Origin of the sequence: Longimicrobium terrae (assembly GCF_014202995.1) — a bacterium.
Classification (GTDB): domain Bacteria; phylum Gemmatimonadota; class Gemmatimonadetes; order Longimicrobiales; family Longimicrobiaceae; genus Longimicrobium; species Longimicrobium terrae.
In genome coordinates this window covers 1-46,572 of the sequence record NZ_JACHIA010000031.1, presented here as the reverse complement: position 1 = coordinate 46,572, position 46,572 = coordinate 1, and the positions used below count along the sequence as shown (strand labels likewise).

Here is a 46,572-nt window from a genome sequence, read left to right as displayed (position 1 = left end):
AGTCCATCAACCTTCTGAACCGCCGTATACGGACCCGTACGTACGGTGGTGGGGGAGGGGTGCCGGGGGTAACTCCGGCCCCCCTATCCCGATCCGGCCGGAGGGTTGCCGATCCCCGATCGTTCGTGCTGGCCGACGCGTCCCCCACCGTACCGCCCTGCGAACCGCACGCCTGCATGGCGGATGGCCCGGCCGCGGCAACCGGCGGCAGATCTCCTGGCGGAGATGGGCATCTCCTGCACGGGATCCATGCTGCCTCGTCCCCCCCCCGCCTCCACGGTTTCGCCCCGGCCGGGAGAGCACGGCGCCCGGAGCTTGGCGATCTACCGAGGAACGCGCAGCGGAACCGGAGCCGCTGATCTTCCCATCCGATCCCGTAAACGCGGAGTGTCTCCGGGCCTCGTCACATCGTTTCCGCTACCAGCCCCGCCGCGCGGCGGAACGCGGCCGCCGTCCACCGGGCGTCTCGCGTGCCTGCCCACGTGGCGATCCGCAGGCAGGCGTGGTACAGCCGCGCGCCATCCCCCGTCCCCGTATCGTCCGCCAGCGCGGCAAGGACGGAGAGCGGCGCCCGCAGCGGTTCCTCTACCGGCATGGCGAGGAGCGCGCGCCGCCGGACCGGGCCGGCACACGGGAGGAACAGAAAGGGGCGGAGCGGAGGGAGCGCTTCCGCCCACTTCTGCAGATCATCCAGTGCATCGCACAGCCGCGGTCCCGCGGCGTCTCCCGTTTCGGCGCAGATCATGGCCCGCTGCACCAGCCGCGGCGGGGCCACCGCCGTCACGCGGAGTACGGCTGCCGGGCCAGCGCGGCCAGCTCGGCCAGGTCCTCCTCCGCGCGGCGGTTGCCGGCGCGGGACATGGAGGCACCGGACTGCGCGCGCGTCGCCTGCTCCACGCGCATCCAGTCGCGGACGCGCGCGGCCGCCCGCGCCAGCTCCAGCAGCGTGCGCGTGGTGTCGCCGCCGCCCTCGGGGCGCTGCACCAGCGACCACGCACCGCTCCACGCCTCCTCGTACAGGCGGTGCTCGCCGGTGCCCGCCGCGGCGCGGGCCATCAGCGCCAGGGTGATCATCCGCTCCGCGGGCTCCGTGCGCCCCACCAGCAGCTTCTGCAGGATGGGGATCGCCCGGCCGAAGCTTTCGCGGCTGATCCACAGGTACGCGATGTCGTGGAGCAGGTCGGGAAGGCGCGGGTGCCCCCGGCCGTAGGCGCGCATGGCCGCCTTGGCGTACCGCTCGGCGTCGTCCAGCTGCCGCGCATCCATCGACAGCAGGAAAAGGCCGTGCAGTGCGCTGCCCCGGATGGCCAGAAGCCCGTGCCGTCGGCCCGCGCGCATGGCCTGGGTGAAGTAGCGCCGCGCCGTGCCCGGAACGTCGCGCCGCGCGTACAGCGTGCCCAGGTCCACGTACGCCTGCGCGTAGCTGGGCCAGTCCTTGCCCCGGCGCGCCAGCCCGATGGCGCGCCGCAGCCAGGTTTCGGCACGGGCCAGGCGCCCCCACCGCAGCGCCAGCCCGCCCACGATCCCCGCGGGCCCGGCGTCCTCGGGCGAGGCGAGCGCCCCGGCCTGCGCAAACGCCAGCGCGGTGCCGAACGCGCCCCGCTCCTGCGCCCAGCGCGACACCTCCAGGCACACCAGGCTCACGATGTCGGGCGCGGCCGAACCGGGGCTGCCGACCACGGCCGCCAGGGTGGTGAGGCTCACCTCGATGGAAGGATCCACCGACGAGGTGGCGAGCGAGCCCAGTCGCTTGTGCGCCGCCTGGGTGACGAACAGTCCGTCGCGGCGCTCCTCGGGCGTGGCGGCCCACAGGGTCACGTCGCGCAGCGAGTTCCACAGCAGCAGTCCCAGGTCGCCCCGGAACTCCTCCAGGATCTGCGACGCCTCCAGCGTTTCATCCGGCTCGCGCAGAATGGCGGGCGGAATGCACCAGCGCCGCGTCGCGTTACGGCGCCGACCACGCGCTCGGGACGGTGTGTTTCGTGCGGGTAGAGCAGGCATGTCCGGTGCTCCGGGGGGATGCGGCGCCGGTTCCTGGCGCCCAGCCCTATCGCGGGGAGCCGGCCGCCTGCTGCGCGGCCGGGCTCCGGATCGCGAGGATGAGTGCGTGCACGGGGCTTGGCCGCGACACTTGCGACCATTCCACGCACGCGGTAGTGTACTCCGTGGAACCCCACAACTAAGTGGACAGAGTAGACGGGCGGAAGATAGGCGCCTCGGTGGCGCTCGTCAATGCCCTTTGTTCACTCCAGTCACTTTTTCTGTCGCTTCGTACCAGAGCGGCCACCGTACGCGCAGGTCAGGCCTTGGTTTACAGGGTTTGACGGACGCGCGGGGGCGGTTTCTCGGAACCGGAGCACGCCGCCGCGGGCCGCACCTCCGGCTCCGGGCGGACTTCAGCCCCACGGATGATCCCCATGAGCTCCATCAAGATCACGCGCGCGGCCGGCGTGCTGGCGGCCGTTCTGCTGGCCGCGTGCGGCGGCGGCGAAAAGGAATACGTATACATCGGCATCGCCGGACCTGTGAGCGCGGCCAACGGCGAGTCCATGCGGCTGGCGGCGCAGATGGCGGTGGAGGAGATCAACGGCGACAACGGCATCGACGGGCGGCTGGTGCGGCTGGTGATGCTGGATGACAGCGCCAATCCGCAGAAGGCGCTGCAGGTGGCCGATTCGCTGCGGCGCGACGCGCGGGTGGTGGCGGTGGTGGGGCACCTGAACTCGGCGGCCAGCCTCAAGGCCGCCACGGTGTACAACGCGCCCGCCGGCGAGGAGGAGGGCGACCCGGTGGTGCAGATCTCGCCGGCCAGCAGCAGCCCGGACCTGACCAACGCCGGCGAGTGGACCTTCCGCATCACGCCCACGGACCTGGAGTTCTCTCCCGTGCTGGCCACGTGGGCGGCGCGGCGGCTGGGACGCCGGAGCGCCGCCGTGCTGTACGTGAACGACGAGTACGGCCAGGGCGTGCACGAAAGCTTTGCGCGCGCCTTTGCCGGGAGCGGCGGCCGCGTGGTGTCGGCGGACCCGTTCCTTCCGGGGACGCTCAAGAACGGAACGGAGCTGGATCCCTACCTGACGCGCGCCATGCAGCGGGGCGCGGACGCGCTGGTGATCGGCGGGCAGGCGGAGCAGGGGCTGCGCATCGTGCAGGCGGCGCGGCGGCTGGGCTACACGGGCCCCATTCTGGGCTCGGACGGGCTGACGGGGATCAAGTCGGGCGGGGCGGTGGCCGAGGGCGTGTTCGTGAGCTCCGCGTTCCTGCCGGACCGGCCTGACCCGGCGGCGCAGAACTTCGTGCGCAACTACCAGGCGCGGTACCGCAAGCTTCCGGACCACCGCGGGGCCATGACGTACGACATCGTGATGATGCTGCGTGACGCCATCCGGGCCAGCGGCACCGACCGCGCCGCCATCCGCAACTACATCGCCGGGATCGACCAGGCCCATCCGCGGGCGGGCGTCTCCGGCACGATCAAGTTCGACAAGAACGGGGATGTGCTGGGCAAGGACGTGGCGGTGGGCGTGGTGCGGAACGGCGAGTTGGTGACGGCGCGGTAGGGAATAGGGAATAGGGAATAGGTATAGGATTGCTGAGTCGGCGCGCAAATTCCTCATCGGACGACAAGAGCCCTCTCCCGGACGCCGGGGGAGGGCTCTTCTTTTCGCGGCCGCTTGTTCACGTCTCCGGAGCTCCGGCTGAGGTCAGCTGCGGCAGAGGCTCGCTTGTCGCCGGGCTGTGAGGCCCCTCCCCCGGCCCCTCCCCGTGCAAACTGCCGCACGGAGAGGGGAGAACTGCTGGATCGTGTGCTCCGGATGAATTGGCGCGGCCGCAGGTACCCCTCTCCCCCCGGCCCCCTCTCCCGCAGGCGGGAGAGGGGGAGACCTCAGCGAGGCGGCGCATCACGGCACCGATCGCGCGCGGTGTGAAGCGGTTGAAGCCCCGAACGGCGCCTGTGAGCGGCGTGTCGGGGCTTCCCGCTGTTCGAGCGGCAGATTCATTCGCGAAACACAACCCGCTCACTCGACGATGTCCGCCTTAACGGCCGAACTATCCGCCTCCCCAACCCTCCCCCAGTCTTTTTTGGGGGAGGGTGGGCCGGTGGTGCCGGCCCGGGTGGGGGCCGCCGTGGCCTCGCCCGTCGCGCATGGACCCTCCGCGCGTGCCGGTGAAACGACCGAAGCCTTCTCCCGGGGGGGAAGAAGGCTTCGTTTATCCGCCATGCGGAATCATCTCACGCGCGGCCGGTCACTTGCCGCAGCCGCAGTCGCTTCCGCAGCCGGGGCCGCCGGAGGGCCCGCGCGCGGGAAAGAGCGTGCGCCGCACCCGCGCACCCACGTAGAGCGCCGCGGCCAGCACAATCATCATCACGATCAGCGTCTGCATTTCGCTCCTCCGTTCCTATTCCCCATTCCCTATTCCCTATTCCCTATTCCCTGCAGTTCTTACCCCCACCCCATCAGCCGCCCGCCCTGATACACCAGCAGCGCCGACCCGTACGCCAGCGCCAGCATCCACGCGAACTGAAAGGCGGCCCACCGCGCGCCGGCCCATCCGCCGCCCGTCTCGCGGACGACGACGGCGGTGGTGCTCATGCACATCATCGCAAAGACGTAGAACACCATCAGCCCCACGGCCACCAGCGGAGTGTACACCACGGCGCCGCCCGCGTGCGTTTCCGCCCGCAGCTTCTCGCGCAGCGTGGTGGAGCCCTCGTCCGCGTCGCCGCCCACGCCGTAGATGGTGCCCATGGTGGAGACGAACACTTCGCGCGCGGCGAAGCTGCTCAGGATGCCCACGCCGATCTTCCAGTCGTAGCCCAGCGGGGCCACCAGCGGCTCCACGACGTGCCCCATCCGTCCCAGCGCGCTGTGCGCCAGCGCGGCTTCCTGCGCCTGCTCGTCCGACATCCCCGGCGCCGCGTCGGTCTTGGGGTACGTGGCCAGCGCCCAGAGGACGATGGAAAGCGCCAGGATCACCGTTCCCGCCTTGCGCAGGAACATGCTGGCGCGATGGCCGACGGAAAGCGCCAGGCTGCGCGGGCGCGGCAGGCGGTACGGTGGCAACTCCATGATCATGGGGCGCGTCTGCCCCTTGAGCAGCGTGCGCTTGAAGATGCTGGCCACCAGCAGCGCCGTCACCGTCCCCAGCAGATACATCCCCAGCAGCGTCAGCCCCTGCAGGTTGAAGACGCCTGCGACCGCCACCGAGGGGATGAAGGTGCCGATCAGCAGCGCGTAGATGGGAATGCGCGCCGAACAGCTCATCAGCGGCAGCACCATGATGGTGGCCAGCCGGTCCTTGCGGCTTTCGATGGTCCGCGTGGCCATGATCCCCGGCACCGCGCACGCGTAGCCGGAAAGGAGAGGGATGAAGCTGCGGCCGTGCAGCCCCACGCTCCTCATGAAGCGGTCCATGATGAACGCGGCCCGCGCCATGTACCCCGTGTCCTCCAGAATGCCGAGGAACAGGAAGAGGATGGTGATCTGCGGAAGAAAGACGAGCACGGAGCCCACGCCCGCGATCACCCCGTCCACGATCAGGCTGTTGAGGTCTCCCGGCGGCAGCGCGGCCGCCACGGCGCCGCCCAGCGCGCCGAACAGTCCCTCCACCCAGCCGATCATCGGTTCGGCCCAGGTGAAGATGGACTGAAATACCATCGCCATCACCAGCAGAAAGATCAGCGGGCCGGCCACGCGGTGCAGCATCACGGCGTCGATGCGGTCCGTGATGGTGCGCGCGCCGTCGCGGCTGCGGTGCACGGCGTTGTCCACCACGCCGGCGATCCACCCGTAGCGCGATTCCGCTTCCAGGCTGGTGGGATGCAGGCCGGCTTCCTCGATCCGCGCCCGCGCCTTGGCGACGGCCGCTTCCAGCCCCGCCACGTGCGACACGTGCCGCCCGGGCTGCTGCACGGCCAGCAGGCGAAGGGATTCCAGGCCGCTGGCGGATTCGCTGAAGCCGGCGGCGGTCAGCCGGGCTTCCAGCGGCGCCAGCGCGGCGGCGGCTTCCGGCGGGAGTTCGAACTGGCGCGCGGGGCGGGGGAGCGCAATGGCCTTGCGCACCGCGGAGCGCAGCACGTCCAGCCCCTGCCCGCGCGTGGCGACGATGGGTACGACGGGGGCGCCCAGCTCCAGCGTGAGCTCCACCGCATCGATGCGGATGCCCGCGGCCTCGGCGGCGTCCACCTGGTTGAGGGCGATCACCGTCGGCAGCCCCAGCTCCAGCACCTGCGAAGCCAGGAACAGGTTGCGCTCCAGGTTGGCCGCGTCCACCACGACGATGACCACGTCGGGAAGGCCGATGCCGTCCGCGTGGCCGGTGAGGACGGCGAGCGCGATCTCCTCGTCCGGCGAGCTGGCGGACAGGCTGTACGTGCCGGGAAGGTCCAGCAGGACGACGGGGCCGTCCGCGTCGCGGTAGCGGCCCTCGACGCGCTCCACGGTGACGCCCGAATAGTTGCCTACACGCTGGCGCATGCCCGTCAGGGCGTTGAACAGCGTGCTTTTACCGGTATTGGGATTGCCGATCAGCGCCACATGCAGCACACCCCCGCCGCGCGGTGCTTCCGCGGGCGAGGGTGCGGCGGGCGCGGAGATGATTCCGGCCGCGGCCTCTTCCATCGCTACTCCACTTCGATGTGCTCCGCCTCGGTGCGGCGGAGCGTCAGCATGAACCCGCGGACGCGTACTTCCAGCGGATCGCCAAGCGGTGCCCGGCGGATCACCTCGACGGTGGTACCGCGCATGAGCCCCATTTCCATCAGCCTGCGGGCGGCATCGGCGTCGCCGCCCACGCGGGTCACGCGGCCGCGGTCGCCCGCGGACAGTTCCGACAGCGTGCGCACCGGGTCAGCCGGCCAGCGGCAGCACCCGGATGGCCGACGCGAGCGCCTGGCCAAGCGCCAGACGCGCGCCCTTCACCTCCAGCAGCATTCCGTTGCGCGAGTCCACCACCTGAATGCAGCTGCCCTCGAACAGGCCCATGCCGCGCAGGCGGGTGGCTTCGTCCTGGTCGCAGTCCATCCGCAGAATGGCCGCGCGGCATCCGCTGGCACACGCGGCCAGCGGGCATTCCACGCAGCGCGCGTCCGCGGGGGCAGCCGCCTTTTTCCGGAAAAGCCGCTTCAGCATCCGGCGCTGGACAGGTGAAGGTGAGAATCAGTTTCAACCACGTCACGAATCTACCCACGCCCCTGATTCCACGCAAGGATGTGCATGGGGTGGATGTCGTGTTGTGCGACGGGGATATCGCTGGATGGCGTGCGGCCCGGGCGCGGTGTAAGAGGCCGGCATGCACGGCGGCCCCCACCCGGGCTCGTACGACTCGCCCACCCTCCCCCGCGAGAGCGGATGAATCCGCCGCTCCAACAGCGGAAAGCCCCGACACGGCACCCACAGGCGCCGTTCGGGGCTTCAACTGCATCAGGCACGGCGAGGAGGCCGAGGCCGCAGTCCGCGGAGGCGGACTTCGTGTGGTTCGAGGCGCGGTTTCAACCGCCGGGCGATCACCGCAGACGCACACCTACGTCCGCCCCGCGCCGAACGGCTCCCCCTCCCCCGCTTGCGGGGCGAGGGGGCTGGGGGGAGGGGGGCGCCCGCCGCACGCGCCGAACCTGTTGCCCGCGCCGAACCGCCGTTGCCGTTCCCTCCTGCCGCCATCCAGGCGAGGGAGGGCAAGCCGATGTTTACGCCCCCACCTCGCGCTGCGCCATGTCAATCCACTCCTTCTGCTCGCGCCGGTACTGCGCGGACGAGATCCGCGCGTGCCGAAGCACCTCCTCGAACACGCGCTTCGCCTCGTCCGCGCGGCCCATCTGCCGAAGCACCATCGCCTGGCGGCAGCGGGCCTCCGCGCTTCCTCCGCCGGGCGCGGCGGCCGTGTAGTCGCGCAGCGCCGCGGCCAGGTCGCCGCCTTCCTCGTGCACGCGGCCGCTCAGCACCAGTTCCCCGGGCGTGAGCGCGCGTACGCCGCGCAGGCGGTCGTACGCGGAGCGTGCGTCCGCGACGCGGCCCGCCTCGTGGTACGCGGCGCCCAGTTCCGCCAGCGCGCGCGGCGAATCGGCGTGAATGCCCGCCAGGCTGCTTTCGTACGTGCGGATCGCGTCGTCCAGCCGCCCCGCCTGCCGGTACGCCCGGCCCAGCGCCACGCGGTTGTCATGCGTATCCGCCAGCGCCAGCGCATCTTCCAGCTGACGGATCTCCGCACCGGGATCCAGCGCGCGCTTCACCGTCTTTCCCACCCGGGACAGCCCCGTGCGCCCGGACCGCATCTCCGGCAGGTACTCCACAAAAAAGTAGACGATGCTGCCGACCAGCGGAAAGAAAAAGATGATGAACAGCCAGTACATCCGCCCCGTCCGCACCGCGTGCACGGCAAAGAACACCTGGATGAGCAGGATGGCGATGGAATACGGCGAGTACAGATAGCTGGCGAACGGCATGGCGGGCGCGAAAGGGCGGGGAAGTGGTCTGGCGCGCGCCAACAATGACTTTCCGCCGCGCGGAACGCAACGGGCACGTTCGGCCGCCTGTCCACGTCAACGGATTTCGCGATCCGGATTGATGGATGGCGCGCGTTCCGTCTTCGGTTGATGAACGGCGGGAGTCGTGCGCAATGAGCGGCGGCGGATCGGCGGGTCGAGTGCGGGATGTCGCTCGGACGAAGCACGCGGCCGATCCGCCGATCCGGATGAGAAGCGGCGGCGGGCACCGTGGCCCGCCGCCGCTTCGATCATCCGATCGCGTCCCGTCCGTCGGTCGATCAGCCGATGGTGATGCGCAGGGTCGTGCCCCACGGGTCGCGCGCGATCCAGTCGTCGCCATCCCGCTCCGGAGAGAACCCGGCGGCGCGCAGGCTATCCGCCGCCCGCTCCGCATCCTCGTTGCGGGCCAGGACGATGGTCCATTCGACCAGCCGTGCGTCGCCCTCACCCGCCGGAACCGCCCGCGACCCGGCCCAGGTGTTGATCCCCAGGTGGTGGTGATAGCCACCCGCGGACAGAAAGAGCGCGCTGGGATAGCTCCACACCACGCGGTCCAGCCCCAGCGCCGCGTGGTAGAACGCCGCGCCCCGCTCCAGGTCGCCGACGTGCAGGTGCACGTGGCCCATCACCGTGCCGGCCGGCATCCCCGTCCACGGCGCGCCGCCCGCCGCGCGGAGGAGGTCCGCCATGTTCAGCGGCTCCGTCGCCATCACCAGCTCCCGGTTCTGCGCGCGCCAGAGCGAACGGGGCCGGTCCGCGTACACCTCGATGCCGAGCCCGTCGGGATCCTGCAGGTACAGCGCCTCGCTCACCATGTGGTCGCTCGCCCCCGCCCGCTCGCCGATTGCCGCCAGGTGCGAGATGAAGCGTCCCAGCGCCGCGCGGTCCGGCAGCAGGATGGCGAAGTGATACAGTCCCAGCCGCCCGCGCTGCGGCACGGGGGCGGCGCCTGCGCGTTCCCGCAGTTCCACCAACTCCGCATCGGAATCGTGGACGCCGAGGTGCGCGCTTCCCGGTTCCCGCCGCAGGACGCGCATTCCCAGCACGCCCTGGTAGTACGCCAGCGACCGCTCCAGGCTGCTCACCTGCAGCCGCACCGCGCCCAGCCGCAGGTCCGGCGGCATGCGAAAGCCTGGGGGCGCGATTCCGTACTCCGCACCCGCCGTTCCGCTCATGGTGTCCGTCATCGTCTCAGCCTCCCGCGCCGGACCAGGCCGGCGCGCGACAGGGTTTCGTCAGAAGCCGCGGCCGCGGCGCGACGCGAGCGCCGCATCCGCGGAATACTCGCCCGGACCGGTGAGCGCCAGCGCCGCGGCCGCGCCCAGCAGCGCAAGCGGAAACTCGAAGCCCTCGGGCGCAAAGAACCCGCCCGCCAGGTGAACCATCAAGATGGCGCCCAGCATGGTGATGGCCAGCCCCAGACCCGCCAGCCGCGTCAGCAGCCCGAAGATGAGCGCCAGCCCGCCCAGCAGTTCGACGGCGGCCACCATCGGCCCCGTGACGCCGGGGAGGGGAATGCCCATGCCGCCGAACGCCGCCGTAACGCCCTTCATCCCGTAGACAAAGAACTTCTGCCCGCCGTGCGCCACAAAGATGATTCCCGTCACCACGCGCAGCACCAGCAGTCCCAGATCCACGCGCGCCGCGCGCGAAGTCGCAATCGTATTCATCCCCATCGTCTCCGGCCAGTGTAGTGGGTGTTCAAACACTTGTTGTGATGACAGATACCCGGTCCGGCCTCACGCGTCCTCGCGGGCGCGGGCCAGCAGGTCGATCAGGGTGCGCAACTCCACCTCATCCAGATGGCCCAGCGCGCGCCGGTGCATGGCGGCGACCGGTTCATCCAGCGAGTTTACCAGCGTCAGCCCCGCCTCGGTGATGCGGGTGGTGACGAAGCGGCGGTCGCTGCCGCCCCGCTCGCGCTGCACCAGCCCCGCGGCCTCCATGCGGTCCAGCAGGCGCGTGACGTCGGGGACCTTGGCCACCATGCGGTCGCGCACGTCGTTGCGGCACAGCCCGCCCTCTCCGGCGCCGCGCAGAATGCGGAGGACGTTGTACTGCGTGGGAGTGATGTCGAACGGCTTGAGCATCTCGGCCAAGGCGTGGCCCAGCACCGCTTCCGTCCGCTGAACGCTGAGGTGCGCCTCCTGCTCCAGGCTGGAGAAGGGACGCGTCTGCTTCAGGTCATCCTGCAGTCGATTTACCATGTACGGAAATTAGGTGTTATAACACACATTGTCAACAGCCCCTCCCTGTGGGGCCGATTGACCGGGTGTGTTCCAGCGGCGATTCACCGCTGGTGTTCTCTCGTGGCGTTTTTCATCCACAGTGCAAGAGGAGTTCCCGGATTCGCCACACCGGGCTGCCCACGCGGGAGTTCCGGCCTGATTTCACGGATTGGACACGCTGGACGGTAACCTGGACTCGAAGCATGGCCGAGGCAAGCGGAGCACGCGCGGAGAAGTCGGCCGCGGCCGCGGGTCCCCGATCCGCGAGCCGCACGAACCGCGCGGCAGGAGCGCGGTGAGCGGGATGCTGTACTTGACGCGCATCCGGCACCGCGTCAGTTTAAGACAGTTTGTTCAATGTAGTCCCCGGTCACCCCACCTGGCCCAACGAAGAGGCGCGTAATGGCGAAGCTGAAGCTGGAACTCGATCATATCGACGTGCAGACGTTCGAGATCCTGACGGACGAGAACCGCTCCAAGGGCACGGTTCTGGGGCAGGAGACGCGCTGGGACTGCCCCTCGGCCGTGTGGCCCAACTGCCCGAGCATGATTGCGGAAGTTGATTGCCCGCAGTCGTCCTACGGCACCTGCCAGAGTTGCGGCAACACCTGCGCCGGCTGCACCGTGACCTGCCCGACCAACGGCGTGGAGTGCTGGGAAGAGATGTAATCCGGCGGGCTCCGGGCCGGGTCTGATGCCCGGCTGACGAGTCTGTCACGCGGAGAAAGAGGCCGATCCCATTCCGGGATCGGCCTCTTTGTTTCAGCACCGATTCAGCCGCGTGAGCAGTTGAAGAGCCGCCGCAACCGCGGAAAGCCTCACGGGACTGCTGTGAAGCTTCACCTGCTTTGGAAGCGCGCGACCTGAGCCGCAGTCGCCGCCGCGCTGTGGTCTCCCTTTCTCCGCGGAGCGGGGGAGAGGGCCGGGGTGAGGGGGCCCTTCCATTCGCGCAGCACGATCCGTGGCGTGACGTCGTGCCGTTCTCCCCTCTCCGTGCGGCAGTTTGCACGGGGAGGGGCCGGGAAAGGGGCCCGCGAGGCCGGCGGCGAGCGAGAGCTTCCCGCGGCAGAACCGCGCAGGCTCCCTGTCGTGAACCGGAACGAACACCCTCGGGACCGCCTTAGTCCGCGGCGAGCGCTTCGGCCTCCAGCGGCGTCGCGGGCCCGGTGGTGCGCTTGCGGTCCGCGAGCGCCGCGTGCGCCGCCGCCAGCCGCGCCACGGGCACGCGGTAGGGCGAGCAGGACACGTAATCCAGCCCCACCTGGTGAAAGAACGTCACCGAGCGCGGGTCGCCGCCGTGCTCGCCGCAGACCCCCAGCTTGAGGTCCGCCACCACGCCGCGCCCCAGCCGCGACGCCGTCTCCACCAGCCGTCCCACGCCATCGATGTCCAGCGTCTGGAACGGATCGTCCGGCAGAATGCCGCTGCCCACGTACTCCGGCAGAAAGCGCCCCGCGTCGTCGCGCGACAGGCCGAAGGTGGTCTGCGTGAGGTCGTTGGTGCCGAAGCTGAAGAACTGCGCGTGCTCGGCGATGCGGTCCGCCGTCAGCGCCGCGCGGGGAAGCTCGATCATGGTCCCCACCAGGTAGTCGACCTTGGCGTCGCACTGAAAGAACACCTCGTGCGCCACGTCGTCCACCACCTTGCGCTGCCGCGCCAGCTCCTCCGCCGTGGCTACGAGAGGGATCATGATCTCCGGAAAGACGGTGATCCCCTCCGCCTGCACGTTCACGGCGGCCTCGAAGATGGCCTGTGCCTGCATCCACGTGATGTCGGGAAAGCTGATGCCCAGCCGGCAGCCGCGGTGGCCCAGCATGGGGTTGGCTTCGTGGTGCCGCTCCACCTGCTCGCGCAGGCGGATGGGATCCTGCCCCAGCTTGCGGGCCAGGTCGCGGATTTCCGCCGGGCCGTGCGGCAGAAACTCGTGCAGCGGCGGGTCCAGCAGGCGGATGGTGACGGGAAGCCCGTCCATCGCCCGGAAGATTCCCTCGAAGTCCGCGCGCTGCATGGGGAGCAGCTTGGCGAGAGCGATGGCGCGCTGCGCGCCGGAGTCCGCCAGGATCATCTCGCGCACCGCGTCGATGCGGTCGCCCTCAAAGAACATGTGCTCCGTGCGGCACAGCCCGATCCCCTCCGCGCCAAAGCGGCGGGCCACCACGCTGTCGTGCGGGGTGTCGGCGTTGGTGCGCACGCGCAGGCGGCGGAACCCGTCCGCCCACGCCATCAGCCGCTCAAAGTCCGGCGTGGGCTCCGGCTCCACCGTGGGCACCTTGCCCAGGATGACGCGCCCCGTGCTCCCGTCCAGCGTAATCCAGTCGCCCTCGCGCACCGTCTCGCCCGCGGCGGAAAAGGTCCGCCGCGCCTCATCCATCACGATGTCGCCCGCGCCGGCCACGCAGCACTTGCCCATCCCGCGCGCCACCACGGCCGCGTGCGAGGTCATCCCCCCGCGGCAGGTGAGGATGCCCTGGCTTACGACCATCCCGTGAAAGTCCTCGGGCGACGTTTCGCGGCGCACCAGGATCACGGGCTCGTGCGGGCCGCGCTCCGCCGCCTCATCGGGGTTGAAGACGACGCGCCCCGACGCCGCGCCGGGGGAGGCGGGGAGCGCCGTCGACAGCACCCGCACGGGGGCGGACGGATCGATCATGGGGTGAAGAAGCTGGTCCAGCTGCTCCGGCGCCACGCGCAGGACGGCCTCTTCCGGCGTGATGCGCCCCTCGTCCACCATCTCCACCGCCATGCGGACGGCGGCGCGTCCGGTGCGCTTGGCGTTGCGCGTCTGCAGCAGGTACAGCCGCCCCTTCTCCACCGTGAACTCCAGGTCCTGCGCGTCGCGGTAGTGGTCTTCCAGCAGCCGCGCGGCCGCGACGAGTTCGTGGAACGACGCGGGAAGCGCCTGCTCCATCCCGTCGATGTGCAGCGGGTCGCGGATGCCGGCCACCACGTCCTCGCCCTGCGCGTTCACCAGGAACTCGCCGTACAGCCGCGGCTCGCCGGTGGACGGGTCGCGGGTGAAGGCCACGCCCGTCCCCGAGTCGTCGCCCATGTTGCCGAACACCATGGAGCAGACGCTGACCGCCGTGCCCAGGCTGTCGCTGATGTTGTTGATGCGGCGGTACGCCTTGGCGCGCGGCGTGTCCCACGAGCCGAAGACGGCGGCGATGGCGCCCCACAGCTGGTCCTGCGGGTCTTCCGGAAAGTCCTTGCCGGAGCGCGTGCGGACCAGCGCCTTGAACTCGGCGACCAGGGCGCGCAGGTCGTCGGCCGACAGCTCCGTGTCCAGCGTGACGCCGCGGCGGTGCTTGGCATCCTCCAGCAGCCGCTCGAACTGGTCCGCGTGCACGCCCATCACCACGTCGGCGTACATCTGCACGAAGCGGCGGTAGCTGTCAAAGGCGAAGCGCGCGTCCCCGCTGGCGGCGGCGAGCGCCTCGGCGGTGCGGTCGTTGAGCCCCAGGTTGAGGATGGTGTCCATCATCCCCGGCATGCTGAAGGCGGCGCCGGAGCGGACGGAGACGAGGAGCGGCGCCTCGCCCCCGCCAAACCGCTTGTCCGTGGCGCGCTCCAGCCGCGCCAGCGCCGCGTCCACCTGCTCGCGCAGCCCGTCGGGGTAGCGCCCGCCGTGCAGGTACAGCCGGCACACCTCGGTGGTGATGGTGAAGCCGGGGGGCACCGGAACGCCGATGCGCGCCATCTCGGCCAGCCCGGCGCCCTTGCCGCCGAGCAGATCCTTCATGTCCCTGCTGCCTTCCGTTTCTCCCGCGCCAAAGAAATAGACGTACCGGTCGGCCATGGTGTGCGCTCGCGTGAGGTGGATTGGGATGATGAACGGCAGGGCAGGGCGGATGGGCGCCCGCGCGGGGGCGTGGCAATAATGAAGCCGGTGCGCGGCGGGCGAAAACAGCTTCGCGCGCCGCGCACCGGCATGTTGCAACCGTCTCTCACGCTCTCACGCGCCCGCGATCGCGGGCGACCGCGTCAGGCGGTGCCGGACGATCCCACCACGGCGATCTCCACGCCGTTCTCCACCTCCGGCGGGACGATGTTGTAGCGGCCGGCCAGCCGTTCGCGAACCTCGCGGAACACGGCCAGGTTGGCCATCAGATCGCCCTGCCACAGCTCGATGGAAGCCAGCGGATACCAGTTGCAGCCGCCGGGGCCTTCGGGCTTGAAGTCGATCTCGAAGGTGAAGCGGCTGTCCTGGGCTCCGGGATGGCGGTGAAGCTCATCCATGAAGAGCCTGTGCAACTCGGTCCTGTCGAGGACTTCGCGCATGGGAGATCCGGTGGAGGGTGTGGGAGTCCGTCCGGCGGGCGGCCGGGACGAGAAGGCGGTCACGGCCGCTCGACGACGACCCAGACGGTGTCGCTTTCGGGGCGGTACGACATGCTGACGGAAACGTCCTTGGTGCGGTCGTCGCGAAAGCGGAACTGGTAGTCGAACGTCACATCCAGTTCGCGCCGTGCCACGCCGTCCTGAAAGCGCCCCTGAAAGTCGCGGACGGCGGTGCAGGGGGCGACTTCGTTGAAGAAGTCGCGGCCGATCACGTCGGCGCGGCTGGTGCGGGCCAGCGCCGACTCGGTTTCGTTGTACTGCAGGACGGTTCCGTCGCGGTCCAGCTGAATCACGCCCACGGGAAGGGAATCCAGCTCTTCCGCGGTGAGCGTTTCGACCATGAGGATGACTTCGGCGCGCGCAGACTGCATGGGTGCCCTCTCGTCGTGGTACGGGTAGAACTTCCTGCGGCAAACATGATACGTACGTTGAACAACGTGAGTCAAGAAAGATGCCGTGGAAGGGAAGTGCGTGAGTGCGGGGTGCGTGAGTGCGTTAGTGCGGAACTGATGAAGTGCGAGAGTACGAGGGAACAGATGCGCGGGATGGGTGCGGTGCGTGGAGTGGGGTTCGCGGGCGGCCCCCACCCGGGCCGGCACCACCGGCCCACCCTCCCCCAAAAAAGACTGGGGGAGGGTTGGGCGGGGCGGAGAGAGCGGTGTTTACCGCGACGCCGGGCCCGGCGGCGAGTGTCTGGAGCGAATGAATCCGCCGCTCAAACAGCGGGAACCCCCGACACGGCGCCCACAGGCGCCGTTCGAGGCTTTAACTGCTGATGCCGCGCGTGTCGCGCCGAACTCTCAGCCGCGCCGAACGGCTCCCCCTCCCCCGCTTGCGGGGCGAGGGGGCTGGGGGGAGGGGGGAGCCCGCCGCCCGCGCAAACCTGTCCGGAACACACGATAACTGGTGTGTGCTCCCTCTCCCACATCTGTTCGTGGGAGAGGGTCGTCGTGCGCAGCACGCGGGGTGAGGGCCCCCGCCCGCGGCCGCACCACCGCCGGACCTCCGGCCTGAACTCCCGCCCCGCCCGTGTCCGCCAGCAGAACCCCGCCGCCCCGCCAAGCTCATCCACCAGAACAGATCAGGCCGCCCCCACGACACCCTGCGCGGGACGGCCCTCGCACTCACGCACTCACGCACCCAGCACTCACGCACTAAAAAAACGCCCCTCTCCCGGGTCCCGGGAAAGGGGCGTTCACCCTCACGATTCCGCGCGGATCAGCGCGAGTCGCCGCTGGTGTACGTGGGGCGGGGGGGCTCCACGTCGTGCGCCTGGCGGTGCAGGCGCTGCACCACGCTGTGGCGGCGGCCGTACAGGAAGTAGATCACCATGCCGATCGCCAGCCAGATCACCAGCCGCTCCCACGCCTCGCGCGGCAGGCGGGACATCAGGAAGATGCAGGTGACCATGCCCAGGATGGGCACCAGCGGCACCAGCGGCGTCTTGAACGGACGCGGACGGTTGGGCTCCTTGACCCGCAGGTACCACACGCCGCCGCACACGATCACGAACGCCAGCAGCGTGCCGATGGACACCAGGTGGCCCAGCGTCGACACGTCGTACAGCCCGGCCAGCGCGGCGCACGCAAGGCCCGTCATGGCGCTGCTGATGTGCGGCGTGCGGAAGCGCGGGTGCAGGCGGCTGAAGATCGGAGGCAGCAGGCCGTCGCGCGACATGGCGAAGAAGATGCGCGGCTGGCTCATGAGCATCACCAGCATCACCGACGTAAGGCCCGCGATGGCGCCCACCTTGATCAGCTTGGCCAGCGCGCTGTACCCCGTGGCCTCGATGGCCACCGCGATCGGCTCCGCGACGTTCAGCGCCGGGTAGTCGACGATGGCCGTCATGATGCCCGACACGATGATGTACAGCAGGGTGCAGATGAGCAGCGAGCCCAGAATGCCGATGGGCATGTCGCGCTGCGGGTTCTTGGCCTCCTGCGCCGTCGTCGACACCGCGTCGAAGCCGATGTAGGCGAAGAAGATCACGCCGCCGGCCGCCACGATTCCGTCCCAGCCGAACTGCCGCGGTCCCGTGTTGGCGGGAATGAACGGCGTCCAGTGGTCGATGGACTGGCTCCAGTGGGTGAGCACGTAGTAGCCGCCCGCCAGGATGAACGCGCCCACCACGGCCAGCTTGATGGCCACCGCGACGTTGTTGAAGCGCGCCGATTCCTTGATGCCCAGCACCAGCAGCACCGTTACCGCAAAGATGCCCAGCGCGGCCACGATGTTGAACATGCCGTTGGCCTGCGGCAGGGTGTTGATGTCGATGCCCTGCGCCGCCAGCGACTGCGCCAGCTCATCCGTGTGCCGCACCCAGGAGTTGGTTCCCGGAGTCTGCACCAGGTGCCCCGGCGCGTTGGTCCACGCGGGCCCCAGGTCGATGCCGATGTCGCGCAGGATGGAGTTCACGTACCCCGACCAGCCCGCGGCCACCGTCGCCGCGCCGAACAGGTACTCCAGGATCAGGTCCCACCCGATGATCCACGCCACGATTTCGCCCAGCGTGGCGTACCCGTAGGTGTACGCCGAGCCGGCAATGGGGATCATGGCCGCGAACTCCGCATAGCACAGCCCGGCGAACACGCAGGCAATGCCGGCCAGCACGAAGGCGAGCATGATGGCGGGGCCGGCGTGCTGCGCGGCCGCGGTGCCCGTCAGCACGAAGATGCCCGTGCCGATGATGGCGCCGATCCCCAGCGAGATCAGGTTGCCGACGCCGAGTTCGCGTTTGAGGCTGTGCTCGCCTTCGGAAAAGGCGTCCGCCTGCAGGTCGTCGATGTTCTTGCGGGCGAAAAGACTCATGACTGCTCCGGTGTGGGCGGACGCCGGTCCGCCGCGGGGGTGGGTTGCTGGTGCGCCGCGCCGAGGGGGCGCGCGTCGGATGCGGCCGGGAGGCCGCATGAGCCGGGGAAAACGACGCCGCGGCATGGAAACGCGGGGCGAAACGCGCCCGCATCGTTACCCTGCCGGAACTCCGGTGCTGCTGGAATCCCTTCAATGTAAGGCCCGCGTGTGCCCGGTCAAGCGTTCGAACCACGCAAGGCGCGCTTTTCTGTCCTTTGCGCGTGAACGCGGCGCCCGCCGCATTGCGCCCGCGCCCCCGCGCGCGTTAGTGTGGCGCGCCGGGGCGGCCCGCCCGCCCGTACTTTGCCCGATGCACGCGACGCGTCTTAGATGACCGACCTGCTGGCCGTTCCCGAATCCCGCGCCTTTCCGCTGCGCCGCCTGCTGCAGCCGCTGCTGGCGGCCCGGCACGTGACGCTGCACACCCACGTGCAGGCCGACGGCGACGGCACCGGCTCGCAGGCCGCCGTGGCCGCGTGGCTGGAGGGGCGGGGCATCCGCGTGAGCGTGGTGAACCCCACGCCCTTTCCCGACTCGCTCCGCTTTGTGCTGCACCGGCAGGACCTGGTGGCTGACCTGGGCACCCCCGAGGCCGACGCCGCGCTGGATGACGCCGACCTGCACCTGGTGCTGGACACCAGCGAGCCCGGGCGCATCGGCGGGCTGGCGCAGCGGCTGGACCCGGCCCGCACGCTGGTGGTGGACCATCACCCCGCCGGTCGCGAGGTGGTGGGCGAGGTGGCGGTGCAGGACCCGTCCGCCGCGGCCACGGGGGAGATGGTGTACGACCTCATCACCCTGGCCGGCGACCCGGTTCCGCGCGCGTCGGCGCTGGGGGCGTACGTGGCGCTGGTGTCGGATACGGGATCGTTCCGCTACGGCAACACTACGCCGCGGGTGCTGGCGGTGGCGGCGGAGCTGATGACGCTGGGCATCGACCCCGAAGTCGTGTACCGCCGCCTGTTCGCCACGGCCCCGCGCCGCCGGCTGGAGCTTCTGCGCGAAGCGCTGGCCACGCTGGACAGCGACGAGGACGGGCGCATCGGGTGGATGGTGGTGCCGCACGAGGTGGCGGCGCGGCTGGGCGCCACGGGCGAGGACTTCGACGGGCTGAGCGAGCACGTGCGCTCGGTGGAGGGGACGGAGGTCGCCCTGCTGTTCCGCGAAACCAAGCCGGGGGAAACCAAGATCAGCCTGCGCAGCAACGGCGCGGCAGACGTCAACGCCATCGCGCGCGAGTTCGGCGGCGGCGGGCACGTGAAGGCGGCGGGCGCGCTGGTGCACGAGCCGGCGGAAACGCTGGTGCCGCGCGTGGTGGAGGCCGTCGCCCGGGCCCTGCGCGGGTGAGCGTGTGTCCGCGCGGCTGAGCCCGCGCGCCCTTGCCGCCGTCACCGGGGCGTGGCTGCTGTACGGGCTGCTGGTGGGGAGCCAGGCCGTTCTGGGCTACGCGCTGACGGGCGAACGCGGCCCGTCGTGGTCGCGGATGATGCTGGTTCAGCTCGTTCCCTACCTGGCGTGGGCGGTGCTCACGCCGGTGATCGTCTGGCTGGCCGTGCGCTTTCCCCTCGTCCGTGGCCAACTGCTGCGCCACCTTCCCGCCCACCTTGCCGTCGCGCTGGTCCTCGTCCTGATCGCCTCGCTCACTTTGGCGCTGGGCGGCCGCTGGATCGATCCGGGCATGGCGCGTCCCCTCACGCCCGCGTATCTGCTGGCCATCGCCAGCAACCGCCTTCCTTCCACGCTCATCCTGTACGGCGTCGTCCTCGCCCTGGCGCAGCTGGCCGCGTACCAGCGCGCGCTGCGGGAGCGGGAACTGCGCGCCGCCCGGCTGGAGGCGCAGCTGGCCGGAGCGCGTCTGCAGGCGCTCACCGCCCAGCTTCAGCCGCACTTTCTGTTCAACTCCCTGAACACCGTCGCCATGCTTGTGCGCGAAACGGGAAGCCGCGACGCGCTGGCCGTCGTGCTGAACCTGAGCGAGATGCTGCGCAGCACGCTGCGCGGCGAGAACGAGCACACGGGCACGCTGGACGACGAACTGGAACTGGTGGAGCGGTACCTGGAAATCGAGCGGATCCGCTTTGACGGGCGGCTGCGCACCGCCCTCCACGTCCATCCGGACGCACGCCGGGCGCGGGTGCCCCGGCTTCTGCTCCAGCCCCTGGTGGAGAACGCGGTTCGCCACGGCGCGGGCGCGACCGGCGCGGGCGAGATCACCATCCGCGCGGAGGTGCGCGGCGACCGGCTTCTCGTAAGGGTGGAGGATGACGGGCCGGGATTTTCCGCGCCCGCGCCCCACGCGGGAAGCGGGGTGGGGCTGGCCAACACCCGCGCGCGTCTGGCGGAACTGTATGGCGCCGCCGCCTCGTTGCGGGTGGCGGACGGGAATCCCGGCGCGGTGGTGACGGTGGAGCTTCCGCTGGCATACGGGGAGGAGACGGGGGCGTCATGAAGGTGCGCACGCTGGTGGTGGACGACGAAGCCATCGCGCGGCGCGGTGTGGTGCGGCTGCTGTCCGGCGATGAGGAGATCGAGGTCGTGGCCGGGTGCGCGGACGGGGCGGAGGCCGTGGACCGCATCCGGGCGCTGCGGCCGGAGCTGGTGCTGCTGGACGTACAGATGCCGCGGATGGACGGCTTTGCGTGCCTGGCCGCGCTCGCGCCGGAGGAGCGCCCCGTCGTGGTCTTCATGACCGCGTACGACAGCTACGCCCTGCGCGCGTTTGAAGCGCAGGCGCTGGACTACCTGCTGAAGCCGTTCAGCGACGAGCGCTTCTTCGCCGCCGTGGGGCGCGCCAAGGAGACGGTGCGCGCCCGCCGCCTGCACTCCGCGTCCGGGCGCCTGCTGGACGCCCTTCTCCAGGCCAGTCCCCCTCGGCCGGCGCCCCCGCCCGCGCCCGCCATCCGCGCGGGGGGAGACGCGGCGGATGACGTTCCCTCCGACGCGGACCGGGCGGACGCGCCCGTCCCCGCCGGCGGCTGGGCAGTGCGGGTGATGGTTCCGCGGGGCGGGCGCTGGACCTTTGTGGGGGTGGGCGACATCGACTGGATCGGCGCGGCGGGATCGTACGCGGAGGTGCACGCGCGCGGCGAGGTGCACCTGCTGCGCGAGCCGCTGGCCAGGCTCGCGGACCGGCTGGACCCGCGCCGGTTCGTGCGCGTGCACCGGTCCGCCGTCGTGAACCTGGACCGCGTGCGCGAGATCCAGCCCTGGTTCAACGGCCAGCTCGCCCTGGTGATGGAGGATGGCGGGCAGGTGATCGTGAGCCGGCGGCGGCGGGCGGCGCTGGAGGCCGCACTCGGACAGCAGTTCTGACCGCGGCGGCGGAAATCCCGTCTCCGGCTGACCTGCACGGCTGACGGCGCCGAAAGGCGCCGCTCGCAGCCGCGGAGGCGGATCATCGAAATCCAAAACGGCCCCGGTCGCGCGACGAATGCGCCTGACCGGGGCTTCTGGCGTGGATGAACGGCGGTGGATGGGCCGCCGTTCATCCCCCGGAACCGGCCGCCCGTCGCGTGGGGCGACCGTTCGCGTCACCCGGCGCGCGGCTCCGGGCCGCGCGCGCTACCGTTGTCCGCGCGGCCCCGGCGGCCGCCGCTCCCGCGACGCGGGGCGCAATCCACACGCGGATCCCGATGATGCGAACTCTGCTGGCCGTCTTCTGCCTCGCTCTTGGCGCCTCGCGCGCCGCCGCGCAGGCGCCCGCCCCGTGCACGCCGCCCCGCGCGGACGAGCCCACCCCCGCGCAGGTGCTGGATCGCGCGCGGGCCGCCATCGGCTCCCCCGGCACGGCGGACTCGGTGCTGCACTTCCGGGGCGCCTCGGCGACCCTGATGAACTACCAGTCCGACCGGAGCTACGCGCCGTTCTTTTCCGCGTTCGACACGGGCGAAACGTGGTACGACCCGGCCTCCGGAGTGGAGCGGACCACGTCGTCCACCTGGTTTCCGGGAAGTGGCCCCATCCCCCCGCGCACCGTGCTGGCCGCGCCAACCGCCAGCTTCGGCGCGCGGGACACGGCCGTGGTCCCGGCCGCCATGCAGCACGGCGGCATCCGGCAGACGCGCCTGCTGAACCCCTGGGCCGTCCTGCGTGACTGGAGCGCAGCGCCGGACGTCGCCTCCGGCGGAAGCTGTACGTACCGCGACTTTCCGCGCCGCGTGCTCACCCGCCGCGGGCCGTTCGGGGAGCAGCGGCTGTACGTGGACCCGCGTTCCGGCTATCCCGTGGCGCTGGTGGAAAACGAGCCGCACTACCTGTGGGGCACGTCGCGGGCGGAATACGTGTGGTCCAACTGGGCGCCGGTGGGCGGAGGCGTCTACCCGCTGACGGCGTTCCGGATGGTGGATGGCGAAACGGAGATCAGCCGCACGGTGGGCGAACTGGGGATGGCGCCGCGTGCGGGGGCGCCCCGGCTCTCCGTTCCCGCCGTCCCCGACATGACGCCGCGGCACTGGACGGAGGCGGCGGAGGCGATGCCCACGGACACGGTTCGCGCGGGCGACGCGGCGTTCCTCCTGGCCAGCCGCGCCTATACGGAGGGCGCCGTGCTCGCGGGCGACACCATCTATCTGCTGGACGCCACGCTGGGCGAGCGGCGCGCGCGGTCGGATTCCGCGTGGCTGGGCCGCCTGTTCCCGGGGCGGCACCCGGTCGCGGTGGTGGTGACGGACCTGGCGTGGCCCCATGTGGCCGGCGTGCGGTACTGGACGGCCCACGACGCCACCATCATTTCGCACCGCACCTCGGAGGCGTTTCTGCGGCGCGTGGCGGACCGGCGGTGGACGGAGGCGCCGGACGAGCGGGAGCGCCGGCGCGGCTCGTCGCCCTTCCGCTTTCGCGCGGTGGATGATTCCGCGTCGCTGGGCGGCGGGCGGGTGCGGCTGTACGCCATCAACGGGCCGTCCAGCGAGGGCGCGCTGATGGCGTGGGTGCCGTCCGCGGGGCTGCTGTGGGCGGGAGACTACGTGCAGACCGTGAGCGAGCGGTCGGCGTATGGGGCAGAGGTGCTGGCGGCGGCCCGGCGCGCGGGGATCCGCCCGGCGCGGGTGGCGGCCCAGCATCTTGCTCTGACGCCCTGGGCCGCGCTGGAGCAGGCGAATTCCCCCGTGCCGCCCGCCGCCGGCCCGTGATGCACGGAGGCCCTGTTCGCGCGGTGTCGTGAAGGGGGCCGCTTCGGGGGAGAGACCGCGGCGCGCGTCAGAAACGTTGCGCCCGGTCCATCCCCGGCCGAAGTTCAGGGGGGCGCCGCCCGGCGCCTCCCTTTTTCGTACTCTCGCCCATCCATTCGGAGCCCCTCCATGAACGTACCCTGCCGGCAGTGCAATACGCCCGTTGATGAAAGCACCGCGGTATGTCCCGTGTGCGGCGCCACCAATCCCGCGCAGCGCTACGGGCCGCCTCCGGGCTCGGCGACCATGCAGACCACGGCGGTCAACGGCGGCGTGGTCATCCGCGACATCGACATTCCGTTCGGGCGGATGGTGGTGCTGATCCTGAAGTTCATGGCGGCAAGCATTCCCGCCTACCTGCTGGTGATGGTGATCATGTTCATGCTGATGGGGGTCTTTGCGGGCGTGATGGCGGCGGTGATGCCGGACGTGTTCACCGCGCCGGCGGCGTCGGGGCTGTAAATCGCGGGACGGGGAAACAGAAACGGGGCGCGTCCGATGATTGGACGCGCCCCGTTTGTCATCCCCGATGCGGTCAGCCGCCGACGGAGCGGTACGGATGGCGGCGGGCGTAGTTGTGAGCGGTGATGGCCGCGATGATGTGGGCCACCCATCCCAGCAGACCGCCGGTGCCGAGCCAGAGGCCGGGGGTGAAGATGAACCAGAAGATCGCCCGGCCCCACTTGCCGTTGTAGAGCTGGCCCATGCCGGGGATCAGAAAGCTGAGGAGCGCCGCCAGGCCGGGATCTCTCACCGTCGCCTCACTGTTCAGGGGATTTGAGGCGGACCGGTCCGGCCCGCGTTCAGGTCGTGTACGCGTGGAGCCGCGTGGGAGTTTCAGCGGGCCTGGACGTGCGCGCAGGCCGCCGCGGCGGGAATGATAGAGAGAGGGGATGCGCGGCGGCAAGCGAGGAGGCGGGCAGGGCGTTCGGAGCCCGTTTGGCCAGGGACGATTTCGCTTTTCGCCGGGCTGTGAGGCCCCTCCCCGGCCCCTCCCCGTGCAAACTGCCGCACGGAGAGGGGAGAAACCACGCCGGGAACCGAGGCTGCGTGCAGGTGAAGGCTCGCGGCTGGTTGGGAGGGCGCGCCGGCGTTGTTGCAGGGCCTGCGATTACAGACGTTCGGCGGGACCACGGTTCGGCGCGGGTCGCGGGCTTCTCGGGATCGCGATCGTGTGGGATCGGTGCCGCCGGCCGCGCTCGTGAGTTCATCCGCGTTTTCGGGAGGACCATTATCCGCTTTCCGCGCAGATGCAGCCCGGCGCTTCTGCCTGATCGCGTCTGTTGGCGGACCTGCCGCAGATCGAGAGAGCGCGCGCAGCAGATCGAGGCGGGGCGGGTGATGGTCATCGACCGAAAACACGATGCGGAGCAGAAAACGAGGCGGGCCTCCGGAGTGGAGGCCCGCCTCGTTCCATCGATCGAAAGAACCCGCCGCGATCAGGCTTCGTCTTCCAGGTACGTGTACCCCGCCAGCCCGGCGATGTAGTCGGCGATGAAGGCGTTGGCCTCCGCGCGCGTCAGGTCGCGGGCGTTGCTGATCTTGCGGCGGAAAGTGCTGATCAGGTCCTGCGTGTTGAACTGCACGTAGTTCAGCACCTCGGTGATGGTGTCGCCATGAACGAGGTCGCCGATCTCGTATCCGCCCTCGGAAAGGCGGATGTGCACGGCATTGGTGTCGCCGAACAGGTTGTGCAGGTCGCCCAGAATCTCCTGGTACGCGCCGGTCAGGAAGATCCCCAGCACGTACTTCTCGTCGTGGTCAAAGGAGTGCAGCTCCAGGCTGGGCTTGCTCTTCTTCCATCCCACGAACTGGTCGATCTTGCCGTCGCTGTCGCAGGTGACGTCCTGCAGCGTGCCGCGGCGCGTAGGCTCCTCATCCAGCCGGTGAACAGGCATGATGGGGAACAGCTGGTCGATGGCCCACGAGTCCGGCAGCGACTGAAAGAGCGAGAAGTTGCAGAAATAGCGATCGATCAACAGCCCTTCCAGCTCGGGAAGGATGTCGTCGTGCTCCTCGGGATCGCGCGAGGCCAGCTGCGCCACGCGGTTCATGATCGCCAGCCAGTACCGCTCCGCCACCGCCCGCTCGCGCAGCGTAAGCGTGCCCGAGTTGAAGTGGATCTGCAGCTGCCCCTTGATGAAGGTGGCGTCGTGGTACACCTCGCGCAGGCTGCGCCCGTCCAGCTCGCGCAGCACGCCGGCCAACTCCTGCACCAGCGTGTGGTCGTCCTCGGTCACCGCGTCGGGCGGCTCGGAGGCCTGCGTTTCCAGGTCGATGACGTTGATGAGCAGCAGCGCGTGGTGCGCCGTAAGCGCGCGCCCGGACTCGGAGATGATGTGCGGCATGGGCACCTCATTCTCACGGCACGCCTCGGCGATGGAGTACACGATGTCGTTCGCGTACTCCTGCATGCTGTAGTTGACGCTGGCCGCGCTGGGCGAGCGCGAACCGTCGTAATCCACGCCCAGCCCGCCGCCCACGTCCACGAACTCCACCTCCACCCCCAGCTGCCGGATCTCCACGTAGTACCGGGAAACCTCCGTCATCGCAAGCTTGATGTTGCGGATGTCGGGGATCTGCGAGCCCAGGTGAAAGTGCACCAGCTTGAGGATGTGCAGCTTGCCCGCCTCGCGCAGCTTGTCGTACACGCGCATGAGCTGCGACGGGTTGAGCCCGAACTTGCTCTTTTCGCCCGCCGTTTCGCTCCATCGCCCCGCGCCCGTGGCCGACAGCTTGATGCGCACGCCGGCGGTGGGTTCCACGCCCATTTCGTCGGCGACCTTGAGCAGGACGTCGACCTCGCTGAGCTTTTCGATGACGATGATGACGCGGTGCCCCAGCTTCTGCCCCATCAGGGCCAGCCGCATGAACTCCTCGTCCTTGTAGCCGTTGCAGACGATGAGGTGGTCCGTGCGCTCGGTGAGCGCCAGGACGGCCTGAAGCTCCGGCTTGCTGCCGACTTCCAGCCCCACGCCGTGCCGCTCGCCGAACGCCACGATCTCTTCCACCACGTGGCGCTGCTGGTTGACCTTGATGGGGTAGACGGTGGTGTAGCCGCCCTCGTACCCGAAGTCGCGGATGGCCGTGGCGAAGCGCTCGCCCAGGTTTTCGATCCGCGTGCGCAGGATGTCGCTGAAGCGAAGCAGCAGCGGCAGCCGTACGCCCTGGGCTTCCAGGTCGGTGGCCAGCTCAAAAAGGTCCAGCCCGCGGGCGGGATCCTTGGTGGGGTGCACGGTGACGTGCCCCTTCTGGTTCACGTCGAAGTAGCCGATCCCCCAGCCCTCGATGTTGTACAGCTCGCGGGAATCGTCGATGGTCCACTTCGTAGCGATCTCGGCCTCCGGGGTGTGGCGCAGGGCCATGGTCGGTTTTCCTGGATTGTCGGACGCAAATGTGGACCCTTGCGGCCCCGCGCGAAAGTGGTGCCGCGGCCGCACTGTCGCCGTGCGGAGCGCCCGGCTAGGTTGGCGGACAGAACGGCGGAACCCGATCATCCGGCCCACGACATAAAATGTACCGCGCACCCGACTTCTCGCTCCCCCGCTTCGCCGATGCCCCGGTGGCCCGCTTTCAGCCGGCGCCGGCGGACGGCGTGCTCCCGGAAGGCTTCTTTTCCACCACCAACCTGCCCACGTACGTCAAGCTGGCGGACGGCTCGTGGAAGCTGCCGCGCGACCCGCGGATGGACAGCGCGCTGGTGCTGGACGACGACGGCGTGCCGCGCGTGCTGGAGGCCCGCTACGCGCGCGCCGGACAGATGGTGGCCATGGGGATGGCCGAGGACGGGAGCGAGGGCATCTTCGTGCACGCCAGCGGGCTGATGGGGCCGGAAGGCGACGTCGGCCCGGAGGGCGAGTTCAAGTTCATGTCCTCCGAGGTCAGCCGCGAAAAGCCGACCGACTACGGCGAAATGGCCCGCATCCTGGTGGATGAAAAGGAACGCGGCGGCCACTTCATCTGGGTGGTGGGCCCGGCCGTGCTGCATTCGCGCGGCCGCGACACGCTCGCCTGGTTCGTGCGCGAGGGGTACGTGGGCGCGCTGTTCGGCGGCAACGCGGTGGCGGTGCACGACATCGAGAGCGCCACGCTGGGGACGACGCTGGGGATGAACAACCGCGGCGTGCCGGTCGATGGAGGCCACGCGTTCCACATGCGCGCCATCAACCGCGTCCGTGCGGCGGGAAGCATTCGCGCGGCGGTGGAGCAGGGGATCATCCGCGACGGCATCATGCACTCGCTGGTGACCACGGGCGTCCCGTACGTGCTGGCCGGCAGCATCCGCGACGACGGGCCGCTGCCGGACACCATCACCGACGCCATCCGCTGCCAGGAGGCGATGAAGGAGCACACGCGCCAGTGCACGGGGGTCATCATGATCGCCACGGCGCTGCACTCCATCGCCACGGGCAACATGCTGCCGTCGTACGTGTGGCGCGAAGAAACGGGCGAGGTGCGGCCGCTGACGACCATCTGCGTGGACTCGAGCGAGTTCGTGGTGAGCAAGCTCAAGGACCGCGGCACGCACCAGGCGTTCGGCGTCATCACCAACGCGCAGGACTTTCTTCACGTCCTGCGCTTCTACGTGGAGCAGGAAGCGGCGGAGCGCGCCCGCGCCCCGGAGACGGCCGGCGCCGCCTAACCGATGCGGCTTCGGGTTGAGCGCACAGCCAAAGGAGATCTCATGGCCAAATTTCAAATCGGCGACATCGTCCAGCTAAAATCTGGCGGCCCCAAGATGACTGTAAAGCAGGTCTTCCCGGACGGAGTGGTAAGTTGTCATTGGTTCTCTGGTACAAAACTTAGTAGCGGCATCTTCTCAGCCGAAACGCTAGTCGTGGCGGAGGGTCCAGGCGACAATCGAACGGGGAAAAACAAGGCTTAGGATGACGACCGCTGCTGAAGTTGCACGTTGGATGCTGGCTCAATTGAACGAAGAAGAGTACCTGTATCAGCATTATGTTGTAGCCGAGATCGAGGAGAGGTTCGGGGAAGCTTTCATTTACTACAACGCCAACGGCAACCCCGCTGTTTTCCAAGGCAGTTTTGAAAGAATTCCACAGCCTCACTGGCGACGCCGTGATCTGGAATCGCGCTGAACGTTACTGGCGCAAACGCGAGGAGTGGGATGAGCCCGGACGAACTCAGGGCTAACCCAGGCATAGGTGGTCAGCCGGCCTCGCAGATTGCCGCCGCGCTGGCGGCGGTGGCGGACCGGGTGCCGCCGTCGTCCGTGGACGCCGTGTGGCTCTTTCCGCCGCGGCAACTGGGCGCGCGGGAAAGCGGGCTGGCGGTCCTCTCCACCTACGCGGGTGAGGGAGCGGAGGGCGCGCGGACCATCTACACGCTGCACTACGTGCTGGAGCCGCCCGCGCCCAAGGCCCTGCCCGTGCGCACCGACGAGCTGGCGGAGCAGGGGACGGTGCCGCGCGACCGGGTGGACCGCATCATCGAAGGCGTGCTGCGGCGCCTGCACGAGCCGGAATCGCCCCCCGACGTGCGGGAGGTGGAAGGCGACGAGGCGCGCTGGACGGAGATTCTGGCCGGGTTGAGCAGCGCGGCTTGACCGGGCTTATCCAGAATGATTATCGTTAGGGCCGACCAGCCCGCCCCTTTGCGCCAGTCCTGGAGTCCCCTGATGGCCACGATGGAGCACGAAGTCACCTCTCCGTACCTGCACCTCTTCCGGCGCTATCTGCGCCAGCAGGGGCTGCCGGTGACCTCGCAGCGCGACATGGTGGCGGACGTGGTGTTCGGCAGCGCGGCGCACCTGTCGGTGGAGGAGATCGAGGCGGAGCTCAAGAAGCGGGGCGAGCGCATCGGCAAGGCCACCATCTACCGGACGATGGAGATTCTGGTGCGCGCCGGGCTGGTGGAGGACCACGACTTCGGCGACGGCTTCAAGCGGTACGAGCACGTGTTCGGGCACCAGCCGCTGCACGAGCACCTGGTGTGCACCCACTGCCGCAAGGTGGTGGAGTTCAAGCGGCGCGAGATTTCGCGCATTCAGCACGAGGTTGCGCGCGAGCACGGCTTTATTCCGCAGCGGCACCGGCTGGAGATCTACGGGCTGTGCCCGGAGTGCCAGGCCAGCGGGGTCACGCTGAGCCGGAACGGGCTGGCGTGCCTGGGGCTGGGGTCTTGAGGGGAAGTGCGTGAGTGCTGGGTGCGTTAGTGCGTGAGTGCGAAGGACAGGAGAGGCCGTTCCGCGAGGGTGTCGCGGGGCGGCCTTTTTTTCTTTCGGTGGATGGGCGATGGGGGCGTGACAGGTCTTTTCCGGCGGACGGATGGGCGGGGGGGGAATCTGTTCGCGGGGCCAAGGGTGGCGCGTGCCGAGGGTGTGGCCCTCACCCCGCGTGCTGCGCACGACGACCCTCTCCCACGAACGGATGTGGGAGAGGGAGCACACGGCAGTGTCGCGCGCTGCGGAGGGTTCGGCGCGGCGGCGGGCTCCCCCCTCCCCCCAGCCCCCTCGCCCCGCAAGCGGGGGAGGGGGAGCCGTTCGGTGCGGAGGCGGGATCGGCGCGCGTCCGCCGGCCTCGCAGGCCCCTCCCCCGGCCCCTCCCCATGCAAACAGACGCACGGAGAGGGGGGAACTCACACCGGGGACTCTGGCGCTGGCGGGCGGTTGAAGCCCCGAACGGCGCGCGAATAGCGCCGTGTCGGGGGTTCCCGCTGTTTGAGCGGCGGATTCATTCGCTCAAGAGGCCTCGCCACGCGCCGATGTACGCTCCGCGGACCGAACCATCTGCCCGCCCCAACCCTCCCCAGTCTTTTTTGGGGGAGGGTGGGCCGGTGGTGCCGGCCCGGGTGGGGGCCGCCCGCGAACTCCGCCCCACACGCCACATCCATCCCCGCACATCTATACCTTCGCACTCTCGTACTGTCGTACTCTCGCACTTTCGCACTTTCGCACTCTCCCCCCACATTGTCCGCCTCGCGCACCCGACCCGCGCGACCCATCCGCACATCATGCGTACCGGAGCCGATAGATGCCCGCTGAACTTCCCGAGTCGCTCAAGGACCTTTCCTGGGAGCTTCCCCGCAACTTCCTGGGGCTGGAAGGCGATGACGCCAGCTGGGAAAAGGCCGGCGTCGTCATCCTCCCCATCCCGTACGAGTCCACCGTCTCGTACCAGGGCGGCACCAAGCTGGGGCCCGACGCCATCATCCAGGCTTCCCGCTTCATCGAACTGTACGACCAGGAGCTGGATACCGAGCCCGGCCCCGCCATCGGCGTGTGCACGCTTCCCGCGCTGCACCTGACCAGCGCCGGCCCCGAAGCCGCCGTCGCCGAACTGCGCGAAGCGTACGACGCCATCCTGCGGGAAGCCGGCGACCGCTTCGTCATTGGGCTGGGCGGCGAGCACAGCATCACCAGCGCGCCGGTGCTGGCGTACGCGGCGCGGCAGCCGGAGGGGCGCAAGCTTTCCGTCCTGCAGTTCGACGCGCACGGCGACCTGCGCATGGAATACGAGGGCTCGGCGTACTCGCACGCCGCGGTCATGGCGCGCATCATCGACACCTGCGACCTGGTTCAGGTGGGGATCCGCGCCATCACCAGCGAGGAACGGGCGCTGATCCGCGAACGCGAAGGGAACATCACCACGATCTTCGCCGACGAGATGTGGGACAACGAGGCGTGGATCGAACGCGCCCTGGCCGCGCTGGGCGACGACGTGTTCATCACCTTTGACGTGGACTACTTCGATCCCTCGCTGATGCCGGCCACTGGCACGCCGGAGCCGGGCGGCATCACCTGGTATCCCACCATGAAGCTGCTGCGCCGCGTGTTCGAGACCAGGAACGTGGTCGGCGCGGACGTGGTGGAGCTTGCGCCCATCGGCGGCAACGCGGCGCCGGACTTCGTGGTCGCCAAGCTGGTGCACAAGATGGTGGCCTACCGCACCCTCGCCGCGAACCGCGGCTGATCCGCATTCGCGGTGGATGAAAACGGAGCGGCCGGCGGATGATTTCCGTCGGCCGTTTTCGCGGGTGCGAATTCCGCGATCGCGGTCCCTCCTCCATGGCAGGTGGTGAGACACGCCTGTCTCTGTCGCGGCGCGATGCGGACAGCTCGCCGGGCTCCACGATCAAAATCCATAGCATCTGAAGTGACATTTTGTGGGTACCGGCCTTGCGTGGCCGTGCCGGCGCGGGGCAGGACGGGCGTGGCCGGTTGGCCCCGCCCGCGCGAGGTACATTCATGGGGAGGCACTGATGAGACAATCGATGTTGCGGGAGGGCGGGACGCGGGGACTCCGGCGGGGATGGCGGGCGGCCGCGATGATCGCGGCGGCGCTGCTGATCGCCGGATGCGACGACGGGCCGGTTTCGCCCAGGGGGCCGTCGCAGGTCAGCTTTTCCGGAACCGTGCGCACGCAGGAGGGCCGCCCGGTGCCGGATGTGTCCGTGCACCTGGCGGGCTCCGGCGCCGCCCCGGCGGACGTGATCACGGACGCGGAGGGGCGCTTCAGCTACACCGGGCTCAAGCCGGGCGACTACCGGATGCGTCTGCTGCCGCCGTTCGGGTACGAGGCCACCCCGGCGGAGCGCACGGTGGAGTTGAAGGCGGACGTGACGCTGGACGTGTCACTGCGCGCGGTCCGGGACAGCACGGTGACCATCGCGGCGGGGACGCGCGACACCGTCGGCGTGGCGTCCGGCACCTACGTGATGGTGGACGCCTCCGCGCTGGCCACGCCGGTCCGCGTGGGGCTGGCGGAGGCGCCGGGGACCGGGTTCGGGGAGTTGAGCGTGCTCGGCACCCCCGTGGTCATCACCGCGGGCACCGCGGACGCACCGGCTCCTTCCGGATCGCGCGCGCGGTTCGCCGTGGCGGGATCGGGGCCGCTGGTGCCGGTGACGGTGTGGCAGCGGGTTCCTACGTGCACGGGATCGTCCGTGCAGCTCGCCTTTCGCGTGGACCCGGAGGCGGGAAGCGACCCGGTGTTCATCTACGCGCAGTCCGAGTGCACCACGTGGACGGACCCCACGACGGGCCGCAGCGGCTCGGCGGTGCGCGGAACGGCGTCGGTGCCCGCGGGTTCGCGCCTGCCGCTGGCGGCCTTCTACCGTGACGCCGAGTGCACGGCGGGGGACACGCGCAGGCTCACGCTGGCTCCCGGCAGCACGGAAGGCGGCGGGCGCATTCCGCTCATCGTCATCCACGGCTGGCAGCCGGACCGGCTGGACTGCGCCTCGTTCAACCGGTTCCACCCGGAAACGGAAACGTTCGGCGACTTCATCACGCAGGTGAACTCCACTCCCGATCTGGCCTCGCGGTACTCCGTCTACGTGCTGCGCTACCCCACCTTTCAGCCGGTGGGGGTGGCCAGCGAGTACCTGCACCAGCAGATCGAAGCACGGGGCTGGCGGACGGGCGGCGTGGTGCTGGTGGGCCACAGCATGGGCGGCCTGGTGGGGCGCGGATACCTGGCCGGGCACGGCGGCGACGCGGTGCGCGCCCTCATCACGCTGGGCACTCCGCACGAGGGGAGCCCGCTGGCGGACGTGCGCAGCATGCCGTCGCGCTGCGGGTCCGGGCTCGCCCGCCTGGGAGACCGCTTCGCCACCACGCCGGGGATGGCGGACCTGAGCCCCGGCGGACCGTTCATCACCAGCCTGCGCGGCCACACGGAACACGGCACGCGCGTCCTGACGCTGGCCGGCGACGCATCCATCGGCGTGCTTCCGCCCGGACTGACGCTGAGCCGCTGCATGCTCACCGGGCTGCTGGAGGAGCTTGGGGTGGCGGACCGCCGCACGGACGCCGTGGTGCCGGTGGCGAGCGCGATTCCCGCCTGGACCGGGGTGCAGCACCTGATGACGGGCGAGGACCACAACGATCTGACGGCGGGGACGGCCGCCACCCGCGTGCGCTTCATGCTGCGGCAGGTGGCGCGCTGCGTTCCCGGCACGCCGCCGGCACCCGTGGCGGCGAACGCCTTTCCGCTTTCCGGCAGCGTGGCCCGGCAGGACAGCGGGCGCATCGACGTGGTGCTCAACCCCATCGTCATCGACGGAAAACCGGTCGCCGGGCTCACCAAGGACAACTTTACCATCGTCGAAAACGACTGCCTGAAGTTCTTCGACATCACCACCAGCGAGGGCAACGTGGGGGTGGACGTGGTGTTCATCCAGGACCTGTCCGGGTCCATGAGCGGCGCCATCACGGGCGTACGCAACAGCGTTCTGGCCTTTGCCGCGGACCTGCGCGACCGGGGGCTGAACGTGCGGCTGGGTTCGGTGGGATTCTCGGGAGGGGGGACCATCGTCACGCACCCGGGAATGGGCACCTGCGAACGGCTGGGGCCGGCGCTGGACCTGGCCGCGCCCAATGCCTTTCTGGATCACGTGCGCGCTTCGTGGACGGCCACGGGCGGGTGCGACGGGCCGGAGAACGGGCTGGAGGCCATCAAGTACGCCCACGAGCGCATGTCGTGGCGCCCCGGCGCGGCCCGCGTGTACATCGTGATCACCGACATCAGCATGCACCACGCGGGGGACACCTGCAACGGCGCGGGCCGCTGCACCGACCAGACCATCCGCTCCATCGTGGACCTGGTGGGCTCCACCTCCACCATCCAGGTGGTGGCTCCCACCGCCGCCTCCACGCGAACCAGCGGGGGCGGGGTGGACCCGTGGCTGCTCGCGGACGGAACGGGCGGAAGCAAGCTCGTGCTTCCCGCCAACGGCTCCGTGAACCTTCTCACACTGGGGATCGCGGAGCGCATCGCCCAGACCGTCCGCCTCACCTTTACCTCCACCACCGACCTGCGCGCGGCGCACCGGCCGCGCATCCGCGTCACCGTGGGCGGCGCGGTGGCCGAGATCGCGCCGGGGCTGATCAGCTACGACATCGATCCCAGCCTGGCGCGGGCTCCACGCTGAGCGACCCGCCGTCACGCGGTTCGGGCCGGGTGCGCGGGCGCAGGTCCCGCGACCGGCCGCGGGGGCCTGTGCCGCGGCGGATGGAAGGCGCGGTTGATGGAACTCGAGGTGGATGAAGGGAAGCGGCCGGTGGATGATTTCCGCCGGCCGCTTCGCTGCTGGATGCGCCATGCATTCGGCACGGGACGCCGCAACCTGCCCGCGCAGGCGTGCCCGCGCGGCGAGACGGCGATCCGGGGGAGAGTGGCATAAGTCAATGCCAGATATCGGCTTACGCGAAGGTGCGCCGAATCTCTGTACGAGCGGGCCGGTTGCCTGTAACTTGATGCGTCGCAGTTTGCCGACCCTTCCTCTGCGTGCTTCGCGCTTCCCTCCCAGTAGATCATGAAAACAAATCTGTTTGCACGGGGCGCCGCGGCGCTCGCGCTTGCCGTTCTGGCCGCCTGCTCGGAAACGGGTCAGCCGCTGGCGCCGGAAAATCCGGGGCTCCAGCCGCTCGTGGAGATGAACTGCATCGCCACGCTCTCGTCGCGCAGCGTCACCTGCAGCGAGGTCGCCGCGGGCGGCCCGTCCAAGGTCATCGCCGGAAACCAGGGCGTGTACGTGCGCCTGATTTCCAGCAACATCACCATGACGGCGGACACGTTCGCCTTTGACGTCAACGTCCAGAACCTGATTCCGCAGGCGCTGGGCACCACGGACGGCATCACGCTGGACAGCGCCGCCGTGCGCGTCTTCTTCCACATCCCGCCCTTTGTGCGGCAGGGAACGGGAAGCGTGTCGGTGGCCAACGCCGACGGGCAGGCGGAGTACACCGGACTGGGACAGGACTACTACCAGTACGACGAGATCCTGGAGCCCAACGAGACGTCGACCATCACCAGGCGCTGGCAGCTGGTCTTTACGCCCGGTGTGGACCAGATCGGCCTCAAGCTGTACGTGGCCGCCAAGGTGCCGCGTCCGGACGGCTACGTGGAGCTGAGCGCCGGAAACCCGTTCCAGCTCACCGGCACCACGCAGTCGTTTACGGGTGTGGTGCGCGATGTCGTGGGCAACGTCGTCGACACTCCCATCAGCTGGATGACCTCCGATTCCGCCGTCGCCACGGTGGATGCGTCCGGAACGCTGACGGCGGTTGCGCCGGGCCGCGTGATCCTGACGGCCACGGCGGGCATCCGCATCGGCGCCGACACCATTGACGTGTGCCCCGACCTGCCGGTGGGCGGCGTGTACACGGCGTCCATGCCGTCCGCGTCCCGCGTCTGCTTCGGCGGCCAGGCGAGCACGGCCGAGTACACGTACATGCCGGTGAACCTGTCGACCGCGTCGTCGCTGGCGCTGTCGGTGACCGGAACGGGGATTCAGGCCGTCACCGGCCCGCCGTCGCCCAACATCATCCCCACGGGCGGGATCACGCTGGGCGGCGGCAACGCGGCCCTTGCGGCGAACGATGACGGGCACGTGGCGCGACTGGCCGCGGAAAAGCGTGATCTGGCGGGCCGCACCGCGCTGGTGCGCAATCGCGCGGCTTCCGGCGCGCGGCGCACCATCACCCCCGGGGTACCCGCCGTGGGCGACCTGTGGAACCTGAACGCGGTCCAGGGCTGCAGCGGCACGCCCGACGTCCGCGTGGGACGTGTGCGCAGCGTCTCTCAGCGCGCCATCATCGTGGGCGACACGGCCAACCCGGCCGGCGGATTCACGACGGCGCAGTACGATTCCATCGCGCTGGAGTTCGACAGCATCGCCTACTCGGTTGATGTGGCCAACTTCGGCGCGCCGACGGACATGGACAACAACAGCCGCGTCGTTCTGTTCTTCACGCGCGCCGTGAACGAACTGAGCCCGCCGGCCAGCAGCCAGGTCACGAACGGGTACTTCACCAACCGCGACCTGTTCGGGACGGGTGACTGCGCGCTCAGCAACCAGGGAGAGATCCTGTACATGCTGGTGCCGGACCCGACCGGCGCGGTGAACAGCAACGTGCGCACGGTGTCGTTCGTCCGTGGCAACGTCACCCGCACCGCGGGGCATGAACTGCAGCACCTGATCAACGCCTCCCGCCGTCTGACGGCCGGCGCGCCGTTCGAGGAGGCGTGGCTGGACGAAGGAATGTCGCAGGCGGCGGAGGAGTTGATGTTCTACCGGACCGCGGTCGGCCTGGCTCCGCGGCAGAACATCAACCTGAGCAACCTGACGACGGGGCCGAACGCCTCGCGGCGGGTGGCGGCGTTCAACACGTACGCCAACGGGAATTTCGGCAACCTGCGCTCCTGGCTGCAGCGCCCCGACACGAGCGGGGCATTCAAGACGACCAGCCCGGCTTCCCCCGCCTTCCGGGGTGTGAACTGGGCGTTCCTGCGGTACGCGTCGGACCGGGTGAACGGAAGCGACGCCGCGTTCTGGCAGTCGCTGGTGAACACGACCCTCACCGGCAAGGCGAACATTCAGAACGCCATTGGAGCCGATCCGGACCTGTGGCTGCGCGACTTTGTCGGGGCCATGTACGCGGACGACGCGGTGACGGGGATCGCGGCGCAGTACACGCAGCCGTCCTGGAACTTCCGCTCCATTTACGGCGGTCTGGGCGGAGTTCCGCTGCTGGCGCGCCCGCTGACCAACGCCACCGCGCTGACGCTGTCGTACAGCCGGGGCGGAGGCACGGCGTACATGCGGTTCGGCGTTCCGTCCGCGGGCTTCGCGACGCTGACGGCGCTCAGCGCCGGCCTGCCGCCGACCTCGCCGTTCCAGTTGATCGTGGTTCGCACCAAGTAGTTCCGCGCTCGGCGGAGAGCGGCCCGGCGCCACTCTCCGCGGGGCTGAAGAAAAGGGGGCGGGGCCGGGATCATCCGGCCCCGCCCCTCTGTTTCATCCCGTCTTTCTCCGGGCGATGGCCCGATCCGCCTCGCCCGGTTTTCCGCTGGGAGCGGACGTTGCGGAGATGCGGTCGATCCGCTGCATCCGGCTACGACGATCGAAAGATTCGCATGACCCGACCGATCCAGGCGACGATCCGCACCCGCGACGATGATGACGGCGAGGCGGGCGAGGTGCGCGCGTCTGATTTCCGCGAGGCGGTGGCGCGCTGGGCCAGCGGCGTGGCCGTTCTCGCCGCGCGCGACGGCGACGAGGTGGAGGCCATCACCCTCACCGCATTCACGCCGCTCTCCGCCAGTCCGCCGCTGGTGCTGGCGTGCGTGGGCAACGAAGCGGCCGTGCTGTACGTGCTGGAGGAAGCGGGGAGCTTCACCCTCAACCTGCTCGCAGCGGACGATCGGCGCGTGGCCAGCGACTTCGCGCAGCGGATGCCCGTCAGTCCAGGCCGCTTCACGGAGGGCGATCCGGTGCTGCGCGGCGCGATCGTCTCCCTCGTGTGCGACGTGTGGGAAACGCACCCGGGCGGCGACCACCGCGTGGTCATCGGGCGGGTGCGGCGGATCGTGACGGGGGAGGAGGCCGATCCGCTGCTGTACTATCACCGCGAATACCGCGCGCTCGCCGCCCCCCGCTGAGGAACCGCTTCTGATCGCGGAGGATGGATGTCTTCGCTCCCGCGCGTGCCGATGGCGCCGGGCTCCGGGCATGGTTCCCGCTCAGGGCGCAGCCGGAACGATCCACGGAAACGCTGACGAGGAGTGCGGGATGGCGCGTGAGGTGACGGATGGAAACGGGACCACGTGGAGCTGCGTGGAGGCGTACGCCGGGCTCGATCCGGAGGGAAAGAGCGAGGCCGCGCGCGTGGAGGGCACCGACAACTACCGCGTGATCGCCACGCCCACCGGCGGCGCGCAGACGGTGGAGATGGAGCTTCCCGCCGGCTGGTCTGATGACCTGTCCGACGACGATCTCGTGAAGCGCATCGAGCAGGCGGCCTGACGACGCGCCGCGCCGTGCAGGGGCGACTGAAGTCGCGGCAACAACGGCGCAAAGTCCGCCTGCGCGGACTGCCGGCCGCTACCTGCGTGCCGACTCGGAGAATGGCGTCCGAGGGCCCGCGAACGAATGATTCGCCGCTGGGGAAGCACTAAATTCGCCCGCTCCCGGCATCTCCCGAAATGCACCGAACCCTCCGCCCTCCCAACCCTCCCCCAGTCTTTTTTGGGGGAGGGTGGGCCGGTGGTGCCGGCCCGGGTGGGGGCCGCCCTGAAGCCCGCCACCGCACCGGCACCCATCGCCCGCGGGCAGGGGGTCTGCTCCCGGGACGGCGGAGGGGTCCAAAACGAAAAGGCCGTGCCTCGCGAGAGAGGCACGGCCTTTTGTCATCCGCCTGGTGGCGTCAGCGCGGAACGGTGAGCACGGAGGCAAGGTGCGGGAGCACGGTGCCCAGCCGGCCTTCCACCTTGACCGCCGCGCACTCGTCCGCGCGCGTCGGGCCCACGTTGATGACGGCGATGGGCACGCCGTCCTGCTGCGCGCGGTAGATGAACCTCCGCCCGGAGTACACGGTGAGCGACGAACCGGCAACGAGCAGCACCTCGCCCTCGCCGAACAGCCGCCACGCGTCCTCCACCCACGCCGCCGGCACGTTCTCGCCAAAGAAGACGACGTCAGGCTTCAGCATGCCGCCGCACGCGCGGCAGGCGGGCACCTGAAACGCCTCCGCCGCCCACGACGGCAGTTCCGCGTCGCCGTCCGGCGCGGACTGCACCTCTCCCGCCACCGTTCCTCGATAGATGCGCTCCGCCCATTCCTCGTTCGCGCCCAGCAGCCGCGCCTGAAACGCGTCGCGCGTCTCCACTTCGCCGCACGCCAGACAGCGCACGGCGGCAAGCGAGCCGTGCAGTTCCACCACGCGTGCGGAGCCCGCGGCGTGGTGCAGCCCGTCCACGTTCTGCGTGATGATGCCCTGGATGGCGCCGCCCGCCTCCAGTGCGGCGAGCGCGTGGTGCCCCGCGTTGGGCCGCGCGGACGAGAAGCGCGGCCAGCCGATGGCGCTGCGCGCCCAGTAGCGCACGCGCGACGCATCGTTCCCCACGAAGTCGCGGTACTGAATGGGCGCACGCGGCTTGAGCAGCGCTTCCGGGCTGCGGTAGTCCGGAATCCCCGACTCCGTGCTGCACCCGGCCCCCGCCAGCACCACCACGCGGCGGCCGTGCAGCAGATCCACAAGTTGCTCCAGCGCTTCGGCTTCCGGGGCGGCGGCCAGTTCGGTCATCAGGGCGGCGGTCGTCGGGGACGTCAATCATTCGCGTGCCCCGGATACACGCCATGCCCGTCCGCGTTCATCCCTCGCCCCGCCATCGAGCGAACGCATCGCCCGTCATCGAACGAAAAAAGCGGTGCCGCGCACGCCGTCCGGGGACGGGTGCGCGGCACCGCTCATCATCCATCAGCCAGCACCGGGGACGTGAACCCCCAGAGGCGTGCTTACTTGATGGGGTTCTTCATCCCGCCGAGCACTTCTTCCGCGCTCGCCTGGTAGTTGGTCACCGAGCTGGTCCACGTGCCCCAGACGGTGGGGTCGATGACGTCGCCGTTGGCGCCCAGCTTGGCGAGGCGCGCCTGGTCCTCGTCCGTCAGCACCTGGCCCGCCAGCGGCTGCAGGTGCTTCACGTCGTTCGCCGACACGCCGATGGCCTGGCCCACGCGCGTGCCGTAGTCGTCGTGCACGAGCAGCAGGTGCCACACCATGCGCTCCTGCACGTCGCGCTCGCACTGGCCCAGCAGGTCGCCCAGGTTCTGCACCAGGTCGTCGCGCTCCCAGTCCATCATGGTGTTGTAGCGGCCGCGCGCCTGCACGTAGTCGTTGCGGCGCTCCAGCACGCTCTGCGTCAGGTGGCCGTGGATCTCCGGCGCGTGGTTGGGCTTGCGCTCCGCTTCGCGCAGCCCGCCATGGATGGACGGCTCGTAGTTGACGTGCGGGTTCTGCCCCGGCGCCAGGTCCACGCCGTACGACATCTGCCCGCCGCGCTGGTTGGTGTGCACGCGCCCGTCCACGCCCTTGGGCGAGTTGACCGGCAGCTGCAGGTAGTTGGAGCCCACGCGGTACCGCTGCGTGTCGGAATACGAGAAGGTGCGGCCCACCAGCATCTTGTCGTCCGAGAAATCGAGCCCGTCCACCAGCACGCCGGTGCCCATGGCGATCTGCTCGTTCTCGTTGTGGAAGTCACTGACGTTGCGGTTCAGCGTCATCACCCCCACATGGCGCAGCGGAAAATCGTTCTCCGGCCAGATCTTGGTGTCATCCAGCGGATCCCAGTCCAGCTCGGGATGCTCGTGGTCATCCATGATCTGCACGAACATGTCCCACTGCGGGTACTCGCCGCGCTCGATGGCTTCAAACAGGTCGCGGGACGCCGAGCCCAGGTCCTGCCCCTGCACCTTGCCCGCTTCGGCCGCCGTCAGGCTGGCCAGCCCGCAGCGCGGGTGGAAGTGGTACTTCACCAGCACCGTGCCGCCCTCGGCGTTCACCATCTTGTAGGTGTTTACGCCAAAGCCCTCCATGTGCCGGTAGCTGGCCGGAATTCCGCGCGGGCTGAACAGGTGCGTCAGCATGTGCATGGATTCCGGCGTCTGGCTCATGAAGTCGAAGATGCGGTTCGGCTCCTGGCGAAAGGTGACCGGGTCCGGCTTGAGCGAGTGGATCACGTCCGGAAACTTGACCGCGTCGCGGATGAAGAACACGGCCAGGTTGTTCCCCACCAGGTCCCAGTTTCCGTCTTCCGTGTAGAACTTGACCGCGAAGCCGCGGGGGTCGCGCGCCGTCTCCGACGAGTCGCGCCCGCCGATGACGGTGCTGAAGCGGATGGCCAGCGGCGTCTTCTTGCCTTCGGTGGCGAACAGCTTGGCGCGCGTGTAGGTGGACGCCGGCTCGTCGCCGATCTTGCCGCTCGCCTCGAACTCGCCGTAGCACACGAAGCCGCGCGCGTGCACCACCCGCTCGGGGATGCGCTCACGGTCAAAGTGGCTGATCTTTTCGAGAAAGTGGTAGTTCTCCAGCGTGGCCGGGCCGCGGCTGCCGACGGTGCGCTGGGACTGGTTGTTGGCGACGGGGTGACCCTGTCGGGTGGTCAGAGTGCGGTCTTCCCCCGCCTGGCGGGTGTCATCGCTGGCGTTCGGATCGCGTTCCGGCATGGTTTCTCGCGTCAGGTGGTGAAGAGTCGTGAACGTCGCGGGGGAATCTGCGGCATTCCGTGCCCGCGCGCGAGGTGTGCGGCCCCGTCTTTTTGCGCCGTCACGCGGGACGCCAGGGATCGTCGTCCAGCCGGGCGGCCAGCCGGTCCATCACTTCCACCGCGCCCCGCAGGTCATCCTCCCCCATCCCGCGCGTCACGTGCGCCGCCCACGCGTGCTGCAGCGGGCGGATGACGGCGATGGCGTCCCACCCCGCCGCGGTGGGGCGCAGAAGCCGGGCACGGCGGTGGCGCGGATTGTCGATGAACTCCGCCATCCCGTCCGCCACCAGCACGTCGGCCAGCCGCTGCACGCTCTGCCGCGTGAGTCCCATGGCCCGCGCCGCGCCGGACACGGTGAGCGGTTCGCGCAGCACGGCGCCCAGCACCTGCCATCGCGCCGCCGTCAGCCCCGCCGGCCGCGCCATGTGCTCCGCCACCTCCAGAAACAGCCCGTTGAGCCGGAACGTGCGCATCACCAGGTCCGTGAGCGCCTCCTGCTCCGGCGAGCGCCCGGGGGGACGCCGGTCCCCGGATGCGCTCACGCCGACGCCGCCTGCTCCAGTTCGACGAGCTTGTAGAAGCCGGCGGGATCGTTGTGCTTGTACAGCGCGTACCACGCGTCCAGCGCCTCGGGGGCGTACAGTTCCAGCCGCTCAAAGATGGCGCGCGCGAAGTCGACGGGTGCGGTGCCGCTGGCGGTGATGAGGTCGCCGTCGCGCAGGGCGGGGGAGCCGGCGTAGTGCTCCGCGCCCGTGTACCCGTCCTGCCAGTTCAGATATTCCACAGCGTTGCTGGTGTGCGGCCGGTCATTCAGCATCCCCGCGCGGGCCAGTGCTCCGGTCGCGCCGCAGATGGCGGCGACGGGGACGCCCGCGGCCAGAAACTCCCGCGCCTTGTCTACGGCATCCGCGTGCGCGCCCTCGTCCCAGCTGGCCGCGCCGGGAAGGATGAGCATGGCGCTGTCCTCCGCCCGCAGTTCATCCAGCGCGACGTCGGGAAGGATGGTGATGCCGCCCATGGTGCGGACGGGATCGCGCGTGGGCCCCACCGTCCTGACCACGTACCGCCCGGGATTCCGCTGGTAGACTGGCTGGTTGATGCCGGCGATGGCGTACCCCGGCTCCCAGTCGGACATGGTGTCGAGGACGAACAGATGCACCGTCTGCGCTTCCATGGGACCTCCCGGAGATGATGAGCAGGAACGATGACAGAATGCTGTCATCCCTCGAAGCTAAGAGTACGACAGCAGGCTGTCAATCGTCGCCGCCGCCGCCGTTCTTGTCAGAGATGCACCGACGAGAGCGTTTATATTCCGCCACATTGCGATGGATCGCAGTCTTTCCAGGTGCGATCACTTCCATCCTCTTTTCCGGGAGAGAGTCCTATGCCAAACCAGCGCAAGCTCCGCCTCGACTTTCAGGACCTGCAGGTGGAGTCGTTCGATCCGGCGACCCAGCCCCCGTCCCGGCGCGGGACGGTACTGGGGCAGGGAGGAACCAACACGGCGACCGGGGGCGGCCTGGCCGGCTGCGACTGCGGGACGTGGGCGAACACGTGCTACGGAAGCTGCCCGGACACCTGCTACAACACCTGTCCCGGTGCCGGGGGCTGCCCGGCCGCGGAGGAGACGCAGGGGGCAACCTGCGCCGAGACCTGCTATTGGGTTGGCACGCGGCCGTTCTACGACGGCATCTGCTGATCCACGGACTCCGCGTTCCTCCAACCTCGCGTGAGGAGATGGGACGCGAGGCGCGGGAAGGGCGGGTGGGCTCCCAGGCCCACCCGTCCTTCGTTGCTCATCCCACCACCGCCGCGGGTGGAGGCCGTCCGTCGAGTGCCGGGTCCGGCGGCCGCGCCGTTGCTCCTCCGTGACCTCCGTGCATCCTCCGTGACCTCCGTGTGAAACGGCAGTTCAACGCAGGAACCGTTCACGAACGCCCCGTTCCATCCAGCAAAGTTCAGCAAATCCGCCAGATCGGAGCGCGTGGCTGAGAGCGCGATGCGGAATGTGGGAGTCCATTGGTCCGGGCACGCCGGGCCGCTCAGGTAACAGAACCCGCCAGGGGTGGACTAAACCCCCGCATTCCATTATTTTACACGGCTGTTTCCCAGCGCGGGCACCTCGATGCGAGGCGCCCGTGTTCCTTTTGGGAACGGCGCCGAGCATCGCTTCCGAGCCCGGACGGGCCGCAGAGATAGAGGATTCATGTCCATTCGCAACATCGCCATCATCGCCCACGTCGACCACGGAAAAACGACGCTGGTGGACCACATGCTCCGCCAGGCCGGCACCTTCCGCGAAAACCAGCAGGTGGCGGAGCGGGTGATGGACAGCAACCCGCTGGAGCGGGAGCGCGGAATCACCATTCTCGCCAAGAATCTGTCCGTCCGCTGGAAGGACACCAAGATCAACATCGTCGACACCCCGGGCCATAGTGACTTCGGCGGCGAAGTCGAGCGCATTCTGCGCATGGTGGACGGCGTGATCCTGCTGGTGGACGCGGCCGAGGGCCCCATGCCCCAGACGCGCTTCGTGACGCGCAAGGCGCTGGAGCTGGGTCTGCAGCCCATCGTGATCATCAACAAGATCGATCGCGGCGACGCCGACCCGCACCGCGTGCACGACGAGGTTCTCGAGCTCTTCATGGAGCTGGAGGCCAAGGACTACCAGCTGGACTGCCCGTTCCTGTACGCGGTGGGCCGCGAGGGCGTGGCCATGCAGAACCCCGAGGACGAGCGCATCAACCTGACGCCGCTCTTCGACAGCATCGTGGCGACCATTCCGGAGCCGCTGGGGCAGCCGGAAGGCCCGTTCCAGATGCTGGTGTCCACCATCGACTACTCGCCGTACCTGGGCCGTCTGGCCATCGGGCGCATCGAGCGGGGCGTGGCGCGCGTGGGCGAGTCCGTCGTGCTGCTGGGCCATGGCCACGAGGGCGACATTCCGGCCTCGGCGCGCATGCGCATCAGCAAGCTGTTCACCTTTGACGGGCTGGCCCGCGAAGAGGTGGAGTCGGCGTCGGCGGGCGACATCGTGGCGCTGGCCGGGCTGAGCGACGTGGACATCGGCAGCACCGCCTGCGATCCGGACGCCCCCGAGGCGCTGGAAGGCATCGCGGTGGAAGAGCCGACCGTGTCGGTGGACATCATGGTGAACAACTCGCCGTTCGCCGGCAAGGAAGGCAAGTACGTCACCAGCCGCCAGGTTCGCGACCGCCTGATGCGCGAGCTGGAAAGCAACGTGGCGCTGCGGGTGGAAGAGACGGAGTCGCCCGACACCATGACGGTGAGCGGCCGCGGCGAGCTGCACCTGGGCATCCTGATGGAGACGATGCGCCGCGAGGGGTACGAGTTTGCCGTGTCGCGCCCGCGCGTGATTCTCAAGAAGGGTCCGGACGGGCAGCTTCAGGAGCCGTACGAGGAAGTGACCATCGACGTCCCCGAGAAGCTGATGGGGCCGGTGATCGAGAAGCTGGGGCAGCGCCGCGGCGAAATGCGCGAGATGCAGAACCCGGGCGGCGGGCTTACGCGCCTGGTGTACCGCATGCCGGCGCGCGGCCTGTTCGGCTACCGCTCGGAGTTCCTTACCGACACGCGCGGCGAGGGAATTCTGCACCACCAGTTCATGGAATACGGCCCGTACGTGGGCACGCTGAGCACCCGCAGCCGCGGCGTGCTGGTGAGCATGCTTACGGGTGAGAGCGTGGCGTTCTCGCTGGGCAACCTGCAGGAGCGCAGCACCTTCTTCATCGACGCCGGCGTGCCGGTGTACGAGGGGATGGTCGTGGGCGAGAACTCGCGCCAGGGCGACATGGAGGTGAACGTGATCAAGGGCAAGAAGCTCACGAACATGCGCGCCTCCGGCAGCGACGACAATATTCTGCTGGAGCCGCCTCGCCTGATGACGCTCGAGGACGCGATGGGCTACATCGCCGACGACGAGCTGATCGAGGTGACGCCCAAGAGCATTCGCCTGCGCAAGCGCCTGCTGAACGCCAGCGACCGCAAGAAGGCTTCGCGCGCCTCGGCCTGACCCGCCGCTGGTTCAGATGTGACGAGCCGCCCTCTCCGGAAGTCCGGGGAGGGCGGCTTTCGTTTGCGCGGTTCTGGACGATGGGGAGACGGGTCTGGACGGATTGGAAAGGCGGTTTGGGCGTGTCCCTGCGCTGCGCTCCGGGCCGGGCTGCGCGCGCCGTAGGCAACGATACAGCTGTTGCCAACGGCGCCGAGCCCCCGGTTCGCGCCACGGTCCGGACCCGGTGGAAGGCCGGGGCGCGCGCGAACCGCGTTCTCGGCCCTCCGGGCGCGCATCCCTCACGCGGTGCTCGCCCTCCACGCGTCCCGACCGGCTCCGGGCGGAGTTTACCCCGTCCCTCGATCTCCCCCGCGACCTCCGCGAACCCCCGCGACCTCCGCGTGAGTGCAGTTTGCGAAGCCCGCGGCCACGCAGCTGTCCGGGAGCCGATCCCGAAGCCGGCGGCCGTCCCCCCGCGCCCCTCCGCCACCCCCGCGTCCTCCGCGTGAAACGGTGTTGCGATCCGCCCGTCCACCCGGGGCCGCCGAAGCGCGCGGACGCGGCGGGGCGGGGACGCCGAAGCCGCGGCGACGCGCCGTTCCGTGCGCCATCTGTGGCGGCCGGCGGGCGGCGCGCAAAACCCTTGACATCCTTTTCGCCCGTTGTACTTTCGGGCCGAACGAGGCTGGTCGTCATCTTGCTGCTGCGCCTGGCGGCAGCCCAGGCAGAATTACCGTCCTAACAGGAGACTCGGAATGCCCATTGTCATGGCTCGCCCTGCGGTCGATGAGGATCTCGATCTGGACGAGGTGTTCGTCGCCCGGCTTGAGGAGGAGAGCGAGGGCGGCGAGGAAGGGTGGGACGACGACGGCGATGATCTTGAGGACGACTTCGACGACGACGACGATTGGGACGACGACGACGAGGACGACGAAGACTGGGACGCCGAGGATGACGAAGAGTGGGACGCCGAGGACGACGACTGGACCGAGGGCGAAGAGGCCTGATCCATCCGTCCGGAGCCATGGTGCCTGGTGAACCGCACGCCCGCCGCGCAGCCCTGCGCGGCGGGCGTGGCCCGTTCCGGCGCCCTGCCCGCCCAAAACAGGCTTTTTGAAAAAAGATCGCGGCGGGGGGTTGACGGGGGGCTTGGATCGGGCTATACTTTCGGCCTTGCCACGAGCCACTGAGCACGCGGCGCTGGACTGTTTGACAATCAGGGTGTTTGGGGAATGTCTGTTCGAGCCTCGCACGGGAGCATACCTTCTCCGGTGCCGCGCAGGCCGCTTCATGGCGGCCGGGTGCACGAGGCAAAAAAAGGCAAAAATTCCGAACGGAAGCAACGGACAGTAAAATGTCCGGCGTTCTGTTCAACGGAGCTGTTCGAATTCTCATGGAGAGTTTGATCCTGGCTCAGGACGAACGCTGGCGGCGCGCTTAACACATGCAAGTCGAACGGGGCACTTCGGTGCTTAGTGGC

Annotated in this window: 40 protein-coding genes, 1 rRNA gene and 1 pseudogene; 22 read left to right on the top strand and 20 right to left on the bottom strand. The window is 69.6% G+C overall.

Annotated elements, in window-relative coordinates; translation table 11 throughout:
* Positions 1-403 precede the first annotated feature (403 nt).
* Together HNQ61_RS27025 and HNQ61_RS27020 are read right to left on the bottom strand one after the other, a co-directional pair.
* On the bottom strand, positions 404-784 hold the full coding sequence (locus HNQ61_RS27025; protein ID WP_170039052.1) for a hypothetical protein: 381 nt from the start codon (positions 782-784) through the stop codon (positions 404-406).
* Positions 781-2,001 carry a tetratricopeptide repeat protein gene (locus HNQ61_RS27020; RefSeq protein ID WP_170039050.1) on the bottom strand — a complete coding sequence of 407 codons (1,221 nt, stop codon included), beginning with the start codon at positions 1,999-2,001 and terminating at the stop codon, positions 781-783. Before HNQ61_RS27020 ends, HNQ61_RS27025 begins: the two co-directional genes overlap by 4 nt.
* Positions 2,002-2,417: 416 nt before the next feature.
* Here HNQ61_RS27020 and HNQ61_RS27015 point away from each other — a divergent pair, with 416 nt between their 5' ends.
* On the top strand, positions 2,418-3,560 hold the full coding sequence (locus tag HNQ61_RS27015) for an ABC transporter substrate-binding protein (RefSeq protein WP_170039048.1): 1,143 nt from the start codon (positions 2,418-2,420) through the stop codon (positions 3,558-3,560).
* Positions 3,561-4,248: 688 nt separating this feature from the next.
* Here HNQ61_RS27015 and HNQ61_RS27010 read toward each other — a convergent pair.
* The 8 genes from HNQ61_RS27010 to HNQ61_RS26975 all read right to left on the bottom strand — a co-directional run bounded on the left by HNQ61_RS27010 (position 4,249) and on the right by HNQ61_RS26975 (position 10,692).
* On the bottom strand, positions 4,249-4,386 hold the full coding sequence (locus tag HNQ61_RS27010; RefSeq protein ID WP_170039046.1) for a FeoB-associated Cys-rich membrane protein: 138 nt from the start codon (positions 4,384-4,386) through the stop codon (positions 4,249-4,251).
* Positions 4,387-4,445: 59 nt separating this feature from the next.
* Positions 4,446-6,623 (bottom strand): ferrous iron transport protein B, encoded by a 2,178-nt coding sequence (feoB, locus tag HNQ61_RS27005; RefSeq protein WP_170039044.1) that lies wholly within the window; start codon positions 6,621-6,623, stop codon positions 4,446-4,448.
* Positions 6,624-6,625: 2 nt separating this feature from the next.
* Positions 6,626-6,847: a FeoA domain-containing protein gene (locus HNQ61_RS27000; RefSeq protein WP_170039032.1), complete on the bottom strand. Its 222-nt coding sequence runs from the start codon at positions 6,845-6,847 to the stop codon at positions 6,626-6,628.
* Between the two features lie 4 nt (positions 6,848-6,851).
* Positions 6,852-7,133, bottom strand: a complete 282-nt coding sequence (locus tag HNQ61_RS26995) for a FeoA family protein (protein ID WP_170039030.1) — start codon at positions 7,131-7,133, stop codon at positions 6,852-6,854.
* A 554-nt stretch (positions 7,134-7,687) separates the two neighbouring features.
* A complete protein-coding gene (locus HNQ61_RS26990) occupies positions 7,688-8,443 on the bottom strand; it encodes a tetratricopeptide repeat protein (protein ID WP_170039028.1) in 756 nt (251 codons plus the stop codon).
* A gap of 320 nt (positions 8,444-8,763) precedes the next feature.
* On the bottom strand, positions 8,764-9,672 hold the full coding sequence (locus tag HNQ61_RS26985) for a VOC family protein (protein ID WP_170039026.1): 909 nt from the start codon (positions 9,670-9,672) through the stop codon (positions 8,764-8,766).
* Between the two features lie 48 nt (positions 9,673-9,720).
* Positions 9,721-10,155, bottom strand: a complete 435-nt coding sequence (locus tag HNQ61_RS26980; protein ID WP_170039024.1) for a DoxX family protein — start codon at positions 10,153-10,155, stop codon at positions 9,721-9,723.
* A 69-nt stretch (positions 10,156-10,224) separates the two neighbouring features.
* Positions 10,225-10,692 (bottom strand): MarR family winged helix-turn-helix transcriptional regulator, encoded by a 468-nt coding sequence (locus HNQ61_RS26975; protein ID WP_170039022.1) that lies wholly within the window; start codon positions 10,690-10,692, stop codon positions 10,225-10,227.
* Between the two features lie 423 nt (positions 10,693-11,115).
* On the opposite strand from HNQ61_RS26975, the gene HNQ61_RS26970 reads away from it, so the two are divergent.
* Positions 11,116-11,382, top strand: coding sequence for a hypothetical protein (locus HNQ61_RS26970; protein WP_170039020.1), 267 nt, complete (start codon positions 11,116-11,118; stop codon positions 11,380-11,382).
* 451 nt (positions 11,383-11,833) lie between these two features.
* Here HNQ61_RS26970 and ppdK read toward each other — a convergent pair whose 3' ends face one another.
* The 4 genes from ppdK to HNQ61_RS26950 form a co-directional block, all read right to left on the bottom strand.
* Positions 11,834-14,509: a pyruvate, phosphate dikinase gene (gene ppdK, locus HNQ61_RS26965; protein WP_170039018.1), complete on the bottom strand. Its 2,676-nt coding sequence runs from the start codon at positions 14,507-14,509 to the stop codon at positions 11,834-11,836.
* Positions 14,510-14,694: 185 nt separating this feature from the next.
* Positions 14,695-14,991, bottom strand: a complete 297-nt coding sequence (locus HNQ61_RS26960; protein ID WP_170039016.1) for a hypothetical protein — start codon at positions 14,989-14,991, stop codon at positions 14,695-14,697.
* Positions 14,992-15,050: 59 nt separating this feature from the next.
* The gene (locus HNQ61_RS26955; protein ID WP_170039014.1) at positions 15,051-15,422 is read right to left on the bottom strand and encodes a PAS domain-containing protein; all 372 of its coding nucleotides are present in this window, start codon (positions 15,420-15,422) and stop codon (positions 15,051-15,053) included.
* A gap of 847 nt (positions 15,423-16,269) precedes the next feature.
* Positions 16,270-17,859: an amino acid permease gene (locus HNQ61_RS26950; protein WP_170039012.1), complete on the bottom strand. Its 1,590-nt coding sequence runs from the start codon at positions 17,857-17,859 to the stop codon at positions 16,270-16,272.
* A 372-nt stretch (positions 17,860-18,231) separates the two neighbouring features.
* Between HNQ61_RS26950 and HNQ61_RS26945 the strand changes: the two genes are divergently transcribed.
* The 5 genes from HNQ61_RS26945 (at position 18,232) to HNQ61_RS26925 (ending at position 23,531) form a co-directional block, all read left to right on the top strand.
* On the top strand, positions 18,232-19,248 hold the full coding sequence (locus HNQ61_RS26945; RefSeq protein WP_170039010.1) for a DHH family phosphoesterase: 1,017 nt from the start codon (positions 18,232-18,234) through the stop codon (positions 19,246-19,248).
* A gap of 4 nt (positions 19,249-19,252) precedes the next feature.
* Positions 19,253-20,350: a histidine kinase gene (locus HNQ61_RS26940; protein WP_170039009.1), complete on the top strand. Its 1,098-nt coding sequence runs from the start codon at positions 19,253-19,255 to the stop codon at positions 20,348-20,350.
* On the top strand, positions 20,347-21,213 hold the full coding sequence (locus HNQ61_RS26935) for a LytR/AlgR family response regulator transcription factor (RefSeq protein WP_170039007.1): 867 nt from the start codon (positions 20,347-20,349) through the stop codon (positions 21,211-21,213). Before HNQ61_RS26940 ends, HNQ61_RS26935 begins: the two co-directional genes overlap by 4 nt.
* Positions 21,214-21,533: 320 nt before the next feature.
* A complete protein-coding gene (locus HNQ61_RS26930; RefSeq protein WP_170039005.1) occupies positions 21,534-23,030 on the top strand; it encodes an MBL fold metallo-hydrolase in 1,497 nt (498 codons plus the stop codon).
* Between the two features lie 168 nt (positions 23,031-23,198).
* Complete coding sequence (locus HNQ61_RS26925; protein WP_170039003.1) at positions 23,199-23,531, top strand: hypothetical protein; 333 nt, start codon at positions 23,199-23,201, stop codon at positions 23,529-23,531.
* A gap of 73 nt (positions 23,532-23,604) precedes the next feature.
* Here the strand turns inward: HNQ61_RS26925 and HNQ61_RS26920 are convergent, their stop codons facing one another.
* Together HNQ61_RS26920 and speA are read right to left on the bottom strand one after the other, a co-directional pair.
* Positions 23,605-23,823 (bottom strand): hypothetical protein, encoded by a 219-nt coding sequence (locus HNQ61_RS26920; RefSeq protein ID WP_170039001.1) that lies wholly within the window; start codon positions 23,821-23,823, stop codon positions 23,605-23,607.
* Between the two features lie 685 nt (positions 23,824-24,508).
* Positions 24,509-26,434, bottom strand: a complete 1,926-nt coding sequence (gene speA / locus HNQ61_RS26915) for a biosynthetic arginine decarboxylase (RefSeq protein WP_170039000.1) — start codon at positions 26,432-26,434, stop codon at positions 24,509-24,511.
* A gap of 149 nt (positions 26,435-26,583) precedes the next feature.
* Between speA and HNQ61_RS26910 the strand changes: the two genes are divergently transcribed.
* From HNQ61_RS26910 to HNQ61_RS26865, 11 genes and pseudogenes are all read left to right on the top strand, one after another.
* Positions 26,584-27,711, top strand: a complete 1,128-nt coding sequence (locus tag HNQ61_RS26910; protein ID WP_170038998.1) for an ornithine cyclodeaminase family domain — start codon at positions 26,584-26,586, stop codon at positions 27,709-27,711.
* Between the two features lie 42 nt (positions 27,712-27,753).
* Positions 27,754-27,954 (top strand): YodC family protein, encoded by a 201-nt coding sequence (locus HNQ61_RS26905; protein WP_170038996.1) that lies wholly within the window; start codon positions 27,754-27,756, stop codon positions 27,952-27,954.
* Position 27,955: 1 nt separating this feature from the next.
* A pseudogene (locus tag HNQ61_RS29950) lies at positions 27,956-28,090 on the top strand (DUF6953 family protein); the annotation flags it as partial.
* 25 nt (positions 28,091-28,115) lie between these two features.
* Positions 28,116-28,223 carry a hypothetical protein gene (locus tag HNQ61_RS29945; RefSeq protein ID WP_420816119.1) on the top strand — a complete coding sequence of 36 codons (108 nt, stop codon included), beginning with the start codon at positions 28,116-28,118 and terminating at the stop codon, positions 28,221-28,223.
* The gene (locus HNQ61_RS26895; protein WP_170038994.1) at positions 28,198-28,635 is read left to right on the top strand and encodes a hypothetical protein; all 438 of its coding nucleotides are present in this window, start codon (positions 28,198-28,200) and stop codon (positions 28,633-28,635) included. Before HNQ61_RS29945 ends, HNQ61_RS26895 begins: the two co-directional genes overlap by 26 nt.
* Positions 28,636-28,707: 72 nt before the next feature.
* Positions 28,708-29,214: a Fur family transcriptional regulator gene (locus HNQ61_RS26890; protein ID WP_170038992.1), complete on the top strand. Its 507-nt coding sequence runs from the start codon at positions 28,708-28,710 to the stop codon at positions 29,212-29,214.
* A gap of 847 nt (positions 29,215-30,061) precedes the next feature.
* Entirely contained in the window at positions 30,062-31,000 is a 939-nt protein-coding gene (gene speB / locus HNQ61_RS26885) for an agmatinase (protein ID WP_170038990.1), read from the top strand.
* Between the two features lie 289 nt (positions 31,001-31,289).
* Complete coding sequence (locus HNQ61_RS26880; protein ID WP_170038988.1) at positions 31,290-33,962, top strand: carboxypeptidase regulatory-like domain-containing protein; 2,673 nt, start codon at positions 31,290-31,292, stop codon at positions 33,960-33,962.
* A 384-nt stretch (positions 33,963-34,346) separates the two neighbouring features.
* Positions 34,347-36,737 (top strand): Ig-like domain-containing protein, encoded by a 2,391-nt coding sequence (locus HNQ61_RS26875; RefSeq protein ID WP_170038986.1) that lies wholly within the window; start codon positions 34,347-34,349, stop codon positions 36,735-36,737.
* Between the two features lie 212 nt (positions 36,738-36,949).
* A complete protein-coding gene (locus tag HNQ61_RS26870) occupies positions 36,950-37,474 on the top strand; it encodes a flavin reductase family protein (RefSeq protein ID WP_170038984.1) in 525 nt (174 codons plus the stop codon).
* A gap of 130 nt (positions 37,475-37,604) precedes the next feature.
* Entirely contained in the window at positions 37,605-37,838 is a 234-nt protein-coding gene (locus HNQ61_RS26865; RefSeq protein WP_170038983.1) for a hypothetical protein, read from the top strand.
* 400 nt (positions 37,839-38,238) lie between these two features.
* Here the strand turns inward: HNQ61_RS26865 and HNQ61_RS26860 are convergent, their stop codons facing one another.
* From HNQ61_RS26860 to HNQ61_RS26845, 4 genes are all read right to left on the bottom strand, one after another.
* Entirely contained in the window at positions 38,239-39,117 is an 879-nt protein-coding gene (locus tag HNQ61_RS26860; RefSeq protein ID WP_170038981.1) for an NAD-dependent protein deacetylase, read from the bottom strand.
* A gap of 212 nt (positions 39,118-39,329) precedes the next feature.
* Complete coding sequence (locus HNQ61_RS26855) at positions 39,330-41,036, bottom strand: catalase (protein WP_170038980.1); 1,707 nt, start codon at positions 41,034-41,036, stop codon at positions 39,330-39,332.
* 100 nt (positions 41,037-41,136) lie between these two features.
* Positions 41,137-41,619 (bottom strand): MarR family transcriptional regulator, encoded by a 483-nt coding sequence (locus HNQ61_RS26850; RefSeq protein ID WP_205762088.1) that lies wholly within the window; start codon positions 41,617-41,619, stop codon positions 41,137-41,139.
* Positions 41,616-42,251: a type 1 glutamine amidotransferase family protein gene (locus HNQ61_RS26845; RefSeq protein WP_170038978.1), complete on the bottom strand. Its 636-nt coding sequence runs from the start codon at positions 42,249-42,251 to the stop codon at positions 41,616-41,618. Before HNQ61_RS26845 ends, HNQ61_RS26850 begins: the two co-directional genes overlap by 4 nt.
* Before the next feature lie 210 nt (positions 42,252-42,461).
* On the opposite strand from HNQ61_RS26845, the gene HNQ61_RS26840 reads away from it, so the two are divergent.
* The 4 genes from HNQ61_RS26840 to HNQ61_RS26825 all read left to right on the top strand — a co-directional run.
* Entirely contained in the window at positions 42,462-42,776 is a 315-nt protein-coding gene (locus HNQ61_RS26840; protein WP_170038976.1) for a hypothetical protein, read from the top strand.
* Positions 42,777-43,283: 507 nt separating this feature from the next.
* The gene (gene typA, locus HNQ61_RS26835; protein WP_170038974.1) at positions 43,284-45,110 is read left to right on the top strand and encodes a translational GTPase TypA; all 1,827 of its coding nucleotides are present in this window, start codon (positions 43,284-43,286) and stop codon (positions 45,108-45,110) included.
* A gap of 737 nt (positions 45,111-45,847) precedes the next feature.
* The gene (locus HNQ61_RS26830; protein WP_170038972.1) at positions 45,848-46,099 is read left to right on the top strand and encodes a hypothetical protein; all 252 of its coding nucleotides are present in this window, start codon (positions 45,848-45,850) and stop codon (positions 46,097-46,099) included.
* 383 nt (positions 46,100-46,482) lie between these two features.
* Positions 46,483-46,572 (top strand): 16S ribosomal RNA (locus HNQ61_RS26825); the annotation flags it as partial.

What these genes read in the sequence shown, in the direction of transcription:
- HNQ61_RS27020 (WP_170039050.1), bottom strand. Translation starts at nt 2,001, where the DNA reads ATGCCTGCTCTACCCGCACGAAACACACCGTCCCGAGCGCGTGGTCGG.
- HNQ61_RS27015 (WP_170039048.1), top strand. Translation starts at nt 2,418, where the DNA reads ATGAGCTCCATCAAGATCACGCGCGCGGCCGGCGTGCTGGCGGCCGTT.
- HNQ61_RS27010 (WP_170039046.1), bottom strand. Translation starts at nt 4,386, where the DNA reads ATGCAGACGCTGATCGTGATGATGATTGTGCTGGCCGCGGCGCTCTAC.
- feoB (WP_170039044.1), bottom strand. Translation starts at nt 6,623, where the DNA reads ATGGAAGAGGCCGCGGCCGGAATCATCTCCGCGCCCGCCGCACCCTCG.
- HNQ61_RS26995 (WP_170039030.1), bottom strand. Translation starts at nt 7,133, where the DNA reads ATGCTGAAGCGGCTTTTCCGGAAAAAGGCGGCTGCCCCCGCGGACGCG.
- HNQ61_RS26990 (WP_170039028.1), bottom strand. Translation starts at nt 8,443, where the DNA reads ATGCCGTTCGCCAGCTATCTGTACTCGCCGTATTCCATCGCCATCCTG.
- HNQ61_RS26985 (WP_170039026.1), bottom strand. Translation starts at nt 9,672, where the DNA reads ATGACGGACACCATGAGCGGAACGGCGGGTGCGGAGTACGGAATCGCG.
- HNQ61_RS26980 (WP_170039024.1), bottom strand. Translation starts at nt 10,155, where the DNA reads ATGAATACGATTGCGACTTCGCGCGCGGCGCGCGTGGATCTGGGACTG.
- HNQ61_RS26975 (WP_170039022.1), bottom strand. Translation starts at nt 10,692, where the DNA reads ATGGTAAATCGACTGCAGGATGACCTGAAGCAGACGCGTCCCTTCTCC.
- HNQ61_RS26970 (WP_170039020.1), top strand. Translation starts at nt 11,116, where the DNA reads ATGGCGAAGCTGAAGCTGGAACTCGATCATATCGACGTGCAGACGTTC.
- ppdK (WP_170039018.1), bottom strand. Translation starts at nt 14,509, where the DNA reads ATGGCCGACCGGTACGTCTATTTCTTTGGCGCGGGAGAAACGGAAGGC.
- HNQ61_RS26960 (WP_170039016.1), bottom strand. Translation starts at nt 14,991, where the DNA reads ATGCGCGAAGTCCTCGACAGGACCGAGTTGCACAGGCTCTTCATGGAT.
- HNQ61_RS26955 (WP_170039014.1), bottom strand. Translation starts at nt 15,422, where the DNA reads ATGCAGTCTGCGCGCGCCGAAGTCATCCTCATGGTCGAAACGCTCACC.
- HNQ61_RS26950 (WP_170039012.1), bottom strand. Translation starts at nt 17,859, where the DNA reads ATGAGTCTTTTCGCCCGCAAGAACATCGACGACCTGCAGGCGGACGCC.
- HNQ61_RS26945 (WP_170039010.1), top strand. Translation starts at nt 18,232, where the DNA reads ATGACCGACCTGCTGGCCGTTCCCGAATCCCGCGCCTTTCCGCTGCGC.
- HNQ61_RS26935 (WP_170039007.1), top strand. Translation starts at nt 20,347, where the DNA reads ATGAAGGTGCGCACGCTGGTGGTGGACGACGAAGCCATCGCGCGGCGC.
- HNQ61_RS26930 (WP_170039005.1), top strand. Translation starts at nt 21,534, where the DNA reads ATGATGCGAACTCTGCTGGCCGTCTTCTGCCTCGCTCTTGGCGCCTCG.
- HNQ61_RS26925 (WP_170039003.1), top strand. Translation starts at nt 23,199, where the DNA reads ATGAACGTACCCTGCCGGCAGTGCAATACGCCCGTTGATGAAAGCACC.
- speA (WP_170039000.1), bottom strand. Translation starts at nt 26,434, where the DNA reads ATGGCCCTGCGCCACACCCCGGAGGCCGAGATCGCTACGAAGTGGACC.
- HNQ61_RS26910 (WP_170038998.1), top strand. Translation starts at nt 26,584, where the DNA reads ATGTACCGCGCACCCGACTTCTCGCTCCCCCGCTTCGCCGATGCCCCG.
- HNQ61_RS26905 (WP_170038996.1), top strand. Translation starts at nt 27,754, where the DNA reads ATGGCCAAATTTCAAATCGGCGACATCGTCCAGCTAAAATCTGGCGGC.
- HNQ61_RS26895 (WP_170038994.1), top strand. Translation starts at nt 28,198, where the DNA reads ATGAGCCCGGACGAACTCAGGGCTAACCCAGGCATAGGTGGTCAGCCG.
- HNQ61_RS26890 (WP_170038992.1), top strand. Translation starts at nt 28,708, where the DNA reads ATGGCCACGATGGAGCACGAAGTCACCTCTCCGTACCTGCACCTCTTC.
- speB (WP_170038990.1), top strand. Translation starts at nt 30,062, where the DNA reads ATGCCCGCTGAACTTCCCGAGTCGCTCAAGGACCTTTCCTGGGAGCTT.
- HNQ61_RS26880 (WP_170038988.1), top strand. Translation starts at nt 31,290, where the DNA reads ATGAGACAATCGATGTTGCGGGAGGGCGGGACGCGGGGACTCCGGCGG.
- HNQ61_RS26875 (WP_170038986.1), top strand. Translation starts at nt 34,347, where the DNA reads ATGAAAACAAATCTGTTTGCACGGGGCGCCGCGGCGCTCGCGCTTGCC.
- HNQ61_RS26870 (WP_170038984.1), top strand. Translation starts at nt 36,950, where the DNA reads ATGACCCGACCGATCCAGGCGACGATCCGCACCCGCGACGATGATGAC.
- HNQ61_RS26865 (WP_170038983.1), top strand. Translation starts at nt 37,605, where the DNA reads ATGGCGCGTGAGGTGACGGATGGAAACGGGACCACGTGGAGCTGCGTG.
- HNQ61_RS26860 (WP_170038981.1), bottom strand. Translation starts at nt 39,117, where the DNA reads ATGACCGAACTGGCCGCCGCCCCGGAAGCCGAAGCGCTGGAGCAACTT.
- HNQ61_RS26855 (WP_170038980.1), bottom strand. Translation starts at nt 41,036, where the DNA reads ATGCCGGAACGCGATCCGAACGCCAGCGATGACACCCGCCAGGCGGGG.
- HNQ61_RS26845 (WP_170038978.1), bottom strand. Translation starts at nt 42,251, where the DNA reads ATGGAAGCGCAGACGGTGCATCTGTTCGTCCTCGACACCATGTCCGAC.
- HNQ61_RS26840 (WP_170038976.1), top strand. Translation starts at nt 42,462, where the DNA reads ATGCCAAACCAGCGCAAGCTCCGCCTCGACTTTCAGGACCTGCAGGTG.
- typA (WP_170038974.1), top strand. Translation starts at nt 43,284, where the DNA reads ATGTCCATTCGCAACATCGCCATCATCGCCCACGTCGACCACGGAAAA.
- HNQ61_RS26830 (WP_170038972.1), top strand. Translation starts at nt 45,848, where the DNA reads ATGCCCATTGTCATGGCTCGCCCTGCGGTCGATGAGGATCTCGATCTG.